This is a genomic window from Kribbella sp. NPDC043289 (assembly GCF_056436705.1).
The window spans coordinates 1060506-1117089 of sequence record NZ_JBWKCB010000002.1 but is presented as its reverse complement, the minus strand read 5'-3'; the positions used below and the strand labels follow the sequence as shown (position 1 = coordinate 1117089).

The window sequence follows — 56584 nt, the reverse complement described above, 5'->3', positions numbered from 1 at the left end:
GCGTCGGAGTCGGCGTCGTCGGAGTCGCAGTGGTTGGCTCAACGGTCGGCTCGACGGACGTCTGGAGCGGGATCGTCGGTTCGGCCGCTGGCGGCGCCGCGCTGGACTTGTGTTCCACTCCGCACGACGCCAGCATCCCGCCCGCCAGCAGCACCGTGACGACAACACCCAACCTGCGCGACATCAGTCTCCTTCGTCGAACGCCGCACGGACGCGGCGACGAACTCTACGACTGTGCCGGGTCCCCCACCGGTTCCATCGGAAATGCACCGGACAACAGATCGAAGGCCCGGTCCATCGTGCTGAGGTACTGCGGGAGCGGTGCACTGACCGCCGTCTCGTACGTCGCCATCACCACGCCGACGACCGCCCCGGCCCAGGCACGAACCACGAAATCGTCGGCCGGCCGACCGGTCCGTTCCGAAGCGAGCTCGGCCAGCAGATCGATCCCTTCGTAGAACTGGTCGAGCATCCGGACGCGAAGTTCAGGAGCGTTCAGAACCAACTGCTGGCGTTCGGACTCCAGCGCCCACTCGTCCTCGGTCAGTACGCCGAGACTCTCCCGGATCGCCGCGCGCAACGCGTCGGTCGGGTGCAGCTCGGGCGGCTGCCGGCGGAACAGCTCGATCATCACCGGATCGAGGCGGTCGAGGACGATCGTGTCCTCCTTGGTGGCGAAGTACCGGAAGAACGTCGCCGGCGACACCTCGGCCGCCGCCGCGATCTCCTGGACCGTCGTCTCGGCGTACCCCTGGTCGCGGAACAACCGCAGCGCATGCTCCTGGATCGCCGCCCGGGTCTTCGCCTTCTTCCGCTCACGCAACCCACTCATGCTCCGATTGTGGCAACTTTCTCCCGCTCGGTGTCGGCAGTCCGGGTACGGCGTGGCAGGAACGCCAGCGCGAGGACGATCGAGACCACCGCGAGCCCGCTGCACACCCACAGCGTCACGTCCATCCCGTCGACGAACGCGGCGCGCGCGGAACGGGTCACGTCCGGCGAACCGATCGCGATCGCGGCGGAGGCACTGTCGCGGGCCGCGGCGGCGGCCGCGGGCGGGAGTCCGCCAACGTCCAGGTGGTCCCGGTACGCCGAGTTCAGCACGGTCCCGAGGATCGCCACCCCGAGCGTTCCGCCGACCTGACGCGACGCCTGGATCAGCGCGGATCCGGAGCCGCTGCGCTCGATCGGCAACGCCGCGAGCGCCAGCCCGTTCATCGGCGGCAACGTGAAGCCGATACTCACCCCGACGAGGCTGACCCAGACTGCGGTGAAGCCGTACCCGTCACCGACCTTCGTGAACGCCCCGAGCGCCAACCCGACCAGCATCAGCGAGAACCCGACCACCACGGACGTCCGCGCGCCCGCCCGCTCGACCAGCCGCTCGGCGACCTTGGCGCCGATCAGCATCCCGCCGATGATCGGCAGCAACCGCAGCCCGGCCTGGAACGCGTCCGCGCCCTGCACGGCCTGGAACAACTGCGGCAGCACGAACAACAGACCAACCAACGCGAACGACGCCAAGGTCGCGAGCACCGTCCCCCACGTGAACCCCGGCGACCGGAACAACTTCAGGTCGACCAACGGATCCACGGTACGCCGGGCCCAGACCCCGAACGCCGCCAGGAAAAGCAGCCCGACCGCAATGCCACCGAGCGACCACGGCGATCCCCACCCGCGATCCCCCGCCGCGATGAAGCCGTAGGTCAGCGACACCAGGCCGGCCGCGGTCAGCAGGATCCCGGGTACGTCGATCCTGCGGGACTGGTGACCGGCAGTCCTGGGGATCAGCAGCGCGACTGCCACGAGTCCGATGGCGACCAGTGGCAGGTTGATCAGGAAGATCGAACCCCAGCGGTAGTGATCCAGCAGCCAGCCGCCGAGCAGCGGGCCGAGCGGGATGCCGATCGAGTTCGCCATCAGCCAGATGGTCATCGCGCGCTGCCGCTCCTCGGGCGCGAACAGGATATTCAGGAGCGACATCGAGAGCGGGATCAGGAACGCCGAACCGACGCCCAGAGCGGCCCGCGCGGCGATCAGCTGGCCGGGCGAGTCGGCGAACGCGCAGGCCGTGGACGCGAGCCCGAAGATCACCAGAGCACCGAGCATCAGGCGCTTCGGCCCGAACCGGTCGCCGAGCAGCCCGGCCGGCAGCAGCAGCGAGGCGAGCACCAGCGTGTAGGCGTTCGCGAACCACTGCAGCTGACTCGTCGACGCCTGCAGATCCGTCGCCAGGGTCGGCAGCGCGACGTTCAGCACGGTCAGGTCCAGCCCGACCACGATCAGGCTGACGGACATCGCTCCGAGCGCCCACCAGCGGCGCGGATCCAACGGGACATCGGACATGACAGATACCTTTCTGAGATCAACTCTAATTTGAGAGTAGATCTCAGAATCGCGATCTGTCTACCGCTTCACCGCGGTTCGCAGCACCTCCCGCACGAGTTCCGGCTGCTCGAGCCACGGATCGTGGCCGGCCCCGGAGATCACAGCAAACGTGTGATTCGGCGTGTGCACGGCGAGCTCACGCACCGCCGACACCGGGCGTGGGTCGCCCTCGCCGTGCACGAAGGTGACAGGCGCGGTGATCGCCGCGGCCCGGGCGACGATCCCGTCGTCGCCCCAACTCTCGACCTCGGCGGTCAGCGCGCGGTTCACGGCGAAGTTGATCGGCAGGTCCACGGCCGCACTGTCGTGCGCCCAGGCCATCGCACGCTCACGATCGGCGTGATCGGTGAACCACGCCAGCACGCGGAACTCGGTCTCCTCGGCGGGCGTCCGCTTGCGGCCGGACAGGTTCTCGAGCCGCGCCGTCTGCTCGGGAGTCCGCCGCCGCGCCTCCTCCGCCTCGCACGCCGTCTGCCAGTCGCCGATGCCGACCCCGTCGAAGTAGACGACGCCGGCCACGTGATCGCCGTACGACGCCGCGTAGTTCAGCGCCTGTGTCGCGCCGAACGAGTGCCCGATGACCACGATCCGCTCATGACCGAAGTACGCGCGCAGCTCGTCGATGTCCTGAGCATGCCGCGCCATCGTCTGGACGTCGGACGGGCCTGACCGGCCGCACCCGCGTTGGTCGAAACGGTGCACGACGGTGAGGTCATCGAGCATCCCGGCGAGTACGGCGTGATCACTCCAGAGCCCGGGCCCGCCGTGCACGATCACGACCGCGGGGACTCCCTCGGTCGCCGCGCCTGTGGTCGCGGTCCACAGGCGGACCCCGTCAGATGTCGAAAACGGCATGCGGTGTCGCGATCTCGACCGGACCGGAGAACGTGCGCCGAGCGTTCTCGGCCTGGGTGTTGCGGTCGTACCACGGCGGTACGTGCGTGATGATCAGCCGCTTCACGCCGGCCTTCTTCGCGTGCTCACCGGCGTCGGACGGCGTCAGATGCAGGTCGACCGGGTTGTTCGGATCGTTGTCGGGCAACGCGGCCTCGGACAACAACACGTCGGCGCCACGGGCCAGCTCGATCAGCGCGTCGTTCGGCCCGGTGTCGCCGGTGTAGACCAGCGACTTGTTGCCGTACTCAACCCGAATCGCGTACGCCGGCACCGGGTGCACCATCGGCGCGGTCCGGATCGTGAAGGGCCCGACCTGCTGAACTTCCTTCCAGGCATGGAATTCCAGCTCCTCCTCCATTCCCGGGTCGAGCGGCAGGTCGTACGCCAGCGCCATCCGCTCCGACGTACCGGGCGGTCCGAACACCGGGATGCGTGGGATCGGCGAACCCGGTGCGTACCGCGCCGCGACGTACAACCCGCACAGATCCATGCAGTGGTCAGGATGCAAGTGGGACAGGCCGATCGCGCCGATTTCCGGAACGGCCAGGTGCCGTTGGAGGGCACCGAGCGCGCCACTACCGAGGTCGAGGAGCAGGTGGAACCCGTCAGCCGTGACCAGATAGCTCGAGGCGGCCGAGTCCGGCCCGGGTACGGACCCGGAGCAACCGATCACGGTGAGCTTCATACCTGGAAGATTACCGGCGCGTCCGCCGGTTCGCAGGACCATCGGACGCGTCGATCCGGTTACTACACAGGCATCGTGACGTTTCCGGTGCCCTGGACAACAGCCCCGGTGGGATGCAGGTCACACGGTGCGGCGTCAGCGGACCCAGGCGAACTGATCGACCGCGGAGAGCACCGGCCCGAGGAAGCGCGAACCGATGGCGGCGAACTCGTCCGGACTGCCGGTGGTGACGAAGCGATGCTGCGGCGCCGGGAGGTTGTCGGGGCGGAGCAGACCGGTCTTCGTGAGGACGCCGTACACGTCCTTGGCGCACTCCTCCGCACTGCTGACGAGCGTCACGTTGTCACCCATCACGTACGAGATAACGCCGGTGAGCAACGGGTAGTGCGTGCAACCGAGGATCAGTGTGTCGACGCCGGCCTCGACCAGCGGATCGAGGTACTCGTGCGCGGCTTCGAGCAGCTCCGGACCGGACGTCACCCCGGACTCGACAAAGTCGACGAACTGCGGGCAGGCGCGGGTGAACAGCTCGACCTGCGGCGCCGCCGCGAACCCGTCCTCGTACGCGAGCGACTGCGCCGTGGCCCGGGTGCAGATCACGCCGACCCGCTGGTTCCGCGTCGCGGCGACCGCACGCCGCGCCGCCGGCAGGATCACCTCGACCACCGGTACGTCGTACCGCTCGCGGGCATCCCGCAGCATCGCGGCACTCGCCGAGTTGCACGCGATGACGAGCATCTTCACACCGGCCTCGACCAGATGATCCAGACACTCGAGCGCGTACTCGCGGACCTCGGCGATCGGCTTCGGGCCGTACGGCTGCCGCGCCGTGTCACCGAGGTACAGGATCGGTTCGTGCGGCAACTGATCGAGTACCGCGCGGGCGACGGTGAGTCCCCCGAAGCCCGAGTCGAAGATCCCCACCGGTGCGTCAGCCACAGCGCAGAGCTTATACAGGTCCGCTCGCGGGCAGACCCGAAGGCAGCCTTACCTAACCGTTGCGAACGACACGCCGAGGTTATCCACATCTTTACGTTATGGAATTGCCTTTTCGCGTGATGCACGCCACTCTGGACCGATGTTTGTTCGACCGCCCCTCGTGACGCCATGAACCTGGCGCACCACATCGCGGTGGCTCTGACTACCGCACCAACTCCACAGCCCGACCACGTGACTGCCGCAGGGCAGACGGCGAGCCGGGCCGCGGAGTCGAACAACAGCACCGTGGCAAGCGTCGCGACGGCCATCGGGCCGACCGGGATGCTGCTGGTGGTGCTGATGGCGGCGTTGGCTTTCTACGTCGTCTCGCTGTCCCTGCACCCGAACGCCAAGTGCAACAGGTGCAAAGGTGCCGGCCGGCACCACGGCAGCCTCTTCAGCTACGCCCAGCGCCCCTGCAGCAGCTGCAAGGGTCGCGGGGTCCATCCCCGGCTCGGTCGCCGAGTCCTGTTCAAAGAACCGTAGGCGGACATGACGTAACCCCCCTCTAGGTGCCCTAGGCAACAACAGGCACCGACGGCTCGGACCGGCACTCCGCCCGCCGGCCCGGCCACGCAGTTCAACGCCCGATCCGGCCGTCCACCTGCTCGCGCAGGATGTCGGCATGCCCGGCGTGCCGGGCGGTCTCCTCGACGAGATGCACGAGCGTCCACCGCCGCGTCGGTGCGCCGCGCCTACCCGGCTTCGGCCCCGCAGCTGCGAGGTCGTCCCACGACGCGACCGCCGCGTTCGCCTCGGCAACCGTCTCCCGGTAGCCGGCGAGCACCGTCGCCGCGGTCTCCTCCGGTCCTGCGTGGAACGTGGCTTGCCAGTCCGCCACCTCGACGCCGAGCAGCCGGACCAGCAACCGACCAGCAACAGCCGATCAGGCCCAGAGCTGACCTTCCAGCCGGTCCTCGGCCTCGTCGATGGTGCCCTCGTAGGCGCCGGTCGACAGGTACTTCCAGCCGCCGTCCGCGACCACGAACGCGATGTCCGCGGACTCACCGTCCCGCACACACTTGGCCGCCTGGCCGAGCGCCGCGTGCAGGATCGCGCCGGTCGAGATGCCGGCGAAGATGCCCTCGTTGTCGAGCAGCTCCCGAACCCGGCGGACGGCGTCCCGCGGGCCGACCGAGAAGCGGGCGTCGATCAGCGTCTCGTCGTACAACTCCGGGACGAAGCCCTCGTCGAGGTTGCGCAGGCCGTAGACGAGTTCGCCGTACCGCGGCTCGGCGGCGACGATCTTCACCTCGGGCTTGTGCTCCCGGAAGAACCGGCCGGCGCCCATCAGCGTGCCGGTGGTGCCGAGGCCGGCGACGAAGTGCGTGACCGACGGCAGGTCCTCGAGGATCTCGCGCGCCGTGCCGTCGTAGTGCGCGAGGGCGTTCGACGGGTTGCCGTACTGGTACAGCATCACCCAGTCGGGGTGCTCCTCCGCGACCTGCTTCGCGACCCGGACCGCTTCGTTGGACCCACCCGCGGCCGGGGACGAGATGATCTCGACGCCCCACATCCGCAGGATCTGGCGGCGTTCCTCGGAGGTGTTCTCCGGCATCACGCAGACCATCCGGTAGCCGCGCAGCTTGGCCGCCATCGCCAGCGAGATGCCGGTGTTGCCGGAGGTCGGTTCGAGGATCGTGGTGCCCGGGCGGAGCCGGCCGTCCTTCTCCGCGTCCAGCAGCATCCGCAGCGCCGCCCGGTCCTTGATCGAACCGGTCGGGTTGTGGTCCTCGAGCTTCGCCCACAGGCGTACGTCGCCCGACGGCGACAACCGCGGCAGTCCGACCAGCGGCGTACCGCCGACCGAGTCGAGCAGGCTGTCGAAGCGCATCTCGTCAGTCCTTTCCGGCGGGGTCGGGGCTCAGCCGCCGGCGACCGCGGGCAGCACGACGACGACGTCGCCGTCCTTGACGCCGGTCTTCAGGCCGCCGGTGAACCGGACGTCCTCGTCGTTCACGTACACGTTCACGAAGCGGCGCAGTTCCTCCGGCTCACCCTCCACGATGCGCTCCTTGAGGCCCGGGTGGTTGCCGTTCACGTCGTCGATGAACTCGGCCAGGGTCGCGCCGGCGCCGTCGACCGCCTTCGCACCACCGGTGTAGGTGCGCAGGATCGTCGGCACGCGCAGCTCGATCGCCATACTCAGTCTTCTCCTTCAGAGGTTTCTGTATAAGAACCAACCACGCGTACTTCTTCTTCCGTGACCTCGCCGTCGATGATCCGGTACGAGCGGAATTCGACCGGACCGTCGTACGCCGGGGAGTCCGCACCGTCCCGCGTCGACACCAGCACGTAGTGCGCGCCGGGCTCCTGGGCCAGGTTGATGTCGGTCCGCGACGGGTACGCCTCGGTGGCGGTGTGCGAGTGGTAGATCACCACCGGCTCCTCGTCCCGCTCGTCCAGCTCCTTGTAGAGCCGCAGCAGGTCCCCGGAGTCGAACTCGTAGAACGTCGGCGACATCGCCGCGTTGAGCATCGGGATGAACCGGGTGGCCCGATCCGACCCCTCGGCCCCCGCGACCACACCACACGCCTCGTCCGGATGATCCTTCCGCGCGTGCGCCACAATCGCGTCGAACGTCGCCCTCTCGATGACCAGCACGCCTCCACGGTACGGCGACCGCGCGACCGACCCCGCCAACCACGGAGTCGGTCCACATGGCGGACAGTGCGTTACCAGCGGTGGTGGATCTGGGGCTTCAGGAGGGTGTCGTAGGTCTCGCGGACGGTGGACTGCTGGGCGGGGGTGAGCGGGGCGAGGGTGGCGGCGGAGGTGTTGCCGGCTACTTGGGTGGGGTTGCGGGCGCCGGGGATGACGACCGTGACGCCGGGCTGGTCGAGGATCCAGCGGAGGGCGAACTGGGGCATCGTGACGCCGGCGGGGAGGGCGGGAGCGAGGCGGCGTACCGCTTCGAGGCCGGTGCCGAAGTCGACGCCGGAGAACGTCTCGCCGACGTCGAAAGCCTCGCCGTGGCGGTTGTACGTGCGGTGGTCGTCGGCGCCGAACGTGGTGTGCTCGTCGTACTTACCGGAGAGCAGACCGCTGGCGAGCGGGACCCGGGCGATGATGCCGACGCCGGCGGCCTGAGCGGCGGGGAGGACCTCGTCGAGCGGCTTCAGGCGGAACGCGTTCAGGATGATCTGCACCGACGCCACGTTCGGCCGCGCGATCGCGGTCAGCGCCTCGGCGCAGGTCTCGACGCTCACGCCGTACGCCGCGATCCGGCCCTCGTCGACCATCGTGTCGAGCGCGTCGAAGACCTCGTCGTTCGAGTAGACGGGCGTCGGCGGGCAGTGCAACTGGACCAGATCGATCGTGTCGACGCCGAGGTTCTGCCGGGAGCGGTCGTTCCACGCGCGGAAGTTCGCCAGCGTGTAGTTCTCCGGCACCTGCTCGACCCGACGACCCATCTTGGTCGCCACCGTCAGCCCGTCGTACGCCGAGAGCACCTGCCCGACGAGCCGCTCGCTGCGACCGTCGCCGTACACGTCCGCGGTGTCGATGAACGTCACGCCGCCCTCGACCGCGGACCGCAGTACGGCGAGCGCGTCGCTCTCGTCCACCGACCCCCAGTCCGCACCGAGCTGCCACGCGCCAAGCCCGACCACACCCACGTCCCGCCCGGTCCGCCCCAACCTCCGCGTCTCCATACCCGCAACCCTAGGCGACCCGCCGCTGCGCCAGATCGGCAGCTCGACAGGAGGTGTCAGCCGGTCAGGTAGTGCACCTGAGCGTAATCGGCGCCGCGCGTACAGCGTCTCGTCGGTGCACTACCTGTCGAGATGCCGAATACCGACCGATAGCTCGGGGCCTTCGGCGAGCTCCAGGGCGGTGGCGAGCGTCTCGGCCATGATCAGCTCGCGGTGGGTCTCGACGGCGGCCAGTACAGCGGGCTCCGCGGTCAGCGTCAGTTGGACTCGGTCGGCGACCTCCAGGCCGGCGTCGCGGCGCGCCTGCTGGATCGCCCGGATCACGTCCCGCGCGACCCCCTCGGCCTCGAGCTCCGGCGTCACCGTCGTGTCGAGTACGACGAACCCGCCACCCGTCAGCAGCCCGCTCGCGGAACCGCCGTCGGCCAGCGTCGTCTCCAGGGTGTACTCCCCCTCGGCCAGCTCGATGCCGCCGGCAACCACCACGCCGTCCGGAGAAACCGACCAGTCGCCACTCTTCGACGCCTTGATCACCTGCTGTACGTCGCGTCCGAGCCGCGGACCGGCCGCTCGCGCGTTCACGGTCAACCGTTGCGACACCGGCGCGTCGACGGCGTCGGCCGTGGTCAGCACGACCTCGCGAACGTTGACCTCGGCAGCGATCAACGGCACCAGCGACGCGAGATCCACCGAGGTCGCCACCGTCAGCGTGAGCAGCGGCTGTCGCGCCCGGATCCCGGCCGCCTTCCGGATCGACGACGCGACCGAGCACACCTCGCGCGCCTTCTCCATCCGCGCGACCAGTTCCGGGTCGTCGGGCAGTTCCGCCACGGACGGCCAGTCGGTCAGGTGCACCGAACGCTCGCCCGTCAGCCCGCGCCAGATCTCCTCGGTCACCAGCGGGATCAGTGGCGCAGCTGTCCGGCAGAGCACCTCGAGCGCGGTGTACAGGGTGTTGATCGCGTCCTGCGAGCCAGCCCAGAAACGGTCGCGGGAACGACGGATGTACCAGTTGGTCAGGACGTCGACGAAGCCCTGGACCGCGTCGCAGGCCGTCGCGATGTCGTAGCGGTCCAAGTGTTCCTGAACGTCGAGAACCAGACCGCGCAGCCGAGCCAGCAGGTAGCGATCCAGGACGTCGCGCGACCCGGTCGACCAGGTGCCGGTGACGCCGGCCGTGTTGGCGTACAGCGTGAAGAACGACCAGGCGTTCCACAGCGGGATCAACGTCTGCCGTACGCCGTCCCGGATACCGTCCTCGGTGACGATCAGGTTGCCGCCGCGCAGGATCGGGCTCGACATCAGGAACCAGCGCATCGCGTCCGCGCCGTCCCGGTCGAACACCTCGGTGACGTCGGGATAGTTCCGCAGCGACTTGCTCATCTTCTGGCCGTCGTTGCCGAGCACGATCCCGTGACTCAGGCAGGACGAGAACGCCGGCCGGTCGAACAGCGCCGTCGCGAGGATGTGCAGCGTGTAGAACCAGCCGCGGGTCTGGCCGATGTACTCAACGATGAAGTCGCCCGGGAAGTGGCTCTCGAACCAGTCCGTGTTCTCGAACGGGTAGTGCACCTGCGCGAAACTCATCGACCCCGAGTCGAACCAGACGTCCAGCACATCCGGCACCCGGCGCATCGTGGACTTCCCGGTCGGGTCGTCCGGGTTCGGCCGGGTGAGCTCGTCGACGTACGGGCGATGCAGATCCGGGACCTGTACGCCGAAGTCGCGCTCCAGCTCCTCGATCGACCCGTACACGTCGATCCGTGGGTACGACGGGTCGTCGGACCGCCACACCGGGATCGGCGAACCCCAGAACCGGTTCCGGCTGATCGACCAGTCCCGCGCGTTCGACAACCACTTGCCGAACTGCCCGTGCTTCACATGTTCCGGCACCCAGGTGATCTGCTCGTTGAGCTCGACCATCCGGTCCCGGATCCGGGTCACCTCGACGAACCAGCTCGAGACCGCCTTGTAGATCAGCGGGTTCCGGCACCGCCAGCAGTGCGGATAGCTGTGCACGTAGCTGTCCTCGCGAACCAACGCGCCCGCCGCGCGCAGGTCGCGGATGATCGGCCGGTTCGCCTCGAAGACATGCATCCCCTGGTACGGCGGAACGAGCGACGTGAACAGTGCGCCGTCGTCCACGGTCAGGACCGTGGGGATCCCGGCGGCATCACACGCGAGCTGGTCCTCCTCGCCGTATGCCGGGGCCATGTGAACGACGCCCGTACCGTCGTCGGTCGTCACGTGCTCCGCGGCGATGACCTGGAACGCGTTGGGTGTGTCGGCCAGGAAGTCGAACAGCGGCGTGTACCGCCGGCCGATCAGATCCGAGCCCTTCAGCCGCCGCAGCACCTCGTCGCCGAGACCGGGCATGTCTCCGTGCGGCGACGTGTACGCGGCGAGCCGGGCCTCCGCGAGAATCGTCGGACGGCCCTCGGAGTCGTTCACCACGACGTAGTCGACGTCCGGTCCGACCGCCATCGCCAGGTTGCTCGGCAGCGTCCAGGGCGTGGTCGTCCAGGCAAGCAGGCGCTCGCCGGTCTCCAGTTCGACCGCGACCGTCACCGACGGGTCCTGGCGCGGTTGGTAGACGTCGTCGTCCATCCGGAGCTCGTGGTTGGACAGCGGGGTCTCGTCGTTCCAGCAGTACGGGAGGACGCGGAGACCCTCGTACACCAGACCCTTGTCGTAGAGCGTCTTGAACGCCCAGATGACCGACTCCATGTAGTCGCGGTTCAGGGTCTTGTAGTCGTTCTCGAAATCGACCCAGCGCGCCTGCCGCGTGACATAGCTGCGCCACTCGTCGGTGTACTTCAGCACCGACGCGCGACACGCCTCGTTGAACTTCTCGATCCCGAGCTCGAGGATGTCGGCCTTCGTCTTCAGCCCGAGCACCCGCTGCGCCTCGAGCTCGGCCGGCAACCCGTGCGTGTCCCACCCGAACCGCCGCTCGACCCGGTGCCCGCGCATCGTCTGGTACCGCGGTACGACGTCCTTCACGTACCCGGTCAACAGGTGCCCGTAGTGCGGCAGCCCGTTCGCGAACGGCGGTCCGTCGTAGAAGACGAACTCGTCCGCACCCTTCAGCGAGGCACGGAACGTCTGATCCCGGTCCCAGTACTCGAGAACCTCACGCTCGACCCCAGGGAAGTCCGGCGCACCAACCTTCGGATAGCTCACTCACCGCATGTTATGCAGAAGAGCGGACTGCAGATAACCCAGCCGCCCCCTCCACCCCGCGCGAAGCGCGGAACTGCTTCACCGCATGTTGTGCAGCAGCGCCGACTGGAGGTAACCGAGCCAGTCGTACAGGTCGTACGTCAGGCGGCGGGGATCGTCGTCGGCGAGCTTCTCCCAGGTGTTGTAGTCGTCCTCGTCCTTGATGTCGAGACGGGTGCCGATCGCCAGCCGCAGGTCGTTGATCGCGCGCAACCAGGACAGCTGCTCGTCCGGCTCCAGCGCGATCTCGTCGGCGCCGGACTCCTCCAGCGCGGACAGCACCCGCTTCGCGTCGGTGACCTTCCCCTCCCGCAGCCCCCGCTCGGTGAACCGGCGGAACTCGGCCGACGCCAGGTCGTCCTTCTGGTACGCGTCCGGCAACAGCCGCTGCAGTACGACGTCCTCGGGCGGCGACGTCGGCCCGTCCGACTCCAGCAGCGCGGCGAGCGGGTCCGACGACTCGGCCGAGCGTGGCGGCAGACCGTCGTACAGCAGCTCGACCAGGTTGCGGAGCAGGTTCGCGAGGATGTCCGCCTCGTGCTCGGCGAAACTGACGACGACGGTCTTACGGCGCTTGCGGAACCGCGTCACGACTTCTCGCAGGTGGCCCACAGGCCGTAGGTGTGCATCGCTTCCACGTCGCGTTCCATCGCTTCCCGGTTACCGTTCGAGACCGCCGACTTCCCCTCCTGGTGCACCTGCATCATCAGCTTCTCCGATTTCTGTTTGGAGTAGCCGAAGTACGTCTGGAACACGAACGTCACGTAGTCCATCAGGTTGACCGGATCGTTCCAGACGATGGTCACCCAGGGCGGGCTCAGCTCGATCGCCTCGTCGACCTCGGCGCTCTCGAGCTCGCTTGGTGCGGTGGTCACCGGTCCATTCTCTCCATCATCGTGTTCGGTCTCGCAATAGATCGTGTTCGGTCTCGCAATAGGCTGCTCTTGTGAGCCACTCGACGGCGTTACTGACTGACCACTACGAGCTGACCATGCTGCAGGCCAGCCTGGCCGACGGCACGGCGCAGCGCCGCTCGGTGTTCGAGCTGTTCGCCCGCCGCCTCCCGGACGGCCGCCGGTACGGCGTGGTGGCCGGCGTCAACCGGCTCCTCGACGCGCTCGAACAGTTCCGGTTCGACGAGCAGACGATCGCCTTCCTGGCCGATCGCGGCATCGTGGACCAGGCTACCCGGGACTGGCTGGCGGACTACCGGTTCACCGGCGATGTCTCCGGATACGCCGACGGCGAGATCTTCTTCCCGGGCTCCCCGGTCCTCGTGGTCGAGTCCAGCTTCGCCGAGGCAGTGCTCCTGGAAACCGTTTTCCTGTCTATTCTGAACCACGACTCCGCGGTCGCCTCAGCCGCCTCCCGGATGACCTGGTGGGCCGGTGGGCGGCCCTGTATCGAGATGGGCTCGCGGCGCACCCACGAGGAGGCGGCGGTCGCGTCCGCGCTGGCGGCGTACATCGCCGGGTTCAGCGCGACCTCGAACCTGGAGGCGGCCCGCCGGTACGGCATCCCGAGCACCGGGACCGCGGCGCACTCGTTCACGCTGCTGCACGACCGGGAGCAGGACGCGTTCCGGTCCCAGATCGACGCGCTCGGCAAGGGGACGACGCTGCTCGTCGACACCTACGACGTCGCCGAGGCGGTCCGGACGGCGATCGAGCTGACCGGCCCCGAGCTGGGCGCGGTCCGGCTGGACTCCGGCGACCTCCCGTCGCTGGCCGGGCAGGTCCGCGAGCAGCTCGACTCGCTCGGTGCGGCAAAGACCCGGATCATCGTGACCAGCGACCTGGACGAGTTCCAGATCGCCGCGCTGGCCCCGGCGCCGGTCGACGGGTACGGCGTGGGGACGTCGCTGGTCACCGGGTCCGGGTACCCGACCTGCGGGTTCGTGTACAAGCTGGTCGCCCGGGAGGACGCGAGCGGTGAACTGGTCCCGGTCGCGAAGAAGAGCCCGGACAAGATCTCGATCGGCGGCCGGAAGTGGGCGCTGCGGCGCCGGTCCGCGACCGGGGTCGCGGAGATCGAGCTGATCGGTGTCGGCGAGCAGCCGGTCGACGACGGTGACGACCGGGTGCTGCTGCGCTCGTTGGTCGAGGCCGGCAAGGTCGTCGGCCGGACCACCCCGGCCGAGTCCCAGGCCCACCACGAGAAGGTCCGCGACGAACTCCCCCGCTCCGCCAGCCAACTCAGCCGCGGCGAGCCCGCCATCCCCACCGAGTACGTCGGCGACTACGACGCCAGGAACCCCTTCCGCCCGCGGAGCCACACATGACCCCCACCCCCGACCAGAACACAACCGCACCCGCCGCCGAGTCCGGTGCGGCGGGGACCGATGCGGCGGGGACCGGTGCGGCCGAGGCCGGTGTCCCGAGGGCCGGTGTCGCGGGGGCCGGCGCAGAGACTCGGGGGCAGCTGGAGTGGTCGGCTGCGGCGCCGGCGGATGAGGCTGATGTGCTGATCGCGCTGCGGTTCGCGGACCGCGTGGCGCGGAAGGCGGTCGCCGAGGAACTCGCCGGCACCGAGCTGCACACCGGCCAGGAACTCGTGCTCGCCAAGCTGCTGCACCACGGTTCCCTCCCGGTGGCGCGACTCGCGAAGGTGCTCGACGTCGAGGTCCCCACGGCCACCAAGACCACCCAGCGTATGGAAGCCGCCGGCCTGGTACGCCGGGTCCGCAACGCGACCGACGCGCGCCAGGTCGGCATCGAACTCACCGACCGCGGCGTCGAACTGGCCCACACGATCCAGGAGGTCTACGACCGCGCCGGCCGCCGCGCGCTCTCCCGCCTCACGCCCGAGGACCGCCGTACCCTCCGCAACCTCCTCTGGACCATCACCACGACCCTGGAGGACACCCCCTTCTAACGGGGCAGGTAGGTGTCCAGGTAGGGATTGCGGAACTTGCCGGTCGGGTCGTACTTGGCGGCCAGCGCGATGAAGTCGGGGACCTTGGAGTAGCGCTCGGCGAGGACAGCCGCGTCGGCCTCGAAGACCTTGCCCCAGTGCGGTCGCGCGTCCAGCGGTGCGAGCCGTTCCTCAAGCGCCGCGACGACCGGCCGTACGACGGACTCGTCCTGGACCCAGGTGAAGTGCAGCGCGACTGTGTCCCGCCCTTGGCTCGGGCTCAGCCACAGCTCGTCGGCGGCGATCGTGCGCACCTCCGACACCTGGAGGACCGGCGCGAACTGCTTGCCCAGGGCCCGCAGTACCTCGAACGCCTCCACGGCCCGATCCCGCGGCACGAAGTACTCCGACTGCAGTTCGTCCCCGTTGCTCGGGGTGAACTCGAGCCGGAAGTGCGGCAGCCGCTCGTTCCACGGCCCCGGGACCCCGCCTTGCTGGGTCGCGTAGTCGGCCGGCATCACCTTGATCGGGTGCCGCGCACCGTCGGCGAGGCGCGCGCCCAGCCACTCGGGGTCGGGCGGGCTCAGGTCACGCTGCTTCCGCCAGACCATCACGTCCGGGTCGAGCCAGTCGGTGAACGAGCTCACGCTGTACGCGCTCCCCGTCACCGCGTCCAGATCCGTCGAGAGCCGCTCGACCGGCAACCCGTCGTACACCACCTGACTGATCTGGTACGACGGCTGTACGTCGAGCGTCAGGCTCACGGTCACCCCGAGCGCGCCCAGCGAGATGATCGACCCCGCGAAGTCCGGGTCGTCCCGCGTGAGCGTGACGAGTTCGCCCGCGGCGTTCACGAACGTGATCGCGTTGACGGCGTCGGCGAGCGGACCGTTGGTGTCGCCGGACCCGTGCGTCCCGGTCGAGCACGCGCCGGCCACCGAGATGTGCGGCAGCGAACCGAGGTTGTGCAGCGCGAGCCCCTGAGCCTGCAGGGCCGCCGTGATCTCGCCGTACCGGAGACCGGCGGAGACGGTCACGCCGCGCTCGCCGATCTCGATGACCTGCGGCAGGTCCTGCACGCTGACCAGCGCACCGGTGCTGTCGGCGATCCGGTTGAAGGAGTGCCCGGTGCCGAGTACGCGTACCTTCTCCGCGGCGGAGACCAGCTCCTGCAGTTCCTCGACCGACCGCGGCCGCTGCAGCTCGCTCGCAAAGCTGACGTTCCCAGCCCAGTTCGTGACAGCACTCACGTCGCCCCTGCCTCTCCTCGACCACCCGGCCCCGTCCCCCGCAGCCTCGCACACCGGCCCCCGGAACGGCTGGCCCGTCCACACCCCGAGCCACGCCCCGAGCGTCCCCCACCTCAGCGACGGAGCGTGCTTTGATGGCGCCCGATGGTCATCTGTTTCGGCGCCGCCGCCTTCTGGTTCCTGATCTTCGGCGTCAGCTTCCTGCGCGACCGGCGGCTGTTCAAGAACGGGGTCTTCCTGGTCCTGACCTTGATGTTCGCCGGCCTCGGCGTGATCTTCGCGGTCGAGACGGTGAACCAGACCGCGGCCCGCTGGCTGGTGGTGGCGATCGTGGCCGCGATCCCGCTGGCGATCGCCGTCCTCGCGGTCTTCCTGGTGATCAACGGCGTCACGATGCTGCGCCGCGAGCGCCGTCGGCTGTCCAACCTGCTGTCGCTGCTGGTCGGTCTCGGGATCATCGGGTTCGTCATCTTCAGCGTGCTGGTGCAGAAGATCGGCTGGGAGCCGTTGGCCGCCGTACGGTCGGTTCTGCTCGGGGTGCTGACCTACATCTCGTTCCTGTTCCTCTGCTTCCTGCTCTACGCGTTCGTCTACAGCCGGATCCGCTCCTCGCGGAAGGTGGACTTCGTCGTGGTCCTCGGTTCGGGCGTGATCGGTTCGCGCGTTCCGCCGCTGCTGGCCAGCCGCCTCGACCGCGCGAAGCAGGTGTACGAGCGCGCGCTGCGGAAGGGCCGCTCGCCGCGGATCGTCACGTCGGGCGGGCAGGGACCGGGCGAGGATCTTCCCGAGTCGCACGCGATGGCGGCGTACCTGGTCGAGCGTGGGGTGCCCGACGACCAGATCCTGCGCGAGGACAAGTCGACGACGACCTGGGAGAACCTGACGTTCAGCCGCGACCTGATGGTGCAGTTGCGGCCGCAGTACCGCTGCCTGATCGTCACGAACAACTTCCACGCCTTCCGCGCCGCGCTCACCGCCCGCAAGGCGAAGGTCAACGGTCAGGTGGTCGGCTCCCGGACGGCGGCGTACTACTGGCCGACGGCAACCATTCGCGAGTTCGTCGCGATCCTGGTCAGCCACCCGTACATCAACGGCGGCATCTGCCTGCTGATCGCCGCCGGGGCGATCAACCAGCACGTCTAACGCAGCATCAGTACGGCGGCGATCACGCCCGCCAGCACGATCAGCACCCGCAAGAAGGTCGCGGGCAGTCGGCGTCCGATGTGCGCGCCGACGTACCCGCCGACGATCGAGCCGGCCGCCAGCAGACCGGCCGCGGCCAGGTCGAGGTCCGCGATGAACACGAAGATCACGCTGGCGACCAGGTTGGCCGCGCACAACGCCAAGGTCTTGAGTCCGTTGACGACCCGCAACTCCAGGTCCAGACCGAGCCCGAGGACGGCCATCATCATCACGCCGGCGCCGGCGCCGAAGTACCCGCCGTACACGCCGGTCAACGCGGTGAAGACGGCGGTTGCCGGTGACATCGATCGCCGCAGGCCGTGCGGATGTGTGGAGCGGGACCGCAGCCAGCGCGAGATCCACGGCTGGACGCCGACGATCAGGCACGTGAAGAGAATCAGCCAGGGCGCGGCCGCCGCGAACACCTGGGACGGCAGTGCGAGCAGCAGCGCGGCACCCCCGATCGCCCCGACCGAACAGATCAGGACGACGGCGATCGTCTGCCTGCGCGGGACCTCCCGCAGCTCCCGCCGGTAGCCGATCGCGCCACTCATCGCACCGGGCAGCAGACCGAGGGTGTTCGACGCGTTCGCGACCACCGGTGGGATGCCGAGCGCGATCAGCACCGGGAAGCTGAGGAGCGACGCGACGCCGACGGTCGAGGTCAGGATGCCCGCGCCGAAGCCGGCCCCGACGACGGCCAGCTGCTGCAGGCCCGTCACGCGTACCTCACCTGTGTCCTCACTGGCGTCAAGTATCGGCCATTGGTCCGGACATAGGGTCCGCGGGTCTCGCCTGTCGAACCAGAGCTCGGAGTCATCGCCGCCGTGGTTGCACCAGACCGGATTCGTAGGCGGCGATCACCAGCTGGGCGCGGTCGCGCGCGTGCAACTTGGCGAGCAGGTGGCCGATGTGCGTCTTCACCGTGCCGCGGCCCACGTGCAGGTGCGCGCAGATCTCCTCGTTGGACAGCCCGCGGGCGATCAGAGCCAGTACTTCGCGTTCTCGATCGGTCACCCCGTCGAGCCCGACCAGCGGCGCCTGCCCCGGTTCGGCGGTCCGGGCGAACTCCGCGATCAGCCGCCGCGTGATCGACGGCGCGAGCAGCCCCTCGCCGGCCGCGACGACCCGGATCGCCTGCAGCAACTCGGCCGGCGGCACGTCTTTCAGCAGGAACCCACTCGCGCCGGCTCGCAGAGCGGCGTACACCGAGTCGTCGAGGTCGAACATCGTCAGCATCAGCACTCGAGCGGCCTCGTCCTGCTGACAGATCTGCCGCGTCGCCTCGATGCCGTCGAGGTGTGGCATCCGGACGTCCATCAGCACCACATCGGGCTGCTCCTGGCGCGCGATCTCGATCGCCTCGGCTCCGTTAGCAGCCTCGCCAACCGTGATCAGCCCGGGCGTCGTGTCGATCAGCACCCGGAAGCTCCCGCGCAGCAACGCCTGGTCGTCCGCGACCAGCACTCGGATATCGGTCACCGCGCCACCCGCTGATGTGGCAGCTCGACGACCACCTCGAAGCCGCCCTCCGCGCGCGGCCCGGCCCGATGCGTCCCGTCGTACATGCTCACTCGCTCCCGGATCCCGATCAGCCCGTGACCTTCCACCACAGCGCCACCGACCCCGTCGTCGGTCACCTCCAGCCGTACGCCGTTCGCGGACGTGCTGATCGCCACGCGGCAGCGCCGCGCCCGCGCATGCTTCGTCACGTTCGTCAGGCACTCCTGCACGATCCGCTGGACCGTCAGCGCGACCGCCTCCGGGAGCTCGTCCGGTACGTCGACCGCGAGCTCGACCCGCACGCCCGTCGACTCGACCCGGGAAACCATCTCCGGCAACGCGGCCAACCCGGCCGGTGGCGCGAGGTCCGCCGGCTCACTCGACGTACGCAACAGGCCGAGCATGTGCCGCAGTTCGACCAGCGCATCCCGGCTCGTGGACTCGATCACCGACAACGCGTCCGACACCTCCTCGGGGCGCACCGCCAGCACATGGTTCGCGACGCCGGCCTTGACCGCGATCAATCCCATGCTGTGGGCAACGATGTCGTGCAGCTCACGCGCGATCCGCAACCGTTCCTCCGCCACCGCCTGCTCCGCCAGTACCCGCGCCGCTCGCGCCGCCGCCGCACGCCGGTCCCGCACGACCTGCCCCAGGATCCACGCCCCGTACAGCGCCGCGATCCCGGTCAACACCAGCGCGACATCGGCTCGCCCGGCCGGTGCGCCCGCCACCATCGCGAGCACGAGAACGACGAACCCGACGCTCCCCGCCATCCAGATCAGTCGACGGCTGGACAGCGGCCGCGCCGACGCTCTGGTGAGCGCGACGACGTACAGCACGTACGCGGCGGCGAGCAGCGGATCGCGCAACAGACCGGCAGCGATCGCGATCACGGACACCACGGCGACCACACCGAACGCGTACACCGGCCAAACACGTCGTACGGCGATCGGGATCGCGAGACCGATCACGACGAGCACGCCGGCGCCGGTCGGCGTCATCGTGAGCTCGACGAGGACGGCGTACCCGAGCGCGACGATGCAGTCCGCGACGATCAGCTGTCGCCGGCTCAGGCCGTACTCCTCGGTCACGCGTCGAAACTAGCCGACGCGGCGGCCGATCACCTCGGACCTGGGTCCGTCGGCCCGTGGTCCGATGTGCCGGCGGGTGATCCACGGAAGCGTGACCGGCATGCTGAAACTACTCTCCCTCGCGGCGAGCGGCCTGCTGACGACCAGCGCCCTCACTCCACCCGCGCCAACGCTCAACTGGGGCGAATGCCCCGGCGGACCAGGCACCGTCGGCATCGAATGCGCCACCCTGAAGGTCCCGGTCGACTGGGATCGTCCGAACGGGCGCCAACTCACGCTGACGCTCGGCCGGCTGCGCGCGACCGCTCCGAATGCCCAAGGATCCGTGCTGGTCAACCTCGGCGGTCCGGTCGGGATCAACATCGACCTGATGCGCTCGTACGGCGGTGGCGAGGTCTTCTCCGGTCTGCGCCAGAAGATGGACATCATCACCTGGGATCTCCGCGGCGGACCCAACGCCCCCGGTCTGAGCACTAACCTGCCTTGCGAGTGGACCGGCGTCCGCCAGCCGCGAGTGCCGCGGAACCAGACCGAATTCGACGCACTGGCCGCAACGAACCGGGCGTCCGCGACCAAATGCCAGGCGAAGGATCCCGAACTCTTCGCGGCGATGGACTCGGCCAGCCACGCTCGCGACGTGGACGCGATCCGCCGGGCGCTCGGCGAGTCGACGGTGAACTTCTACGGGGCGTCGTACGGCGGGTTCATCGGGCAGACGTATGCGCGGCTCTTCCCGCAGCACGTCCGCTCGCTCGTCCTCGACGGCACCTGGAACCACAGCACGAACAACTGGGACCGCGAGCTCACCGCGCTCGCCCGCGACGTGCAGACGTTCATGACCCGCTTCTTCGATTGGTGCCGTACGCAAGGAAACTGCGCCGATGCGCCCGCGCTCTGGCAGCGCGTGGTGGCCCGGGCGCAACGCACTCCGCTGCCCGCTGGAAGCACGACGTACGACGGGAACGAGATCCGGGCGACCGGTCTGAGTCTGGCGCGCGGCGGCGAAGCGTCGTACCCGACGCTGCTGGCCGCGCTGCGGAAGGCCGCGACGACTGGTGACGCATCGGGCTTCGTGCCCGCGCCGCCGAACTCGCCGTTCCCGGTCCTGCCCTCGCCCGGAGTCGTGGAGTGCACCGATTGGCCGCATCCGACCAGTCAACGTCAGCTCGCGCGGCAGGTTCGGCGGATGGAGGCTGCCGCGCCGTACACCGGGGTGGCCGGAACCATTCAGCTGTCGATGCTGTCCTGCATCGGCTGGCCGGTCCCGGTACAGAACGAACCCGCTGCGCTGCCGCATGGTCTGCCGCCGCTGCTGATGGCCGGTAACTGGAGCGAGTACGACGCCGCGACGCGCGTGATCGACCAGGTACCGGGCAGCGGGTCGATCTATCACGACGGCCCTGGACACACGCTCTACCTGTCCAACGAGTGCGCCCGCGCGAAGATCGACGCGTACCTTGCGGATCGCGTCGTACCTGCGCGCGGGAGCCGTTGCTGAGGTCAGCGCACGCGGACCGAGACCGACGGGCCCTTCCGGACGTTGCGGCCGTCACTGACCTCGACGTGGTACGCCAGCGTCTGACCGCTGGTCAACCGGGAGTCGGTGACGGACGTGATGGTCGGCTTCGTCCACCACGTCGACGAGCGCGACCAGCTGCCGATCCGCGTGCTGCCGCGGTAGACGAAGTACGTCAGAGCGATGTTGTCCCGGTCGAGCACGGTGTCGAAGGCGATCGTCACCTTGTTCGGCCGGGAGCTCGCGACCTTCGGCGCGGCCGGCCGAGCCGGTGCGGCACCACCAGGAGCGCTGCTGAACCACGTCAGCCCTTCCTGCGGTACGCCGTTCACCTCGGTGAAGTCACCACCCGACCAGAGGTCGTTGCCACCGGACGCGAACGCCAACGGACCGACGAGCGTCGTACCGCCGGCATCGGTGTTCGGGAACCACGGGCCGAGTTTGCCGGTGACAGTGCTGTAGACGAGCAGGTGGTGCATGCCGGTCTTGTCGGGGAACTCACCGTCGGCGCTGCAGTCGTGCGCGTGCGAGCCCTTGTACAACCAGTTGCCGATCGCCTTGATCGCCTCGGTCGCGCCCAGGCACTTGCTCTGCCAGAGCAGCTTGCCGGTCTTGGTGTCCGCGGCGAGCACACCGTCGTAGCACTGCTCGCTGTGGGTGCCGGCGTTGGATGCGAAGACCTTGTTTCCCTGGACTTCCAGGTCCTTGACCCGGCTGTCGCACTCCTCGGACTTCGGCGGGATCGCGGCCGCGGCGGGCATCGAGAGCGCGGCGCCGGTGGTGGTGTTCAGCATCGCGAGCGAGTGCTGGTCACGGCCACCGATCCGGGTGAACCCACCGCCCACGAAGACTCGCGAGCCGTCGGTCGACACCTCGATCGCGTGTACGTCGTCGTCCGCGTCCGGGTCCCAGGGCAGCAGCGCGCCGCTGGTGATCGTGACCGCCGCGACCCGGTTGCGGGCCTGCTTGTCGACCGCGCCGAACGACCCACCGAGGTACACCGTCGTCCCGGTGATCCGCAGTGCCGCGACCCGGTAGTTCACCACCGGGTCCCACCCGGCGACAAGCTTGCCGGAGGCAACATCGAACATCGCGACCTTCGACCGCGGCACTCCGTCCACGACGGTGAAGTCACCACCGATGACGACCCGCCGGCCGTCCAGCGAGGTCGCCACGCTCCACACCGGCCCGTTCACCTGCGGCGCGAACCGCGTCGGTACGCCGGTCGCTCGGTTGAACACCGCGAAGTATTTCCGCGGCGCGTCGCCGACCCCGCGCGCGTTCCCCGGCGGCCGCACCCGGGTGAACAGCCCACCCGCGAACACCAGGTTCCCCGCGACGGCAAGCGCGTTCACACTCGCGTTCGTCTGCCAGGACTTCTCCTGCACCGACGACAGCGCCGACCCGAACCCCCGCGGCGCACTCTGCACCACGACGTCCTCGGTCGCCGCCTGCACCGATGGCCCCGACGGCACCAGCGCCGCGGCAACCACGGCCGCACCCGTGACAACAGCCAGAACAGCCTTCTTCATGAACGAACCCCCAGGGCCCGCTCCGGCGGAAGGCCGACCCATGACTTGATGACTATGCGCCGTCAAACGATAACGCTCAGCACATGCTGCTCTGAAACCAGCCGGGGCTTGCCTGCAGTTTTTTAGTCGGCTAAGTTTTCTGCTTAGCCGACTAATGAATAACGGAAGGACGGGTCATGGACCTGGGACTGAAGGACGCGGCGGTGCTGGTGACGGGTGGGTCGTCGGGGATCGGGCGGGCCACCGCGATCGCGTACGGGCGGGAGGGGGCGCGGGTCGCGATCACCTACAACTCCCGCAAGGACGCGGCCGAGGCGGTGGCCGAGGAGATCGAGGCGGCGGGCGGCGCGGCGTACGTCGTACCGCTGGATCTGGCGGCGCCGGAGACGATCAAGACGGCCGTGGCGTCGGTCGTCGAGCACTGGGGTGGGCTCGACGCGGTGGTGGCGAACGCGGTCAGCTGGGGCACGCTCGGGTACGACGAGCGGCCGGAGAAGGTCGAGGACTCCAACCCCGAATGGTGGACCGGAATCCTGCGGGCGAACCTCGAGGGGAACTTCCACCTCGTACAGCAGGTCGCGCCGGCGCTGCGGCAGTCGGGGCACGGGCGGCTGGTGCTGATCTCGACCGACCTCGCCGAACGCGGGATGAAGGGCGCCTGGGCGTACGGCGCCGCGAAAGCCGGACTGCACGGCCTGGCGGCGAGTCTGCAGCACGATCTCGGCGCGGACGGCGTACTGGTCAATGTCGTGCTGCCCGGGATCACGCTCGAGGACGGCAAGCACCGGGCCATCCCCCAGCCCGCGCTCGAGCGGATCGCGGCGGGCTTCACGGCGCGGCACCTACCGGACGCGGCCGAACTGGCCGACGCGATCCTGTTCCTGACGTCACCGCGGACCAAGGCGATCCAGGGTCAGCTGCTGCACGTGACGGGCGGCGATCTCATCCCCGGATGAGATCGGAATGCGGCGCCGACGGCTCCGACGCTTGTACGGTGGGCTCAGGGAGTACGCCGGTTTAAGGAGCGTCGCGATGACCCGGGCACTGATCGTGGTTGATGTGCAGAACGACTTCTGCGAGGGCGGAAGCCTCGCCGTCGCCGGCGGGGCCGACGTCGCGTTCCGGATCGGCGAGCTGCTGCACCAGTGGCACGAGGCCGAGCCGCGAGACCGGCAGTACGAGTACGTCGTGGCCACCCGGGACCACCACATCGACCCGGGTGACCACTTCTCCAAAGAACCCGACTACGTGAACTCCTGGCCGCCGCACTGTGTGGCCGGCACCGACGGGGTGAGCTTCCACCCGAACCTGGACCCGCAGCCGTTCGACGCGATCTTCAACAAGGGCGAGTTCTCGGCCGCCTACTCCGGCTTCGAGGGCAAGTCCCACGACAGCGGCCACGCCCTCACCGACTGGCTGCGCGGCCGGGGCGTCACCGACGTCGACGTCTGCGGCATCGCCACCGACTACTGCGTCCGCGCCACCGCCCTCGACGCCTGCCAGGCCGGCTTCGGCACGACGGTCCTCACCAACCTCACCGCCGGCATCCACCCCACCACCACCGAACAAGCCCTAACCGACCTCCGCCACGCCGGCATCACCGTCACCTAAAAGGACACCGCTCCGCGCCGACAGCCCTCCCACCGCCTCCGGCGGGCGCACCTCGTACCGACGACTACCGCGGTTGGCGACGGAGATGCACCGCGCTCCAGGCTGACAGTTCCTTCAGCCGCCTCCGACGGAACGTCCCGCGGACAGCTGCCCGCGCCTTCCCACTCGGTGTGAGTGGCGGATGCGAGGTGCATGCCGCCCATCAACAGGCCGGCGAGCAAGCGCCGTCGTCGCCCGCGGCACCAGGCACCTCGGCAGCAGCTGCGGGCGACGTAGTGAGCTCAGCAGCTGAGGACCTCGGACAGGCTATTGCTTGTCCGAGGTCCGCAAGCGGGGTTCAAGGTCAGCACATCCAGGCCGTTCGTGCCCGCCGGCGGGCAGCGCTCTGCCAACGGGCGCGAGCAAACGGGCGGTCAACCCGCGGCGGCAGCCGCAACTCGTCGGCAGTCGCCGGCAGCAGTCCGGCGGCAGCCGGGAGCTGTGCCGGCGCTGAGCCGGAGGGTGGGTGGGAGACGCGCGCGGCACGGCGGCGGAGGAGCCCCGCGTTGCGGCGCGCGGGGGCTATCTGACGGGGGCTCCGGGGCCGAGGGGGATGCCTAGGGCCCACCAGGCGAGGAAGAGGAGGGTCCAGGCGATGGTCATTGCGACGGCCAGGGGCACGGTGTACGACGCTAGCGTGCCGACGCCGGCGTCTTTGCGGTAGCGCTGGAGGAAGCCGAGCGCCATCACGAAGTACGGGCTCATCGGGGTGATCGCGGTGGAGCCCGAGTCGGCGATGCGGAAGAGGGCCTGGGTGGTCTCGGCGGGGACGTTGAGCAGCAGCATCATCGGGACCAGGATGGGAGCAGTGAGCGCCCACATCGCCGACCCGCTGGTGACCAGCACGTTGATCACCGTGAGCAGCGCGAGGATGCCGAGGAAGATCACCACCTTCGGCGCTCCGAGATCACCGAGGACCCGGGCCGACTCGGCCGACAGCAGGTCGCCGAGGTTGCTCCAGTCGAAGTACGCGAGGAACTGGGCGATCGCGAAGAACAGCACCAGCACCGGCGCCATCTGCTTGATCCCCTCCCCCATCAGCTTCGGTACGTCGCCCGCGCGCTCGATCTTCCGCACCGTCACGCCGTACGCGATCCCGACCAGGCCGAACAGTACGGCGACGACCATCGCGATCCCGTCCAGGAACGGGGAGTCGACGATGCTCCCGTCCTTGCCGCGCAGCGGTGAGCCGTGCGGGATCAGTACGGCGACGATGGCGGCGGCCGCGACCAGGAGGACGATCCCGGCGCGGCGCAGGCCGCTGCGCTCGGCGTCCGACACCGCGAGCTGGTCGGGACCGTCGCCCGGCGCGTCCGGGTCGGCGTCGAGATCGGTCCGCTTGCTCAGCACCAGGCGCGTCACCAGCGTGATCACCAACGCGAGCAGGACCGACGAGGCGATGTTGAAGAACCAGTTCGACAACACCGACACGTGCGCGTTCGGGTCGATCGTCTTGGCGGCGGCGGTGGTGATGCCGGCGAAGATCGCGTCGTTCGGTGTCGGGATCGGACTGGCGTCGTACCCGGAGGCGATCGCGGTGTACGCGACCACGATGCCGAGGATCGGCGACCTGCCGACCGCGCGGAACGCCAGCCCGCCGAGCGGCACCAGGATGATGTACGCCGCCGCGGACGCGACATGCGCCGTCGTCCCGGCGAACGCAACCGCGAACACGACCATCGACTGCGGCACCCGGGACACACTGACCCGCATCAACGCCTGTAGGAATCCGGTGCGCTCGGCCAGCGCGACGCCCATGATCACGACCACGATCGTCGCCATCGGCGGGAACTCGGCGAAGTTCGAGATCGCCGTCGAGACCGCCATCTGTAGGCCGTCACCGGAGAGCAGGTTCTGGACGGCGACCTCCTTGCCGTCCTTCGGCGAGATCACCGACACGTCCAGCGCGGACAGGATCGCGCTGACCACCGCCAGGATCGCGGACAGGATCCAGAACAGCCAGAACGGGTGCGGAAGCGCGTTGCCGACCCGCTCGATGACCGCCATCGCGCGCACCAGGCGCGGCAGCTCCCTCGTCTCGGTCGCGGTGCTCATCGCGTGTGCGCCTTGAACGTGTGCGCCTTGAAGAAGTCGCCGATCAGCGTCGACGCCTGGAAGGTCTGGGTGACGTACCCCGGGCCCGAGCTGGAGTCCGACCCCGGCCACGTGTGCCCGCCGTCGGTGACCGCGACGTGCACGACATCGGCCGTGCAGCCCTTGTAAGTGAACGTCAGTACGTCGTCACCGAGCCGACTCGTCTTCGGATCCTGCTTGCAGTGGTCGCGGACCGCCCAGTCACGGACCCACGTCTGCACACTCGGCAGGTCGCGCTCGCCATCACCGCCGTACGGGATCGTCGTGTCGCCGGTGCCATGGATGTCGAGCACCGGGACCGGGCGGCTCGGCGCGCAACGCGTGCCCTCAATGTAGAACGCGCCGGAGACCGGGGCGATCGCCGCGAACCGGTCTGCGAGCTGACAGGCGAGGATCCCGGTGAAGCCGGCGCCGTTCGACTTGCCGGTCGCGTAGACGGCGTCGGTGTCGACGCAGTACTTCGATTCCAGGTCGTCGAGCAGGTCGCTGGTGAACCCCACGTCGTCCACACCCTTGGCGGAGTACGGCGCTCCTTGCCAGGCCTGCTTGTTCTCGTCCCCGATCACACCGTTGGGGTAGGCAACAACCGCGTCGAGCTTCGACAGACCCGAGAACGCCTCGGTCTGAGCACCGGTCTTGCCGCGGCCGTGGTACACGACGATCAGCGGGTAGGACTTCGACGGCTGGTAGTTGTCCGGGACGTGCAGGCGGTAGGTGCGGGTGATGCCGCCGGAGACCAGCGTGTAGTCGCCGGCCGGGGCTGTTCGCGTCCCACACCCGGCGCTGCCCTCGGCTGCGGCGGTTACTGTGGGCAACGTGGTGGCGGCGGCCACCAGGCCGGCCGCCGCCAGCAGTGCGCCGACCCTGCGGGCGGTACGGCTGGAGGTTCTGGGGCGTGCGAGGTTCATCAGGGGTCCCTCCTCGGGGCGTGCGGCCTGCGGGCGGGCAGGCTCGCGCCTGGACCTCCCTGAGCGAAGGTCCAGTGTTCGGGGGTGCGGCGTCAGGCCGAGAGCAACTCGTCGGCGAAGGCGGCTATCCGGTCGGCGGCGGTCTCCACCAGGAGACGGCCGTCCTCGGCAGTGGCGCGGCGGGGATCACCCAGCACACCACGCTTGTGGTACTCGTCGAACCCGACGGACAGCCGCGGGCCGCGCGACCCCCGGGCCAGTCGGGCCGGAACGGTGAGCTCCTCGAGCGTCAACGCGCCCGGCTCCAGGCGATCCGCCTGAACCAGTTCCGGGGCGAGATAGAGCATCTGCGCGGTCTCCGCTTCACCGGCGTGACCGTGGACCGCGCCGACGTCGGTGATCAGGTCCGACACCACCGACGTGAGCGGGGTCCAGGCGAACGTGACGTCGCCGCGGACGTACTCCTGCGCGAGCACGGACAGCGCGGCGTTGTTCCCGCCGTGCCCGGTGATCACCAGGAACTGCTTCCAGCCGTGTTCACGCAGGCTGGCGACGAGGTCCCGGAGTACCTGGAGGAAAGTTGCCGGGGACAACGTCATCGTCCCGGCGAAGGCCATGTGGTGCGGCGAGACGCCGTACGGGACGGGCGGGGCGATCACCGCCCGGCCGGCCAGTCGTTCGGCGACCCGCTCGGCGACGCCGACCGCGCGGACGGTGTCGGTGGACATTGCCATCCCGCCGCCGTGCTGTTCCTGCGCGCCGACCGGGATGATCACCAGCGGCGCTGTGCGGACGGCCTCGAGTGCTTCGTCGGTCGTCATCTCGGCAAGTCTCATGAGAACTCCGGGGCGGCTTCGACGGCCTGACGGATGTTGTCCAGGTGCTCGCGGGTCAGGCGCTCGGCCCGTACGGCGTCCTGCGCGCGGACCGCCTCGACGATCGCCTGGTGTTCCTCGTGGTCGCGCTCGCGGTTGTCGTACAGCGCGCGGATCTGCTGCTGCTCGCGGCCCCGGACCTTCAGCAGCGACGCCAGCACCTCGTGCAGCAACGGGTTGCCGGACGCGGCTGCGAGCTCGATGTGGAAGTTCAGCGCGAACGCCGGCCCACCGGGCGGGACCAGGGCGTTGGTGACCGCAGCCTCCAGGCGCTCCAGGTTCTCCGGCTGCCGCGCCACGGCGGACTGGGCGGCGACAGCCGGCTCGATCACCAGGCGCGCGCCGATCAACTGCAGCACGGAGTCCTTGGTGATCGGCGGCCGATGCGGATTCGCCAGTACGACGTTGTTGATCGTCGGACCGACGTACGTCCCGGACCCGTGCCGGAACTCGACCGCGCCGGTGGCCTCGAGCTTCCGGAGCGCCTCGCGCACGGTCGGCGTGGTGATCGCGAACCGTTTCGCCAGCTCACGGGCCGACGGGATCGCGTCGCCCGGCCGCAGCCCGCCGTCCCGGATGATGCCGAGGATCGACTCGGTCAACCGGTCGGACAGGCTGGGCAGCGCCTCAGATGCTGAGTAAGTCACAAACTGACTAAATCACTTAGCCTTTCCGCTGGTCAAGCCCTCGCGCCAAGCCAAAAATGATCAGCGGTACGACGAGTTCGAGCGCCGTCAGCGGCAACTGGAACCAGTGCGGCCGCCCCTCGATCGCCCAGGACAGCAGTCGGCCGACCCCGCCGAGCAGGAAGGTCCCGGCCAGCCAGTTGACCAGCACCTTGTCGATCGGTGCACGGCGGACCACCCAGATGCAGGCGAGTCCGTAGCCGGCGAAGATCGCGCCATAGAACCGCTCCCGGCTGTCCACCGTGGGCCCGGCCCCGGCCAGCCCGGGCTCGGAGTGAATACCGGCCGCGACGTGAGCGATCCCGATCAGCACGCACGCGGCCCCGAGCACCACCATCAACCACTTCAGCATTCCGCACCCCTTAGTAGACGGCTGTCTATTAGTGAGATTACTAGACAACTGTCCACTAGACTCCGGGCATGCCACGACGGAGGCTGCGGCCGGAGGAACGGCGCGCCGAGCTCATCGACGCCGGCGAGCAGTTGTTCGCCCGACGCGGGTACGAGGATGTCGCGATGGAGGAGGTCGCCCGGTACGCCGAGGTGTCGCGGGCACTGCTCTACCAGCACTTCGCCACCAAGCGGGACCTGTTCGCGGCCGTCTACCAGCGCGCGGCGGACCGGCTGCTCGACCAGGTCCACCTGACGTCCGACCGGCCGCTGGCCGAGCAGGTCGAGGCGGGACTCGACGCGCACTTCGACTACTTCGAGGCGAACCGGGCCACGGTGATCGCCGCCAACCGGACGCTCGCCGGCGACCCCGCCATCCAGGCGATCATCTCCGACGAGTTGTCCGTCCTGCGCGAACGCGTGCTCGAGGCAACCAACCTGGCCGGCGAGCGGCGCGACCTGACCTCGAGCATCCTGCAGAGCTGGCTGGTCTTCGTCCGGCTGCTCACGGTCGACTGGCTGATCGCCCCGCACTGCAGCCGCGCCGAGCTTCGTCGAATTTGTACGTCGACGCTCCTCGCGGCGCTCGCCTAGGGCTTACCCGGTTTCCAGTCCGGATGCCCGGGCATCGGCGGGAGGTGCGTGCCATAGAGCCACGAGTGGAGGAACGGCGCCAAGTCAGTGCCGGCCACCTCCGAGGCGATCCGGATGAAGTCCTCGGTGCTCGCGATCGAGTTGGCGTAGCGGTGCACCCAGGCACGCTCGATGGCGTTGAACGTCGTCGTCCCGACCTTCTGCTGCAGCGCGTACAGCGTCAGCGCGCCACCGGAGTACGTCGCGGTGGAGTACGGTCGCAGGTTCGCCAGATCACCGGTGAGCGTCTTCGGATCGGGATCCGCGATCGGGCCGTTGGCGAAGAGCTTGTCACCGTAGTTCTCGTACGAGTCCCGCATCGACTTCTCCTGGCTCGCGCCGTACCGGCCCTCGGCGTACACGTTCTGGTAGAAGACGGCGTGGCCCTCGTTCAGCCACAGGTCGGACCAGCGGCGCGGGGAGACCGAGTTGCCGAACCATTCGTGCGCGACCTCGTGCAGGACGACCGCGTCGGTCCCGTTCTCCTCGAAGCCCTTCTTGGTCATCGCGTCGGCGGTCATCAGCGTGAGACCCTGCGTCTCCAGTTCGCCGCCCATCGGCGTGATGTACGACCCGGCCTCCGCGCCCGGGAACCGGCCGAGTCGTGCCTCGAGGAAGCGGATCGACGTGTCGAACGACGTGAGCTGCGGCTTGATGTCGGCGAGCTGCGCGGTCGGTACGGCGTACCTCATGTCCAGACCGTGTGGGCCCTTGCTGTGCAGCACCGTGAACGGGCCGACACCGATCTGGAGCAGCTCGGTCGCGAGTTTGCGCTGCTCACGGAAGACCCGGGTCGTGTAGGTGGTGCCCTTGACCGTGCTGAGAAGTTTGCCGTTGGCAATCGAGTTGAGCGAGCTCGGAGCGGTGACCGAGATCGTGGCCGGTGCCTTCTGCGCGGGATGGTCGCTGACCGCGAGGATCCGGCGCGCCCCGGCCGGCTGGTTGACGGCTTGCACCCACCCGTCGTGCCGCAACAGTCCGGACGGGTAGGACTTGCTCTCCGCCGCATCCGGTAGGTCGTTGCGTACGTCGACCTTCACCACGAAGCGCGCGTGGTCGCGAACGGGTCGCTCCGGGGTGACCACCAGCTCACCTTCCGGTGTGGTCTTCCAGGCCGCTCGCACGCCGTTGACGTCGACGCCGGTCACCTTCGGGCCGAGCAGGTCGAGGTCGAACGCGGTCAGCTTCTGCGTCGCTCGGCCGGTGAGCGTCGTGCTCGCGGTGTACGCGGTCAGCTTCTGGTTGAACCGCACCGCGAGCTGCTGGCCCACCACGTCGTACCCGGTGTTGCCGAGCTCCGGCCACACCTTGTCCCCGATCCCGACGGCTGGCACGAGTCCGACGGCGGCGGCCAGCCCGGCGAGGGCAACTATCTTCAACATGCCTTGAAATCTAGACAAGCCACGACCCCTGGACATCGGTCTCAGGTCGACACGTTCGTAGTCCTTTGGTCTTAGGCGAGCCCGGCATCATGGACGAGGAGGGCGATCTTGGTCCGGTTCGGTACGTCGAGCTTCGCCATGATGTGCGTGATGTGTACCTTCACCGTCGACTCCCGAAGCTCCAGCCGGCGGGCGATCTCGGCGTTGCTCAGCCCCTCGGCCACCGCGACCGCGACATCCCGCTCGCGTGGCGTGAGTTCACCCAGCACCTCACCCTTGGGCGTGACCTCGCGAGGGTTGGTCGTGTAAGCGGTGATGAGTCGCTTCGTGATGCTCGGCGACAGCATGGAATCACCCCGGGCAGCCTGTCCGACCGCGTCCACCAGAGCTCTCGGCGCCGTGTCCTTCAGCAGGAATCCGGTCGCCCCGGCCTGCAACGCCTCGTACACATACTCGTCCAGGTCGAAGGTCGTCAGGATCACCACGGGCGGTGGCTCGCTCAAGGCGTTGACGCGACGCGTGACCTCGATGCCGTTCACCGTCGGCATCTGGATATCGGTCAGCACCAGGTCGGGCGAGTGCTTCTCGACCAACTCCACGACCCGCGCTCCATCGGTGTCCTCGGCAACGACCTCGGCGGTGCCACCCGCCTGCAGGATCAGCCGGATGCCGTTCCGGACCAGTTCCTCGTCGTCGAGGAGCAACACCTTGATCATTCCGCCGCCTTCAGCCCGAACACCGCACCGACTCTGAACGTCCCACCGACCCACCCGGTCTCCAGCCGACCGCCTGCCAGTGAGACCCGTTCCCGCATCCCGAGCAAGCCGTACCCCGACCCCGGTACGGCGATGCTCGCGACGCTCCGGGGATTCGTCACCTCGACCGTCAACTCGTCGCCGTCGACAACGATCCTGACCGTCACCGGTACGCCGGGCGCGTGCTTGGCCGCATTCGTCAACGCTTCCTGCACGATCCGGTACGCCGCCCGTCCGACCGCCGACGGCACCTCGGGGACCGGGTCCGGGACCTCCAGCTCGACCACCTGCCCGGTCGTGACCGCATCCGCGACCAGCACCGGGACGGCACCGATCGACGGCGCGACGTGCCCCGGCTCCCCCGGCAGCTCGTCGCGCAGCACCTGGAGGATCTCGCGGAGCTCGGTGAGGGCCGCCGTACTGGTCTTGCGGATCACCTCGGCGACCTGCTCGGTCTGCTCGTCCGGCGCGGTCATGGTCAGCGCGCCGGACTGCAAGGCGATCGCGCTCACCCGGTGCGCGACCACGTCGTGCATCTCGCGCGCGATCCGGCGGCGCTCGGCGGTCACCGCACGCTCGGAGCGCAGGTCGCGCTCGCGCTCGGCCTGTTCGGCCCGGTCCTGGAGGGCGACGAGGAGGGCACGCCGCTGATAGACCCAGAGCCCGAGCAGGATCGGCCCGCCGACGAACAGCACGACCGAGGCCGCCTGCTCGCCCCATGTCAGGTTCGCGCGGCCGGGGACCGGCCAGATGACGATCACCACCGCACCGACGACCGCGGACACCGCGGTCTGCCAATGCAGTCCCTTGCGGCTCGCCGTCGTGTACGCCGAGATCGTCACCGGCACACTCGGGAACACCTGGCTGACCGGTGCGACCGCGACGAAGAGCAGCGGGAACCGGCGGCGGACCAGCATCCCGAGGAACAGGACGCCGAGGAACACCGCGCCGTACCAGTGCAGGGTGCCGTTGTTCGTGATGTCGAGCGACATGCCCGCGGTTACCGCCGCGGCGAACACGATGTCGAACAGGAGTGTCCGGAGCTTGCCGTCCCACCACTCGAGCCGCATGACACCACCGTAGGGCCTGCGACGAAACGACCGTGGATTAACACTTTGGTAGTACCCAAGTTCGAGCCCTGCGACCGATGTTTCGAGGGGCGGAATCCGGAACTCTTGGGGACATGGCAACCAGACGACGGATCGGCAGTTTGCTCGCGGCAACCATCGTGCTGCTCCCGCTCGGCGTGAGCACCGCGCAGGCGGCGACGCCCGGCGCGGAAGATCTGGGCGACCGGCTGTTCCCCGGGCTCGGTAACGGTGGGTACGACGCGCAGAGCTACGACATCAGCCTCGGGTATCGGGTCGGGACGACCAAGATGCCGGGGGTGGTGACGATACGCGCGGTGGCCACGCAGGAGCTGTCCCGGTTCGGGCTCGACTCGGTCGGGCAGGCGATCTCGTCGGTGACCGTCAACGGCCGGCCGGCGACGTTCTCACAGGCGGGCGAGAAGCTGACCGTCACGCCGGCGCGGGCGTTGCCCGACCACGTGCCGTTCAGCGTGCGAGTGGTGTACACGGCCGACCGCGCGCTGAACCCGGCGCCGGCGAGTATGCACTGGCCCGCGGGGACGCCGTACGCGATGGAGTTCTGGAACAACACCGCGGACGGGTTCGCGGTGATGAGTCAGCCGGACCGGGCGCACCTCGCCTTCCCGTCGAACGATCACCCGAGCGACAAGGCCCGGTTCACGGTCCGGATCACCGCGCCGAGCGACCGGATGGGGCTGTCGGGCGGACGGCTGATCACGAAGTACGCGCACGGCGGCGACACGACCTGGGTGTACCGGACCGATCACCCCGTCCCGACGGACGTCCTACCGATTGCCGTCGGCAAGTTCCGTGAACTGCGGCAGACCGGGCCGCACCAGTTGCCGGTGCGCAGCTATCTCGCGCTCGGCGCGCTCCAGGGGCACACGTTCGCGGACGCAATGGAGGTGACTGCCCGCGAGACACCGGCGCAGCTCGGGTGGCTCGAGCGGCAGATCGGCCGCCCGTTCCCCTTCGAGCAGTACGGCGTCCTCGGTCTCGCGAGCCCGTACGACGGTGTCGCGCTGGAGACCACCACGCTATCCACGTTCGGCGCCGGTCTCTCGCTCCCGCCCGCGCAGGAGTCCTCGACTCTCGTCCACGAGATGACGCACCAGTACTTCGGTGACGCGGTCGCCGTCCGCAGCTGGGACGACATGTGGATCAGCGAAGGCCACGCGCGGTACTACGAGCGCAAGTACGCCGCCGCGCGCGGCCAGATCGATCTGACCAAGGAGCTCAAGGAACTCTACGAGCAGGACCAGCAGCACCGCACCGACTCCGGTCCGATGGGTCGGGTCAAGGCTCCGTTCGGGCTGCTGTTCGACGCCGACGTGCCCGGTCAGCTGATGCTCACCGGTCTCAACACCCTGGTCGGCGACGCCACGTTCCGCCGGATCGAGCAGACCTTCTTCGACCGGTACCGGGACCGCAACGCGAGCACCCAGGACTACATCGACGTCGCCAACCAGGTCAGCGGCCGCGATTTCACGAAGTACTTCCGCGCGTGGATCTACAGCGCCACCACCCCTCCGATGCCGGGCCACCCGGACTGGCACAGCACTCCAGCAAAGGCAGCCAAATGATGCTCACCGAGATCGCCGCCAGCAGCACGACCGACCAGACCTTGGGGGTCGTGGGAGCCGCACTGCTGGTCGGCATCCTGATCGCTTACGTCCTACTCGTCGTCGGCGCCTTCTTCAGCGCCTTGTTCTCCTCGGCAACGGCCGGGATGAAGCTGGTGTGGATCGTGTTCATCGTGATCGCACCGTTCATCGGGAGCCTGCTCTGGTTCATGGTTGGCAAGCGGAACTCCCAGTTGTCGGCGGCGGTGTGACCCATGGACGCCGCCGCCCCCGCCCGCGGTCTCCGTCATGGAGCGGACAGAGACCGGGTGCCGCGAGGACTACGCGGGGAGCAGCCGGATCGGGTTGCCCTTGGCGTAGTTGTAGAGGTTGAAGTAGCCGTCGGCACCGATCGGGTTGTTGGCCTTGGTGTCGAGCTGGCTCCACACCGTTCTGCCGTCGACCTTGAGCACCACACGATTGCCGCCGCTCGTGCCGAACGCGATGTCGTGGGTACTGTTCGGCGCGATCACGTCGTTCGGGATCACGTCGAGCAGCGTCTGCCCGGGTGTCCAGCTCTGCAGCTCGATGGTGTCCTCCTTGATCACCACCAGGTACCCGGTGTTCGAGTTCTGCCAGGCCGGTACTCCGGTCTCATGCGAGCGCACCTGGAATCCGTACCAGCCGCCGGCGAACGCACCGACCTCGGCCTTGAACCGGAGCAGCCCGTCACCGAACTTCTGGGCCTTGTATCCGAACACGCCCTCGCCGGTCGCCCGCACCGTGCCCTGGCTGAAGTCCAGGTTCGGCGAGGTCGTCCAGTTCACCTGGTCCGAGAGCTGCGTGGTCAGGTCGGTGACGGCGTACTGGCCGTCCTGGACCGTGACGGCCAGCGTCGCGGAGACGGCCGGGTTGGACACCGAGGTGGCCTTCACGGTCGCCGTACCGGCCGCGACCGCGGTGATCTTCCCGGTGCTGTCGACGGTCGCCACCCCCGGGGTGTCGGAGGTCCAGGCCAGTCTCGTGTCCGACGCGCCGGCCGGCGAGACGGTGGCCTCGACGGTCCGGCGTTCACCGGTTTCGAGGGCGAGTTGCGTCGTACCGAGGTCGATGCCGCTGACCTGGGTGGAGACGATCGAGAAGCCGACGTTGTCGAAGTCCAACCGGCTCACGCCAGAGACGTAGAAGCCGACCTTGCCGGCGGCCGCGGGAGCAGGGTTCGCTCCGGCGACGACCTGCTGGCCGTTCACCAGCACCGTGATCCCGCCCGGCTGGACCGCGACCTTGACCGCGTACGTCGTCCCCGGCTTGAAGGCCGCGTCCGCGCTGAGGGTCACTTGCTGGATGACCGCCCACTTGCTGTCGTAGATCGTCCAGACGGGTCCCGAGGCCAGGTGGCGATACCTGATGTAGCCGCCCGGGGTGGTCCCGGTCCGGTCGTAGACCAGCATGACCGCGCCGTCGGGCAGGTCCGCGGGAGTCGTCACCGTGAAGTCGAGAACGTACTCGGTGAAGTCCCGCGGGAGCTGCGCGTTGGCACCGTTGACGATCCGGTACACGTGGTTCCCCGAGCCGTCGTCGACCACATTGCGGTTGCCGTCGACGGGCCACCCGTTCGCGCCCGACTCGAAGTCGGTGTAGTGCAGTACGCCGTCGCCCTCGTGGACCACGAGGTTCGCCTCGTCCTTGATCGCCGGATCGGCCTTCGAGGTCGCCGTGAGCGTCGCCGTTCCCGGCGCGACCGCGGTGACGAGCCCGTTCGCGTCGATCGTCGCGATCGTCGGATCGCTGGACGTGTAGGTGGCCGCGGCGTTCGTGCTGTTCCACGGTACGGCGGCCGCCGCGAACGGGACCTGGTCGCCGAGGTCGATCGAGAGGTCGCCGGACGGGAACGCCAGCGACTCCAGCGGGATGGTCTCCGGTGTCCGCGTCTGCCCGACATGCCAATGGGTTCCGATCCGGTCGAACGCGATCGCCTGGAAGCCCGGGATGTGGTCGAAGACCGGGGCGTCCGCGCGCAGCCGGAAGTCGCCCTTCTGCCAGTCGACGAACCCCGGATCATCGGTCGTGACCCAGTTGTCGGCGTAGTTCAGCAGGTTCTTCACGTCCCGCGCGCCGTTCGCGTTCACGTCGGACTGCCGGGCGAGTGTCGGGTTCCAGACCAGGTTCTTCGCGAACCTGTTGTTCGCCGGGTAGTAGTGGTTGTCCTCGAAGAAGTGCCCGAGCTCGGGGTACTTCGTCAGGTACGGCGTCCCTTCGAAGTTGTTGTTGTCGGCGAAGAGTTTCTTCCAGGCCGGCATGTACGACCGGTCGACGACGTTGCCCTCCTGGTTACCCATCCACATCTCGTAGTTGTCGTAGGGCACCTTCGTGTCGACAAAGACATTGTTCGTCGCGGTCACGTAGTCACCGGACCCGCTCTTCACCGCGTCGTTGCCCATGTCGGCGAAGACGTTCTGGTCGATGGTCAGGCCCATCGTCAGGTTGTCGGCGTAGATGCCCTCGACGCCGGCGCGGCCCTTGCCGATGTCGTGGAAGTAGTTCCGCCGGAACACGTTGCCGCGCTGCTGCGGTGTCGACCCGGCGTTCATGTAGATCGCGCCGAGATCCTGGAACGTCTTGCAGACGTCGTAGATCTCGTTGTCCTCGATCAGCTGGTCGTTCCCCTGCACGATGATGCCCGGATGCGGTGCGTCGTGAATCTCGTTGCCCCGGGCAATGTTGCCGACGCCGTCGAACATCACACCGGCGTTGTAGGCCTTGTGGTAGTAGGCGAAGTCGTGGATGTGCGAGTTCTGCACCCTGTTCCGGCCGGGCGCGAGAGTGGTCTTGTTCCCGCCCTGCAGCACGACCGGGACACCGCCGATGTGACTGAGCTCGGTGGACACGATCGCGTGGTCGGTCCCGCCACGGTTCACCGGAATACCGTCGTACGTATAGCGGCCAGGCGAGTTGATCAGGACGCCGCCGTCGGTGAAGTTGCGGATGTCGCTGCGCGAGACAGTGACATGACTGCCGCCGAGGATGACCGCCGCGGTGGCACGCCCGTACTCCATCACCAGGTCGTCGAACGTCACGTACGACGTGTTGTCGGTGCGGATCATCGGCTCGTCGAGGGTCGTCACGGTGACCGCGCCGCGCTTGGCGAGGAAGGACGCGTTCGGCACCAGGTAGAGCACGCCCTTGTCGCGGTCGATGTAGTACTCGCCCGGCGCGTCCAGTTCCTCGAGCAGGTTCTGCGCGAAGTGGAAGTCCGGGAACCAGGACTTCATCAGCCCGGACATCTCGCCGTACCGCAGGGTGATCGTCTTGGCGGTGGTGTCGATGGACTGGATCTTGTTGAACGACCACTCCCAGCTGTACCCGAAGATCCCGTCCAGCCAGATGTCCTTGGCCTGGGTCCAGTACTTCGGGCGGTCGTAGCTGTAGCTGAATGTGCCGCCGCGATCCTGGAGGTCCGGGTCGTTGTGGGTCGGGCCCGGATCGATGATCTTGTTCATCTGCACGGTGCCGTTGTTCGGCCAGCGGGCGAGCGTCTGGCCTTCGCCGTCGACGTACAACTCCATCGGCGGGGTCTTGCTGACGTCGTTCGCGTGCCAGTAGCCGTGCCGGCTGACCTCGCCGTAGTCGGTGAGGCCGAGCGCGCGGAGGTCGACCTGGAGGATCTTCGGGCGGGCGGACTTGTCGACCACCCGGTCGAGCACCGACTCGTCGGTCACCGGCGCGAATCCGTCGTACGGGAGTTGGGTGCCGCCGGTGAGGGTCGCGGTCTCGCCGGGGTAGGACTTGTAGGTGATCGGGGAGTCCGCGGTGCCGGAGTCCTGATCGGTGAGGGCGAAGGTCGCGCTGCGCTGGTAGCTGCCCTGGCGCAGGTAGACGGTCACACCTCCCTTGGGCAGGTGCGCCTTCTTGAGCGTGCGGATCGCGTCGCGGGCGCCTTCCAGGGTCCGGAGCGGCTTGTCGATGCTTCCCCGGTTGTGATCGTCGCCGGTGGTCGAGACGTAGAGGGCGCGTGGGCCCGGGCCGGTAGTGGCGGCTACCGCTGGAGTTGCGGTCGCCAGCAGACCGGCGGCGAGCACGGCTGCCAGATATCGCTTCATCGCAGAACATCCTTTGGTCGATTATCGATTACACCTACTTACAAGTTCCCCTTTCTCGGGAGTGGGAGAGAAGCCCTAGACCAACGACTGTGGGACGAAGCCCTCGGACGCCAGCCGCTGCCAGAGCTCGGCCGGCACGGGCTGCTCAAGGGCGGCGACGTTCGCGGTCACCTCGTCCGCGGAGCGACAGCCGACGACGACAGACGTCACCGCCGGATGGAGATACGGGAACTGAATGGCGGCGACCGGCAGCGGTACGCCGTACTGCGCGCAGAGCTCGCCGCATCGCTGAGCGCGGGCGAGCGCGTCCGGATCCACCGGGCGGTAGTTGAACATCGCGGCGGGGTTGGGATCCGCGAGCAGGCCGGTGTTGAACACTCCCCCGACGACAACCGACGTGCCGCGACGTTGGCACAACGGCAGCAACGTGCCCATCGCATCGTGGTCGAGCAGGGAGAACCGTCCCGCGATCAGGACCACATCGACGTCGAACTCGTCGACGTACGCGGCGAGCGGCGCGCTGTGGTTCATCCCGAAGCCGATGGCGCGCACAAGACCCTCATCGCGCAACTTCCGCACGGCCCGATAGCCGGTACGACGGATCTCGTCGGGGTACTCGTCCGGGTCGTGCAGGTAGAGGATGTCGACCGAGGACCGGTTGAGCCGCGCGAGACTGGACTCGAAGGACTCGCGGATCCCGCGGTCACTGAAGTCGGCGCGGGCCCCACCCTCGGGCTCGAGCAGCCAACCGGTCTTGGTCGAGATGACCGGCTCCTCGACGACTCCGAGGGTCCGGCCGAGCCGTTCCTCGGCGAGCCCGTGACCGTAGCGCGGGGCGGTGTCGAAGTAGCGGACGCCGGCCTCGGCCGCGGCCTTCACCGTGGCGGCCGCGTCCTCCTCGGCCACCTCGCGGAACAGTCCGCCGAGGGGCGCCGTACCGATGCCCAGGCGGGGCAGCATCACGCCTCCCATGGCGACTGGTTCACCGGCTTCCGGGCATGCAGCGTCATCGCGAGCGTCAACCGCACTTCCGACGACGCCGGCAACTCGACCTGCACGTACTGTCCGTCGACGGGCACCGGCGTGGCATCGTCCACCGCAACGGTCTGTACGACGTGTTCGCCGAAGGACCCGGCCTGGACGAGTACCGAGCGCGGCGCGGTGCCGAGGTTCACGAGCTCGACGACGGTGTGCTCGGGACGGATGTCGGAGACGAGCGCCGCGACATCGTCCGGCAGACCCGGCCGACGGTTGGCAACGTCGAAGTACCGGACATGTAGTTGCGTGAGGCCACCGTTGTACAGGACCTGGGGTGAGCCGGTGGTGAGCTGCAGGAGCGCCTCGGTGACAACCGGGTTCACGTTCTGCCAGTGGTGGATGTCCAGGGCGTCCGGGCCGACCGTCGGGTCGATGCCGTCGTTCTCGATCAGGTCCAGACGGGCGGCGGAGATCTCGAGCGCGGAGCGCAGCATCCGTTCGGGGAAGGCCGGGTTGCGCGCGGCGAGGAACTCGTACCAGGGCTCCTCATGACCGCCCTCGTCCTTGTTCCGCTGGTCGTGGACGGCGGTCCAGTCCCAGTCGGATCCTTCGCGCAGCCGGTCGATCCGCTCGGCGTCGGCCGCGTCCCGGCTGAAGTGCCAGAGCGCGATCGGCAGCTGGGTCGGCATCACGTTGTAGTCGAACCAGCCGGAGTCGTTGTACCGCTGCGGAACCGCCAGCGTCGGCCGCTCCGGATCGAGATGCCGCAGCCAGCGCTTCGTCAGCGTCCCCATGTCAGCGAGCTTCCGGTACTCCGCCTGCTTCAGCACCGCGTCGAGCGGGTTCCGGGCGAGCTCGAGATACCCGCGATCGCCGGAGACCAGGGTGGCGTTGACCGCGCCGACGACCGCCGACGAGCCGACGGACTCGATCCCGTGCGGCCAGGCCCAGCCGTAGTGGCCGCCGTACCAACGCCCGTCGAGGTGCTCGCCCACCACACCGTTCAGGCCGGCGTTGTCAGGGATCACCTCCCGCCCAGCGAGCCGGTCCTGCCAGGTGCCGACGTACTCCGTGACCCAGTCGGCGTACGACGAGTCGCCGTGGAAGAGGTACGCGTTCGTGGCGAGTCCGGTCGCGGCGAGGTTCGCGAGCGTGTCACCGCGGCCCATCCGGTCCCACATGATCTGCCCGTACTCACGTGCCTTGGACGGGTCGTCGACGAGCTCGTCGAAGGACGAGACACCGATCCAGTCGAGCGGCAGACCGTACGGACGCAGCGGGAGGCTCCACGGGAAGTACTTCTCGCCGTCGATGAACCCCCAGCGCGGTCCGGCGGCACCGTTGTGCGGCGCCTGGATCACGCGGTGCTCGGCGTCGTAGTTCGGACCGCCCGGCAGGTACAGGTCGGCGAACTGACCGGCCAGCCGCCGCAGCTCGGCGTCGTCCGGCCGCGCCAGGCAGAGCGCGTAGAACAGCACCATGCTCTCGCCCTGGTGGAACCAGTCGTACCCACGCTCATAGCTGTCGACCAGCATGCCCATCTCGGACAGCTGGTTGGTCACGCCGTGCCAGTGCCGCAGGGACGCATCGAGCAGGTCGGCGCTGCCACCGAGCAGGTACAGCGTCGGCCAGTTGAAGAACGGCTCGTAGAAGTCGTCGACACCGTCGCGGCCGTCGAGCCCGACCCCGAGCCGGTCCCGGAACACCAGCCGGCCGTCGCCCTCGGTGTACCGATCGGCGAACACCCGCCAGGCCCGGTCCTGCTGGGCGAACAGCTCCCGCTCCAGCGTGGCCCACGCCGGCGGCGCGGTCAGCCGACGGGTCGCGTGCACGGTTTCCGTGCTGAGCATGAAGAAACACACCCCTTATCGCTGATCGATACCCGATGATTTAGCCTGATCCGACGCGACGGTGTCAAGACCGCGAGAGGGGTACGACGATGCGCCTGATCGACTGTCACGCGCACCTGTGGCAAGCCGGCCACGGCTTTGGCTGGATCCGGCCCGGATCCGCGCACGACAAGACCTTCACGGTGAGCGACCTGGACCGCAGCGGCGACGGCCTGGACCTGGCCGGATCGATCCTGGTGGAGGCGTCCCGCGGCGACCGCGGCGAGACCCTCGCCCTGCGCGAACTGCGGCTCACACGCCCCGACCTGGTCGCCGGTTACGTCGGGAATCTCAAGGTCTACGAAGGAATCGTGCCGTCGGCGTTCGCCCGACTGCTGACCGAGGCAGGCCCGAACGGCATGCGCCTCGGCGGACCCGGCCTGCCGGAACCGCACGAGACCAGGCTGTTGCCGGTCCTCGCGGAGCTAGGCGTCACGCTCGACCTGAACCTGCTGACCGACGCGCTCGGCGCCGCCGCCGCGCTGGCGCAGGCGCATCCGGGACTCACCGTCGTCGTGAATCATCTCGGCAATCCCCCGAATCTCCGCACTGGTGATCTCACCGAGTGGGAGCGTGGACTGCGGTTGGCGGCGCGAGAGCCGGGCGTGTTGCTGAAGATCTCGGGGTTGCTCACGCAGCAGAACGGCGTACCGCTTGAACGGGTTGCGAAGCTGGTTGAGCGAGCGGTGGACGCAGTCGGACCGGAGCGGTGCTTGGTCGGATCGGATTGGCCGATCTGCCTGCCGCGAGGGTCGCGGGCGGACTCACTGGAGCTCGCGTGCAGTGGGCTGGCGAGATTGACGGCCGACGAACGGGCCTTGGTCCTGCACGGGACCGCCGTTCGCGCCTATCGTCTGGCCGGGAACCTCTTGGAGGGGACGAACGTTATCGATACCTGCTAGGCGATCAGAGAAGTATGATGACAAGGGTTTTCGGGACATCGCACGAATCGGGGCTTTCATGGCTAAGGGTGACTTCGCCTCCACGCTGGCGAGCAACAAGGACCAGTTCCGCGCCACACTGATCTCGGAGCGCGCGTACGAGCTGCTCCGGCAGGCCATCGTCGACGGCGACCTGGGGCCGAACGAACGCGTCGTCGAGTCCGAGATCGCCCGCCAGCTCGGGGTCAGCCAGGCTCCGGTGCGCGAGGCGGTCAAGCAGCTGGCCCGCGAGGGTCTGCTGGTGCACATCCCACGGCGCGGCAACTTCGTCGTGGAGATCTCGCAGGAGGACGTCGAGTACGCGCGCCAGGTCCGCGAGCCGCTCGAGCGGCTGGCCGCGCAACTCGCCGCCACCCGGATGAGCGAGCAGGACCTCCGCGAACTCGACGACCTCGTCGAGCAGCTGCACAAGGCCGCCAAGTCCGGCGACCTGAGCATGTTCCGCGACGTCGACATCGCCTTCCACACGCAGGTGATCCAGCTGGCCGGCAACCCGTTCCTGACCCGGATGTGGGAGGTCCTGGAGCCGAACCTGCGGGCCCTGCGGGCGATTAGCGACCCGCTGTTCGAGGGCGACTGGGACGCGATGGCCGACGAGCACGGCCGCCTCGTCCAGCTGCTCCGCGAGCCGGACGCCGACGCCGCCGCGGACGCGTTCGCCAACCACGCGGGCGGCCGCGGCCCGGTGCCGGACGCCCGGATGGCCAAGAAGAAGGCGAAACGCACCACCAAGAAGTGAAAGGAGGAGGTGCTCCGCGGAGCACCTCCTCTCTCAACCCTTCACTGCGCCGACGGTCAGTCCGCTGATGATGTGCCGCTGCATGTAGATGAAGAAGATGATCACCGGCGCGATCGCCAGCAGCAGGTTCGGGAACACCTTCGTCATGTCCGTCGAGTACTGACTGATCCCGGCATAGATCGCCGTCGTCACCGTGTACCGCCCGGAGCCCGGACTGAGCAGGATCTGTGGACTGACGAAGTCGTTCCAGATGCCGATCGAGTTCAGAATCAGCACCGTCACCACGCCCGGCCGCATCAGCGGGAAGATGATCGTCCAGAACGTCCGGTACCGGCCGGCGCCGTCGATCTGCGCCGCCTGGTCGATGTCCACCGGGATGGTCCGGATGAACCCGACGAACAAGAAGATGCTCACCGGCAGCGTCGACGCCACGTCGTGCGCGATCAGTCCCGCGACCGTGTTCGCCAGCCCGAGCGAGCGCAGTACATAGATCACCGGGATGATCAGCGCCGCGCCCGGGATGAAGGTCCCGGCCAGGAAGTACAGCATCAACATCTGGGTACGGCGTTTCATGCTCCGCGCGATCACGTACGCCGCGGGTCCGGCGAACAGGATGCACAGCACGTCCACGGCCACCACCAGGAACAGCGTGAACCCGTACCCGCGGATCACGTTGAACTGCGGACTCCTGATCGCCGCCTGCAGATGCTCCAGTGTGAGCTTCCCGAACGGGATCGAGAACGGTCCGTTGAGGATGTCCTCCTGGTCCTTGAAGCTGTTCACCAGCAACAGGTAGACCGGGATCGTCATCAGCACGAACAACAGTCCGAGCATGACCGGGCGGACGACGAGCTTGCGGCGTACCGTCTGTGGAGGCTCCGGCTGTGGGACCGCTTGGATCGAGGGTTTCGTCTCGAGATCGAGTGCCATCTCCGCCTCCTAACCTGTCGCCGCTCGGTCCTGCCGGTTCCGCAACGCGGTCACCACCAGCGCCAGCGCGGCCGACACGACCATCAGGAACACCGCCTGCGCGGTGGCGTAGCCGACCTTCGTTCCTTCGAACGACTTGGCCAGGATCAGGTACCCGTACGTCTGTGTCGCGCCGGCCGGTCCACCACCGGTCAAACTGACGACCAGGTCGTAGGTGCGGATCAGCCCGATCAGGTTCAGTACGGTCGCGACCGTCACCACCGGGGCGATCATCGGGATGATCACCTGGGTGTTGATCTGCCGGGCGCTCGCCCCGTCGATCTGCGCCGCCTCGAGCAGCTCGGCCGGAACCGTCTGCAACGCGGCCACGAACAGGACGACGTTGAACCCGAAGCCGGCCCACGCGATCACGGCGATCAGCGTCACCAGCGCCAGCTTCTCCTCGAACAAGAACCCGACCGGGCCGACGCCGAACTTCTGCAGGGTGTTGTTGATCGCGCCGTTCGTGCCCAGGATCGCCGCCCACAGGTAGCCCAGGATCAGCGCGCTGATCACATGCGGGTAGTAGGCGAGCGCCCGGAAGAACGAGTTGACGAGCGACTTCTCCTTCAGGATCAGCGCGTACGACAAGCCGCCGCCGAGCATCAGGACCGAGCCGGCCACGGCCACGATCGCGGTGACGTACCACGCCCGGGTCGAGTTCGGGTCGTCGAACAGGTGCCGGTAGTTGCCGAGCCCGATGAACACGGCGTCGGAGAAGCCGTTCCAGTTCGTCAGGCTCAGGTAGACGGCGACGCCGACCGGCACGATGGTCATCACGGTGTACAGCAGCACGGCCGGGCCCGCGAGGCCCACGGAGATCGCCGTCTCCCGGAGCCTCGCGGTACGCACGTGCCGCCGACGGGTCAGCTCTGCGAGTTCCACCACTTGTCCAAACCGTCGGCGACCTGCTCCGGCGAGGCACCGGTGAACAGGGACTGGACCCGCGTGTTCAGCTCACCCGAGAACCCCTCGATCGGCTGGTGCGTGCCGGACTTCACCAGCACCGACGGCGTGCTGTCGAGGATCTTCTGGACGCCGGTGCCGAGGCTGGACGTCTTGTAGGTGAAGCCCTTGCGCAGGTTGCCGTCGGAGGCCAGCTGGCTCTCGACCGCGGCCTTGTCGGTGACCAGCCACTTCACGAACTCGGTCGCCTGCGTCTTGTGCTTGGAGTTGTTGACGACGACGTACGGACTCGCGATGTTGCCGAACTGGCCGGACGGGTAGGCGCCGTCGGTCGGCATCGTGAAGACACCAATCTGGTCGCTCTTCTTCGCCTGGTCGACGGCCGGGACGAAGTACGAGCCCATGATGTACATCGCGGACTTCCCGTTCAGGAACGCGGTCTGCCCGTCGGCGTAGGTCAGACCGAGCGCGCTCTTGTCGACGTACCCCGCTTCGATCCAGGACTTGTACGCCTTCAGGTACGGCAGGTACCCGCTGTCCTTGAAGGTGGTCTGCTTGTCGTTGCGCTTCACGGTCCAGTCCGGGTCGGCGGTCAGCACGCCGGCGTCGGCCATCATCGAGAACTGCGCCCCCGGGACCCACTGGCCGGAGGTCTGCAGCGGGGTGAAGCCGGCCGCCTTCAGCTTCGCCATCGCGGCACCGAAGTCATCCATCGTCTTGATGGTCGCCGGGTCGAGACCGGCCTTGGTGAAGGCGGCCTTGTTGTAGAAGACGAGCGACTGGATCTGCTCCCCGACACCGACGACGTACCGCTTGCCGTCGATCGCGTACTGCTCGCTCAGCGGAGTGTCCTTGACCCACGCCTCGTCGGTCAGGTCGGCCAGCAGGCTGACGTTGTCCTTGGTCGGCGTGATCTGCTGCGCGATGTCCGGCGGGTCGCCGGCGGCCAGGTCCTGCGTCAGCTTGGCGCTCGCCGAGATCGTGCCGGTCAGCTCCAGCTTCACCTTGACGTCCGGATGCGCCTGCTCGTACTTGCCGAACAGCTCGGTCCAGTACGCCTCGGTGAGGTTCGGGGTGATGTTGACGATCACCCGCAGCGTGGTCGGCCCGGACTGGCCCGACGACCCGGACTCGCCGCCGCCACAGGCCGCCAGTCCGATCAATGCCGTCGCCGCAACCGCGGCGATTGAGGCACGACGCCACAGTTGTCTCATGTCGTTCACACTCCAGTGCTTAGTCGTTGTCAAGGGCCACAGTCGTGAGCTGGTCACCACGTGGCCCCCGGAATCCAGAACGTTCCCCCGTACTGGTAGGCGCCGAGGCTCGGCACCGGGTCGGTTGATCCGTCCGTGACGCCGGCGATCGGCGTCGCCGCGTTCCGCGCGGGTGACGTCGCCTGCAGGCGGTAGTCGTTGCTCGCCGGCGCGACGTACTGCGGATCGGTACTGGCTGGCAGGTTGTTCGAGAGGGTGATCCCGGAGCCGGCTGCTGGTGGGTTGGACACATCGCCGAGGTTGTTGACGATCTGGGTGCCGGAAGCACTTGTGATGCCGAGCAGGTAGACCCCGCCGTCGTTGTTGTAGACGAGGTTGTTCGGGCTGGCGCCGTTCAGGCCGTGCAGCATGACCGTGCCGTGCAGGTTGCCCCAGCCGACGTTGTTGTGGAAAACCAGGTTGCTCTGCCCGTTGTCGGCGTACGCTCCGGCCTCCGCGAACGCGTTGATCCCGGGCAGGTTGGCCGCGTCGTGCAGCCAGTTGTGGTGCACCGTCGTACCGGCCATGTCGGAACCGCAGCACAGGTAGATCGCGGCGCCGTCGGTGCTCAGGTGGTCGTAACCGGACAGGTCGTTGTACGAGATCGTCGACGGACTGAATCCGTTGCCCCAGACAACTGACACGTCCGCTCGACCGACGTCTGTAACGGTGTTGCGGGTCACGGTCGCCCCGCTGCCAGTGACGGCGATGCCGGACGCGTACGTGCCCATGTAGTCGACGGTGCTGATCTTGTTGTTGTCGACCCGATTACCGGTCCCGGCGAGCAGTACGCCGGATCCCGCGCTGTAGGCGATCGTGCTGTTCTGCAGGACGTTGTTCGAGCCGCGGAGCTGGAGGCCGGTGCTCGCGCCGACCGAGACGTTGCAGCTGGTGCCGGGCGCGGTGAGCTGGGTGTAGTGCGTCAGGTAGCGGGCGTCGAGACCGTCGAACACGTTGCCGGTTCCCGAGGTCTTGAGCGTGGCGCCGAAGAGGTCGAGGTTCCGGACCGTCGTGTAGCTGGCCGACGTCAGGTCGAAGGCGAGATCGCGGGACTTCGCCCGTACGGCGTGGCCCGCGGGATCGCCGTACAGGTAGAGGGTGCCGGCGTTGTAGAACCATTCGCCGGGGTGCGCGAGTTCGCCGAGTTTGCCCGAGAGTGCGTAGCGGGTGTCACCGGCGTTGATGCCCGCGCAACCGGCGGCCGCGGCGAGGGTGATGGAGCCGGGTGACGAGCTCGCGACCGTGCCGGTCTGGGAGGCGTACCAGTAGCTCATCAGGACGGTCGCGCCGTTCCAGTAACCGGCCGGCCTGGTCTGGTTCGCGTCCACGATCGTGCTGTTGGTGGTGCCGGTCTGGGTGCGCTCGATGGTCGGGTTCATCAGGTCGAGACCGGGGTACGGCCACTGCGCCTGGATGTACATCTGGTCGTCGACGAAGATCTGCGCGTCGGCGCCGAGCGTCACGCTCGCCCGGTAGATCTGGCCCTGGCCGACGGCGGTCGCGAAGTCCGAGCCGGCCAGGTAGGAGTCGGACGCCTCGAGGGTCGCGAGGTCCGCCGCGGTCACCTTGGCGAACCCGGTGACCGGCTCGGTGCCGTCGACCCGGACCGTCGCGCCGGCCGCGGCCTGGTACGTGATCGGCGCAGACGACGTACCGGAAGCCGCTGGTACGACGGTCTCGCGGTACGTGCCGGACCTGATCTCGCAGGTGTCGCCGGCAACCATCACCGTCGCGCACCGCTGGATGTGCTGGAAAGGCGCCGCCGACGTACCGGCTGCCGAGTCGTCGCCCGAGGGCGCGACGTAGTAGGTGGTCGGCCCGGCCGCCTGCGCCGGAGCGCCGACCGCGGACGCGAGCAGGCCTACCGCGACTGCCACACACCAGTGCCGTGCTGCCATCTGCCTCACCTCCTATGATCGCCTATCGATAGATGATCTTATGGAGAAGCGGTCCGGAGTCAAGATCCAGTTGACAGCGAACCTGTCCCGGCAGTTACATCTATCATCGATAGGCGATAAAGTCATCGGCGCAGCGAAAGGCAGCACATGGACCTGAACGGTGATCGCGCGGCGGCGCATCCGGAGACCTACGACGCACAGCTGTCCCCCGTGCAGACGGCGACGTTCTCCCGGCCGACCGCCGAGATGCTCGGCGCGTTGACCGACGTGAGCGCGGCGACTGCCTGCGCCAAGCTGCACCAGCAGGGCATCACCCGGACCTTCATCAACGGCCCGGTGCCGCTGCACCGGACACCCGACGTGAAGGTGTTCGGCGGTGCGGTCACGCTGCAGTTCCTGCCGCAGCGCGAGGACATCTTCACCAGCGCCGACCAGGAGTACGCCGAGCGCAAGACGGCGCTGTGGGGCGTGCTGGAGTCGATTCAGCCGGGTGACGTGCTGGTGGTGTCGGCGTACGCGAGCCAGTTCACCGGGTGCCTCGGCGACATGCTGGTCCGGTACTTCAAGCTCCGGGGCGGCGCGGGCATCGTGGTCGACGGGCGGGTCCGCGACGCGGCCCGGATCCGCGCGCTCGGGGTGCCGGTGTGGTGCACCGGCGTGACACCGCACTACGCGTCGCAGACCGAGCTGTTCCCGGCCGCGTTCAACGTGCCGGTCGGCGTCGGCGGGACACTGGTGACCCCAGGCGACATCATCGTGGCCGACGAGGACGGCGCGGTCGCCGTACCGCAGAAAGTCGCCGTCTCCCTGTCGGCCGACTCCCTCGAACTCCAAGGCCGCGAAGAATTCGCCCGCCGCCGCCTCGACGAAGGCGGCCGGCTCTCCGACTACTACCCCCTCAACGGCCCCGGCCTGGAGGAGTACCTAGCCGCTCAGGGTCAGTAGGTTTCTGCAGCTCGACAGGACGTGTCGGCCGGTAGCGCCCGGCGGGTCAGGCCGCTGAGCGTAAAACGGCCTGCACCCGCCGGACACCTCCTGTCGAGCTGCCGTCAGCTGGTGATGGTGATGGTGGATCCGTTGGAGACCAGGGACCAGTCGGTGGTGTGGAAGGTTTTGGGGTCTACGGTGCCGGTGGTGGTGACGTAGTCGATCATCAGTTGGCGGATCTCGACCTGGCGGTTGTAGACGACCGGTGCGGTCTTGACGTGCGGGAAGTTGCCGCCGCCGGACTGGCGGTAGTTGTTGACCGCGACCACGAACTGCTGGTCGGCGGCCACCGGTGCGCCGTCGTAGGCGAGGTCCGTGATGCGGGAGCCGACGGCCTTCGCGATGTCGATCTTGTAGGTGAGCGGCTTCGTCAACCCGCCGAGGATGTCGTAGTTGTAGTCCGGCGTACCGGGCGGCGCGGTCGGGGTCGGCGCGTTGGTGACCTGGTCCGACGGGAACGGGCCCGTGCCGGTGACCTGCTTGAAGTACTGCGCGGAGAACTCGAGGTACTCCTTCACCTGAGCACCCGTCATCGTCACCGCGAGCAGCGTGTTGTCGAAGACGTACAGCCCCGCCACGTCGCGGACCGACACGTCGCCGGCCGGGATCGACGCGTCCCGGTTGAACGGCGCCGCGATTGCGAGCACCGGTAGCGTTGCCTGCGGCGTACCGGCGAGTGCCTTCGAGACCGCGTCGGCCTGGATGAAGTTCACGAAGTCCAGCGCGGCGGTGTCCTCCCATGGCGCGGTGGCCGCGGACATCGCCTCGGTGCAGGTGCCGATCTTCGAGTTCACGTACTCGACGACCTTGTCGTGGTCCTTCTGCAGCAGGGCCACCACACGAGGGTCGGCGGCGACGGTGTTCGCGTTCAGCACCTGGCTGTGCCGGCCGACCACCTTCCACTGCCCGCGGACCTTCTGCAGGTCCAGATCGAACAGCGACAGCCGCATGCCCCACTTCAGCGGCTCGCTCAGCACCACCTGCTCGCCGCTGGTCTTGTTCGTCGCCAGCCGCTCGGGGATCTCCTGGTGCGCGTGCCCGACGAGTACGGCGTCGATGCCGGGGACCGTCTCGGCCATCAGGACCGCCGCGTTCTCCGGGAACGGCAGCGCGTCGCCGTACGACGAGGACAGGTCCATCCCCGAGTGCACGGAGACGATCACGAGGTCGGCGCCGGCCTTGCGGACCCGCGGCACCCACACCTGGGCCTGCTCGACGATGCCGCCGAACGTGAGCTTGTTCTCGACGTTCGCCTTGTCCCAGATCGCGATGCCCGGGTTGGTCAGGCCGAGGATGCCGACCGTGATCGGCTTCTCGCCCGGTACCTGGACCCGCTTCAGCACGTACGGCGGGAACGCGGGCAGACCCGTGGTGGAGTCCTGCGCGTTCGCACCGAGCAGCGGGAACTGCAGCTGCCGCTGGAACTTGCGGAGGATGTCGAGGCCGTAGTTGAACTCGTGGTTGCCGAGCGCGGCGGCGTCGTACCCGATCCGGTTCATCGCGGCCGCCATCGGGTGCGTGTGGCCACCGGTGATGGGCTCGATCTTGGCGAAGTAGTACGCCAGCGGGGTGCCCTGGATGGTGTCGCCGGCGTCCAGCAGCAACGGGTGCGGCGCCTGCCGGTCCTGCGCGATCCGGTCGCGGACCGCGGTCACCAGGGTGGAGACCTTGGCCAGACCGATGTCGTTGTGCGCGGAGTCGTCGTACTCGGTGTTCTTGAAGTAGTCCCAGTTGAAGACGTTGCCGTGCAGGTCCGTGGTCCCCATCACGGTCAGCCGGACGGTCTTTCCGGATCCGCCTGGTCCGCTTCCGGCGTACGCCGGAACGGCCTGGAACCCGGCCGCGGCCAGGGCGGTCGCGCCACCGATCAGGGTTCGTCTGGTCATCGTCGTACGCTCACCGCTGTCCGTCATCGGCCGCCTCACTGGTCCGTTCGCCGGGATCTCCGGCACGCGAGCCCACGATACGGGCGACACACCCCCACCCGGTGGACAGATGGCCCGGGTCGCAAGAGAAGATGCCCCTCATGACCAAGCCGCCCGGCAAAGTTCTGCCGTTGGTCGCCGCCCTGCTCTGCGGTGCCGTCCTCGCCCAAATCGCCACGCCCTCCGCGCCGTCGGTCACGTCCGCCGCCGCGCCGGTCGCCCAGACGCCCAGCCACGGGCTGCTGAGCGTTCCGGTCACCTCCAAGCGGGGCGAGCCGACCACGCCCCACAAACCCCCGGCCGCCAAACCGCCGGCTCCGAAGCCACCCGCTGACGACTGGAACCTGGCCGCGCACGGCAAGGTCCTGTACCTGACCTTCGACGACGGCCCGCAGCACGAGTGGACGCCGAAGGTCCTGCAGGTACTGCGCAAACACCACGCGCAGGCCACGTTCTTCGTGCTCGGGATCCAGGTCGCGCAGTACCCCGAACTGGTCGCGGCCGAGCGGGCCGCCGGTCACCACGTCGGGAACCACACGTTCGACCACAAGACGCTGACGCTGCTGCCGGAGGCGAAGATCCGGCAGGAGATCAGCACCGGCGTGAAGTCGAAGTGCCTGCGCCCGCCGACCGGTGCGACGAACGCCAAGATCCAGGCGATCGCGGCGGCGTACCACCAGCGGCAGGTGCTCTGGGACGTCGACACCGAGGACTGGGAGAAGCCCGGCACCGCGCACATCGAACACGCGATCATGGCCGGCGCGCGGCCCGGCGCGATCATCCTGATGCATGACGGCGGCGGCAACCGGTCCCAGACCGTCGCCGCTCTCGATCAGGCCCTGACCAAACTCACCAAACTCGGCTACACCTTCCGAGCCCTCCCCTGCTGACCGGCAGGCTCAGCGTTCGATGCCGGCGGCACCTTGGGAGAAGTGCCGCATGGCTTCGTCGATGATGTGCACCGGCTGGTCGAGCGCGGTGACGAGGAACAGGCCGATCGGGCGCAGCAGCGGGTTCGGCTTGACGACCGTGCGGACGGACGGCTGATCGAGGCCGCGGACGCCGGCGGTGGTCGCGCTCACGCCGCGGGCCAGCGACAGGTCGAGCACGTACTGGCCGAGGAGTTTCTGCTGCCGGAAGCCGCGCACCGACGCCCACGGCAGGACAACCGGGTACGCCGCTCCGTCGCACGCGAGCTCGAGCCCTTTCGCGGAGATCCGCATCGCCACGGGCGGGAGCTCGTTGGCGGCGTACCACTCCTGCCGCTCGGCCTGGATGCGGAACACCATCACGGTGCTCAGCGCGAGCGGGACCATGGCCAGGATCAGCAGCACCGCGAACGGCCACATCCCCGCGCCCCGGAACGCGACCAGCGCGTAGAGGGCGGCGGCGATCCCGATCACCGCGATCACCAGCGTCGCCCAGGCACCGCGGCGCTCCACGGTGCGCACGACCGCGCGGCGATGCACCACCGCGTTCCGGTCGATCCCGACCACGAACGGCAGGCCCAGGTCACGCGCCTGTCCGGGCGGCACCTCCACCTGCACCTCCGGCGGTCCGGCCGCCTCGGGCGGCTCCTCTGACGTCAGCTGCGGTGAATCCTGCTCGGCATCGTTGTCGACATCCTGCTCAATATCCTGCTCGACAACCTGTTGCGATGTGTCCCCGTCCGCACTCACGGGGAAAGAATCCCACACCCGGGCCGGGGACACGCCCGCACGCTCAGTTCTTGCGGCGCCCCGCCCAGGTCCAGGCGTAGACGCCGTCGTCGACGGCCTGGCCGGCCTCACCCAGTTCGAGCGGGCGGAACGTGTCGACCATCACGGCCAGCTCCTCGAACCGTTCCGCGCCGAGCGACGCCTCGATCGCCGACGGCTGCGGTCCGTGCGCGTACCCGCCGGGGTGCAGCGAGATCGACCCGAGCCCGATCCCGGAGCCCTTCCGCGCCTCGTAGTCGCCGCCGCAGTAGAACATCACCTCGTCGGAGTCGACGTTCGAGTGGTAGTACGGCACCGGCACGGACAGCGGGTGGTAGTCGACCTTCCGCGGCACGAAGTTGCAGACCACGAAGTTGTAGCCCTCGAACACCTGGTGCACGGGCGGCGGCTGGTGCACCCGCCCGGTGATCGGCTCGAAGTCGCTCACGTTGAACGTGTACGGGTACAGGCACCCGTCCCACCCGACCACGTCGAACGGATGCGTCGCGTACGTCATCCGCGTCCCGACGATCCCGCCGGCCCCGTTCCCCCGGTGCTTCACCAGTACCTCGACGTCGGTCCCTTCCTCGACGAGCGGCTCGCCCGCCGCGTGCAGATCGCGCTCGCAGTACGGCGAGTGCTCGAGGAACTGCCCGTACCGGGACAGGTAGCGCTTCGGCGGCGCGATGTGCGAGTTGCCCTCGATGCAGTACGCGTGCACGCCGTCAGGCCCCGGGATCCACCGGTGCGTGGTCGCGCGCGGGATGATCACGTAGTCGCCCTGGACCGCGTTCAGTACGCCGAACACGGTCTCGACGGTCGCCGAGCCCTTCTCGACGTACACGCACTCGTCGCCGATGCCATTGCGGTAGTACGGCGACGGTTGCTCCGCGACGGCGTACGAGATCCGGACGTCACCGTTGCCGAGCACCAGGCGACGGTCCTCGACGGCGTTCGTCTTGGAGGTGTCGGTGAACAGGTCGTGCAGTTTCAGGTGCCGCGGGGTGAGCGGGTGGTTGGCGACGGTGGCGAGATCCGGCAGGTCCCACACCTGGGAGTCGACGATCGCGGACGGTACGCCGGCGTGGTACAGCAGCGACGAGTCCGACGAGAAGCCCTCCTCCCCCATCAGCTCCTCGTAGTACAGCCCGCCGTCCGGTTTCCGGAACTGCGTGTGCCGCTTCGGCGGAACTTCCCCGATCTGCCGGTAGAACGCCATCGCTGTACCCCTGCTCCCTGCCGAATCAATTCTTCACGGCGTACGATATTCGGACGCACGCGTCCGCTTAACGAAAGCATCCGTTAGGCTCAGGGTCATGTCAACCGTCCCCGTCCTGTACCGGCACCTGGTCGACGACGCGTCGATGTTCCCGCCGGGCAACCTGCCGCTCCCCGACGCGGTCGCCGCGCACCACGCCCACCTGCAGTCGCCGTACGCCGAGTTGGTCGGCCCGTTCGTCTGCACCGACGACGACCTGATGAAGGTCGCCGCCGAGGCCGCCCGCTCCGGAGCGGCCCCGCTCCGGGTGTCCGTGGTGATCTCCGGCGGCGCCGGCGGGATTGAGCCCACGGTCCGCTGGGGCGACCGGTCGAAGGACGTCGAGGTGACGGCGGTCGAGGTCCGGCTGCGGGACGAGGACGATCTGTCCCGGAACGCGCTGCGCGTGGTCCGCGCGTGCGACGACTGCATGGACGAGGAGTCGGCGTACGTCGAGGTCGGGCTGGACGGCGGCTGGGAGCGTGCCCTCGACGTGGTCGCGGACGCCGGGTACGCCGCGAAGCTCCGCACCGGCGGGCTCGACGCGGCGCTGTTCCCGACCGAGCACCAGGTCGCCGCGTTCATCACCGCGTGCCTCGATCGGGAGGTCGCGTTCAAGTGCACGGCCGGCCTGCACAACGCGGTCCGGCACACGGCCGCGGACACCGGGTTCGAGCACCACGGCTTCCTCAACGTCCTGCTGGCCACCCGAGCCTCACTCGACGGTGCGAACCAGGACGAACTGGCGGCGCTGCTTGGCGAGCGCGACGGCGAGACGCTCGCCGAGCGCGCCCGGGCGCTGTCCGACGACCAGGCGGCGAGCACGCGCCGCTGGTTCACGTCGTTCGGGTCGTGCAGTATCGACGAGCCGCGTGCCGACCTGACGAACCTGCGGTTGCTGGAGGACTGAATGACCTGGATCGACATCCCGGCAGGCTCGCCGTTCGGGCCGGACAACCTGCCGCTCGGCGTCTTCAAGCACGGTGACGAGGAGCCGCGGGTCGGTGCCGCGATCGGTGACCAGGTCATCGACCTCGCGCCGGTCGCGTCGGCGCAGATGCTGGACGGCGCGCAACTGTTCGCCGAACCGACGCTGAACGCGTTCCTCGCGCTCGGCCGTCCGGCCTGGCGCGCGACCCGGAACTGGCTGCTCGACCTGGTCCGGAACGAGAACGACCGGGACGCCGTCGAGCCGCACCTGATCCCGCAGTCCGCGGTCACCATGCAGCTCCCGTTCGAGGTCGCCGACTACGTCGACTTCTACGCCTCCGAAGAGCACGCGTCGAACCTCGGCCGGCTGTTCCGCCCGGACTCCGAACCGCTGCTGCCGAACTGGAAACACCTCCCGGTCGGCTACCATGGCCGGGCCGGCACCATCGTTGCCAGCGGCACCGACATCGTCCGCCCGTCCGGCCAGCGCAAGGCCCCGGACGCGCCCGCCCCGACGTTCGGCCCGTCCCAGCGCCTCGACATCGAGGTCGAGCTCGGGTACGTCGTCGGTACGCCGTCCCCGCTCGGCAAGCCGGTGTCCGTCGACGACTTCGAGGACCACGTGTACGGCGTCGTGATCGTCAACGACTGGTCCGCACGCGACCTGCAGGCCTGGGAGTACGTCCCGCTCGGCCCGTTCCTCGGCAAGTCGTTCGCGACGTCGATCTCCCCGTGGGTCGTATCCCTCGACGCGCTGTCGGCCTCCGCCGTACCGCTGCCGGCGCAGGACCCGCCTGTCCTCCCGTACCTGTCCGGCGACCGCCTCGTGAACTACGACATCACGTTCGAGGTCTTCCTCAACGGTCACCTGGTCAGCACACCGCCGTACAAGGACCTCTATTGGTCTCCCGCGCAGATGCTCGCACACATGACTGTCAACGGCGCCAGTGTCCGCACCGGGGACCTGTACGCGTCCGGAACGGTCAGCGGCGCCGGGAAGAACCAGCGTGGTTCGTTCATCGAGCTCAGCTGGGGCGGCCGCGAGCCACTGATTGTCGACGGCAAGGAGCACACCTTCCTCGAGGACGGCGACGAGGTCACGATCGCGGCGTGGGCGACGGCCGCCGACGGGTCTCGCCTCGGGCTCGGTGAGGTGACCGGCAAGATCGGGCCGGCCGTCAGCTGAGCAGCAGGGCCGAGTCCCAGCCGGTGGTGGGCGGCCGGGTGTACGCGCTCAAGGCGAGCGCGATCCCGGCGGCCCCTTCCATCAGGCCCGGGAGGTGGAGGTGCAGATCAGCGGCGGGCTGGTAGTAGCGATACCCGAACGGGAGCGCC

Annotated in this window: 54 protein-coding genes (2 of these 54 only partly in view); 16 read left to right on the top strand and 38 right to left on the bottom strand. The window is 68.5% G+C overall.

Annotated elements, in window-relative coordinates:
- The 6 genes from AC0662_RS17105 to murI all read right to left on the bottom strand — a co-directional run.
- Positions 1–184: the beginning of a neutral zinc metallopeptidase gene (locus tag AC0662_RS17105; protein WP_478301603.1), read on the bottom strand. It extends 710 nt beyond the left edge of the window; only the first 184 of its 894 coding nucleotides appear in the window; its start codon is at positions 182–184; its stop codon lies off the left edge, out of view.
- Positions 185–226: 42 nt separating this feature from the next.
- Complete coding sequence (locus AC0662_RS17100; protein ID WP_478301601.1) at positions 227–832, bottom strand: acyl-CoA-like ligand-binding transcription factor; 606 nt, start codon at positions 830–832, stop codon at positions 227–229.
- Complete coding sequence (locus AC0662_RS17095) at positions 829–2346, bottom strand: DHA2 family efflux MFS transporter permease subunit (protein ID WP_478301599.1); 1518 nt, start codon at positions 2344–2346, stop codon at positions 829–831. Before AC0662_RS17095 ends, AC0662_RS17100 begins: the two co-directional genes overlap by 4 nt.
- A gap of 60 nt (positions 2347–2406) precedes the next feature.
- Entirely contained in the window at positions 2407–3243 is an 837-nt protein-coding gene (locus tag AC0662_RS17090) for an alpha/beta fold hydrolase (RefSeq protein ID WP_478301597.1), read from the bottom strand.
- Positions 3224–3970, bottom strand: coding sequence for an MBL fold metallo-hydrolase (locus AC0662_RS17085; RefSeq protein WP_452195081.1), 747 nt, complete (start codon positions 3968–3970; stop codon positions 3224–3226). The genes AC0662_RS17090 and AC0662_RS17085 overlap by 20 nt, the downstream gene beginning before the upstream one ends.
- A 135-nt stretch (positions 3971–4105) precedes the next feature.
- Positions 4106–4909, bottom strand: a complete 804-nt coding sequence (murI, locus tag AC0662_RS17080; RefSeq protein WP_452195079.1) for a glutamate racemase — start codon at positions 4907–4909, stop codon at positions 4106–4108.
- 231 nt (positions 4910–5140) lie between these two features.
- Here murI and AC0662_RS17075 point away from each other — a divergent pair, with 231 nt between their 5' ends.
- Positions 5141–5434: a hypothetical protein gene (locus AC0662_RS17075; RefSeq protein WP_452195077.1), complete on the top strand. Its 294-nt coding sequence runs from the start codon at positions 5141–5143 to the stop codon at positions 5432–5434.
- A 94-nt stretch (positions 5435–5528) separates the two neighbouring features.
- On the opposite strand, the gene AC0662_RS17070 is transcribed toward AC0662_RS17075, so the two are convergent.
- The 8 genes from AC0662_RS17070 to clpS form a co-directional block, all read right to left on the bottom strand.
- Complete coding sequence (locus AC0662_RS17070) at positions 5529–5816, bottom strand: mycothiol transferase (RefSeq protein ID WP_478301595.1); 288 nt, start codon at positions 5814–5816, stop codon at positions 5529–5531.
- Positions 5817–5834: 18 nt separating this feature from the next.
- A complete protein-coding gene (locus AC0662_RS17065) occupies positions 5835–6782 on the bottom strand; it encodes a PLP-dependent cysteine synthase family protein (RefSeq protein WP_478301593.1) in 948 nt (315 codons plus the stop codon).
- A gap of 30 nt (positions 6783–6812) precedes the next feature.
- A complete protein-coding gene (locus tag AC0662_RS17060) occupies positions 6813–7091 on the bottom strand; it encodes a MoaD/ThiS family protein (protein WP_452195072.1) in 279 nt (92 codons plus the stop codon).
- A gap of 2 nt (positions 7092–7093) precedes the next feature.
- The gene (locus AC0662_RS17055; RefSeq protein ID WP_452195070.1) at positions 7094–7552 is read right to left on the bottom strand and encodes a M67 family metallopeptidase; all 459 of its coding nucleotides are present in this window, start codon (positions 7550–7552) and stop codon (positions 7094–7096) included.
- Positions 7553–7623: 71 nt separating this feature from the next.
- Positions 7624–8601 carry an aldo/keto reductase gene (locus tag AC0662_RS17050; protein ID WP_478301591.1) on the bottom strand — a complete coding sequence of 326 codons (978 nt, stop codon included), beginning with the start codon at positions 8599–8601 and terminating at the stop codon, positions 7624–7626.
- Between the two features lie 120 nt (positions 8602–8721).
- Positions 8722–11784, bottom strand: coding sequence for an isoleucine--tRNA ligase (gene ileS, locus AC0662_RS17045; RefSeq protein ID WP_478301589.1), 3063 nt, complete (start codon positions 11782–11784; stop codon positions 8722–8724).
- A 78-nt stretch (positions 11785–11862) separates the two neighbouring features.
- Complete coding sequence (locus AC0662_RS17040) at positions 11863–12414, bottom strand: DUF2017 domain-containing protein (protein WP_478301587.1); 552 nt, start codon at positions 12412–12414, stop codon at positions 11863–11865.
- Positions 12411–12698, bottom strand: a complete 288-nt coding sequence (clpS, locus tag AC0662_RS17035) for an ATP-dependent Clp protease adapter ClpS (RefSeq protein WP_452195062.1) — start codon at positions 12696–12698, stop codon at positions 12411–12413. Before clpS ends, AC0662_RS17040 begins: the two co-directional genes overlap by 4 nt.
- A 116-nt stretch (positions 12699–12814) precedes the next feature.
- Here clpS and AC0662_RS17030 point away from each other — a divergent pair, with 116 nt between their 5' ends.
- Together AC0662_RS17030 and AC0662_RS17025 are read left to right on the top strand one after the other, a co-directional pair.
- Positions 12815–14104: a nicotinate phosphoribosyltransferase gene (locus AC0662_RS17030; RefSeq protein WP_478301927.1), complete on the top strand. Its 1290-nt coding sequence runs from the start codon at positions 12815–12817 to the stop codon at positions 14102–14104.
- On the top strand, positions 14101–14697 hold the full coding sequence (locus AC0662_RS17025) for a MarR family winged helix-turn-helix transcriptional regulator (RefSeq protein ID WP_478301585.1): 597 nt from the start codon (positions 14101–14103) through the stop codon (positions 14695–14697). The genes AC0662_RS17030 and AC0662_RS17025 overlap by 4 nt, the downstream gene beginning before the upstream one ends.
- Here AC0662_RS17025 and AC0662_RS17020 read toward each other — a convergent pair.
- Complete coding sequence (locus AC0662_RS17020) at positions 14694–15926, bottom strand: FAD-binding protein (RefSeq protein ID WP_478301583.1); 1233 nt, start codon at positions 15924–15926, stop codon at positions 14694–14696. The two genes, AC0662_RS17025 and AC0662_RS17020, sit on opposite strands and share 4 nt — an antisense overlap.
- Positions 15927–16070: 144 nt before the next feature.
- On the opposite strand from AC0662_RS17020, the gene AC0662_RS17015 reads away from it, so the two are divergent.
- Entirely contained in the window at positions 16071–17069 is a 999-nt protein-coding gene (locus tag AC0662_RS17015; RefSeq protein WP_478301581.1) for a YdcF family protein, read from the top strand.
- Here AC0662_RS17015 and AC0662_RS17010 read toward each other — a convergent pair.
- The 3 genes from AC0662_RS17010 to AC0662_RS17000 form a co-directional block, all read right to left on the bottom strand.
- On the bottom strand, positions 17066–17830 hold the full coding sequence (locus tag AC0662_RS17010; RefSeq protein ID WP_478301579.1) for a sulfite exporter TauE/SafE family protein: 765 nt from the start codon (positions 17828–17830) through the stop codon (positions 17066–17068). The two genes, AC0662_RS17015 and AC0662_RS17010, sit on opposite strands and share 4 nt — an antisense overlap.
- Before the next feature lie 94 nt (positions 17831–17924).
- Complete coding sequence (locus AC0662_RS17005; RefSeq protein WP_452195052.1) at positions 17925–18590, bottom strand: response regulator; 666 nt, start codon at positions 18588–18590, stop codon at positions 17925–17927.
- Entirely contained in the window at positions 18587–19705 is a 1119-nt protein-coding gene (locus AC0662_RS17000; protein ID WP_452195051.1) for a sensor histidine kinase, read from the bottom strand. Before AC0662_RS17000 ends, AC0662_RS17005 begins: the two co-directional genes overlap by 4 nt.
- A gap of 100 nt (positions 19706–19805) precedes the next feature.
- Here AC0662_RS17000 and AC0662_RS16995 point away from each other — a divergent pair, with 100 nt between their 5' ends.
- Complete coding sequence (locus tag AC0662_RS16995) at positions 19806–21203, top strand: alpha/beta fold hydrolase (RefSeq protein ID WP_478301576.1); 1398 nt, start codon at positions 19806–19808, stop codon at positions 21201–21203.
- A 2-nt stretch (positions 21204–21205) separates the two neighbouring features.
- Here the strand turns inward: AC0662_RS16995 and AC0662_RS16990 are convergent, their stop codons facing one another.
- The gene (locus tag AC0662_RS16990; RefSeq protein ID WP_478301574.1) at positions 21206–22753 is read right to left on the bottom strand and encodes a fibronectin type III domain-containing protein; all 1548 of its coding nucleotides are present in this window, start codon (positions 22751–22753) and stop codon (positions 21206–21208) included.
- Between the two features lie 176 nt (positions 22754–22929).
- Between AC0662_RS16990 and AC0662_RS16985 the strand changes: the two genes are divergently transcribed.
- Both AC0662_RS16985 and AC0662_RS16980 read left to right on the top strand, forming a co-directional pair.
- Positions 22930–23709 (top strand): SDR family NAD(P)-dependent oxidoreductase, encoded by a 780-nt coding sequence (locus tag AC0662_RS16985; RefSeq protein ID WP_452195046.1) that lies wholly within the window; start codon positions 22930–22932, stop codon positions 23707–23709.
- A 76-nt stretch (positions 23710–23785) separates the two neighbouring features.
- Positions 23786–24364, top strand: coding sequence for an isochorismatase family protein (locus tag AC0662_RS16980; RefSeq protein WP_452195044.1), 579 nt, complete (start codon positions 23786–23788; stop codon positions 24362–24364).
- Positions 24365–24925: 561 nt separating this feature from the next.
- Here AC0662_RS16980 and AC0662_RS16975 read toward each other — a convergent pair.
- The 5 genes from AC0662_RS16975 to AC0662_RS16955 all read right to left on the bottom strand — a co-directional run bounded on the left by AC0662_RS16975 (position 24926) and on the right by AC0662_RS16955 (position 29318).
- A complete protein-coding gene (locus AC0662_RS16975; RefSeq protein ID WP_478301571.1) occupies positions 24926–26458 on the bottom strand; it encodes an AbgT family transporter in 1533 nt (510 codons plus the stop codon).
- Positions 26455–27405, bottom strand: coding sequence for a CE1 family esterase (locus AC0662_RS16970; protein WP_478301569.1), 951 nt, complete (start codon positions 27403–27405; stop codon positions 26455–26457). Before AC0662_RS16970 ends, AC0662_RS16975 begins: the two co-directional genes overlap by 4 nt.
- Positions 27406–27497: 92 nt before the next feature.
- Positions 27498–28226 (bottom strand): creatininase family protein, encoded by a 729-nt coding sequence (locus AC0662_RS16965; protein ID WP_478301567.1) that lies wholly within the window; start codon positions 28224–28226, stop codon positions 27498–27500.
- Between the two features lie 11 nt (positions 28227–28237).
- Positions 28238–28927 carry a FadR/GntR family transcriptional regulator gene (locus tag AC0662_RS16960; RefSeq protein WP_478301565.1) on the bottom strand — a complete coding sequence of 230 codons (690 nt, stop codon included), beginning with the start codon at positions 28925–28927 and terminating at the stop codon, positions 28238–28240.
- A gap of 16 nt (positions 28928–28943) precedes the next feature.
- Positions 28944–29318, bottom strand: a complete 375-nt coding sequence (locus AC0662_RS16955; RefSeq protein ID WP_478301563.1) for a DUF4345 domain-containing protein — start codon at positions 29316–29318, stop codon at positions 28944–28946.
- A 68-nt stretch (positions 29319–29386) separates the two neighbouring features.
- On the opposite strand from AC0662_RS16955, the gene AC0662_RS16950 reads away from it, so the two are divergent.
- Positions 29387–29950 (top strand): TetR/AcrR family transcriptional regulator, encoded by a 564-nt coding sequence (locus AC0662_RS16950; RefSeq protein WP_478301561.1) that lies wholly within the window; start codon positions 29387–29389, stop codon positions 29948–29950.
- Here AC0662_RS16950 and AC0662_RS16945 read toward each other — a convergent pair.
- The 3 genes from AC0662_RS16945 to AC0662_RS16935 form a co-directional block, all read right to left on the bottom strand.
- Positions 29947–31371, bottom strand: coding sequence for a M1 family metallopeptidase (locus AC0662_RS16945; protein ID WP_478301559.1), 1425 nt, complete (start codon positions 31369–31371; stop codon positions 29947–29949). The genes AC0662_RS16950 and AC0662_RS16945 overlap by 4 nt on opposite strands.
- Before the next feature lie 71 nt (positions 31372–31442).
- Positions 31443–32087, bottom strand: a complete 645-nt coding sequence (locus AC0662_RS16940; RefSeq protein ID WP_452195029.1) for a response regulator — start codon at positions 32085–32087, stop codon at positions 31443–31445.
- Positions 32084–33196, bottom strand: a complete 1113-nt coding sequence (locus AC0662_RS16935) for a sensor histidine kinase (RefSeq protein WP_478301557.1) — start codon at positions 33194–33196, stop codon at positions 32084–32086. Before AC0662_RS16935 ends, AC0662_RS16940 begins: the two co-directional genes overlap by 4 nt.
- A 113-nt stretch (positions 33197–33309) precedes the next feature.
- Here AC0662_RS16935 and AC0662_RS16930 point away from each other — a divergent pair, with 113 nt between their 5' ends.
- Positions 33310–34800, top strand: coding sequence for a M1 family metallopeptidase (locus AC0662_RS16930; RefSeq protein WP_478301555.1), 1491 nt, complete (start codon positions 33310–33312; stop codon positions 34798–34800).
- Entirely contained in the window at positions 34797–35051 is a 255-nt protein-coding gene (locus AC0662_RS16925) for a PLDc N-terminal domain-containing protein (protein WP_478301553.1), read from the top strand. The genes AC0662_RS16930 and AC0662_RS16925 overlap by 4 nt, the downstream gene beginning before the upstream one ends.
- A 69-nt stretch (positions 35052–35120) precedes the next feature.
- Here the strand turns inward: AC0662_RS16925 and AC0662_RS16920 are convergent, their stop codons facing one another.
- The 3 genes from AC0662_RS16920 to AC0662_RS16910 form a co-directional block, all read right to left on the bottom strand.
- Positions 35121–38879: an Ig-like domain-containing protein gene (locus AC0662_RS16920; RefSeq protein ID WP_478301551.1), complete on the bottom strand. Its 3759-nt coding sequence runs from the start codon at positions 38877–38879 to the stop codon at positions 35121–35123.
- A 75-nt stretch (positions 38880–38954) separates the two neighbouring features.
- The gene (locus AC0662_RS16915) at positions 38955–39839 is read right to left on the bottom strand and encodes an aldo/keto reductase (RefSeq protein ID WP_478301549.1); all 885 of its coding nucleotides are present in this window, start codon (positions 39837–39839) and stop codon (positions 38955–38957) included.
- Positions 39839–41707 (bottom strand): DUF8034 domain-containing protein, encoded by a 1869-nt coding sequence (locus AC0662_RS16910; protein WP_452195021.1) that lies wholly within the window; start codon positions 41705–41707, stop codon positions 39839–39841. Before AC0662_RS16910 ends, AC0662_RS16915 begins: the two co-directional genes overlap by 1 nt.
- Positions 41708–41796: 89 nt before the next feature.
- On the opposite strand from AC0662_RS16910, the gene AC0662_RS16905 reads away from it, so the two are divergent.
- Positions 41797–42648 carry an amidohydrolase family protein gene (locus AC0662_RS16905; RefSeq protein ID WP_478301547.1) on the top strand — a complete coding sequence of 284 codons (852 nt, stop codon included), beginning with the start codon at positions 41797–41799 and terminating at the stop codon, positions 42646–42648.
- A 58-nt stretch (positions 42649–42706) separates the two neighbouring features.
- Positions 42707–43426 (top strand): GntR family transcriptional regulator, encoded by a 720-nt coding sequence (locus AC0662_RS16900; RefSeq protein ID WP_452195018.1) that lies wholly within the window; start codon positions 42707–42709, stop codon positions 43424–43426.
- Positions 43427–43459: 33 nt separating this feature from the next.
- On the opposite strand, the gene AC0662_RS16895 is transcribed toward AC0662_RS16900, so the two are convergent.
- The 4 genes from AC0662_RS16895 to AC0662_RS16880 are packed head-to-tail and all read right to left on the bottom strand — an operon-like array spanning position 43460 to position 48452.
- Complete coding sequence (locus tag AC0662_RS16895) at positions 43460–44356, bottom strand: carbohydrate ABC transporter permease (protein ID WP_478301545.1); 897 nt, start codon at positions 44354–44356, stop codon at positions 43460–43462.
- A gap of 9 nt (positions 44357–44365) precedes the next feature.
- Entirely contained in the window at positions 44366–45283 is a 918-nt protein-coding gene (locus AC0662_RS16890) for a carbohydrate ABC transporter permease (protein ID WP_452195014.1), read from the bottom strand.
- Positions 45262–46515, bottom strand: a complete 1254-nt coding sequence (locus AC0662_RS16885) for an ABC transporter substrate-binding protein (RefSeq protein WP_478301543.1) — start codon at positions 46513–46515, stop codon at positions 45262–45264. The genes AC0662_RS16890 and AC0662_RS16885 overlap by 22 nt, the downstream gene beginning before the upstream one ends.
- 53 nt (positions 46516–46568) lie before the next feature.
- A complete protein-coding gene (locus tag AC0662_RS16880) occupies positions 46569–48452 on the bottom strand; it encodes a right-handed parallel beta-helix repeat-containing protein (RefSeq protein ID WP_478301541.1) in 1884 nt (627 codons plus the stop codon).
- Between the two features lie 147 nt (positions 48453–48599).
- Between AC0662_RS16880 and AC0662_RS16875 the strand changes: the two genes are divergently transcribed.
- Entirely contained in the window at positions 48600–49397 is a 798-nt protein-coding gene (locus tag AC0662_RS16875) for an RraA family protein (protein ID WP_452195010.1), read from the top strand.
- Positions 49398–49501: 104 nt separating this feature from the next.
- On the opposite strand, the gene AC0662_RS16870 is transcribed toward AC0662_RS16875, so the two are convergent.
- On the bottom strand, positions 49502–51325 hold the full coding sequence (locus AC0662_RS16870; protein ID WP_478301538.1) for a bifunctional metallophosphatase/5'-nucleotidase: 1824 nt from the start codon (positions 51323–51325) through the stop codon (positions 49502–49504).
- A gap of 140 nt (positions 51326–51465) precedes the next feature.
- Here AC0662_RS16870 and AC0662_RS16865 point away from each other — a divergent pair, with 140 nt between their 5' ends.
- Positions 51466–52254, top strand: a complete 789-nt coding sequence (locus tag AC0662_RS16865; protein WP_478301536.1) for a polysaccharide deacetylase family protein — start codon at positions 51466–51468, stop codon at positions 52252–52254.
- A gap of 9 nt (positions 52255–52263) precedes the next feature.
- Here the strand turns inward: AC0662_RS16865 and AC0662_RS16860 are convergent, their stop codons facing one another.
- Both AC0662_RS16860 and AC0662_RS16855 read right to left on the bottom strand, forming a co-directional pair.
- Positions 52264–53043 (bottom strand): hypothetical protein, encoded by a 780-nt coding sequence (locus AC0662_RS16860; protein ID WP_478301534.1) that lies wholly within the window; start codon positions 53041–53043, stop codon positions 52264–52266.
- A gap of 43 nt (positions 53044–53086) precedes the next feature.
- Positions 53087–54280: a homogentisate 1,2-dioxygenase domain-containing protein gene (locus tag AC0662_RS16855; RefSeq protein WP_478301532.1), complete on the bottom strand. Its 1194-nt coding sequence runs from the start codon at positions 54278–54280 to the stop codon at positions 53087–53089.
- Between the two features lie 97 nt (positions 54281–54377).
- Between AC0662_RS16855 and AC0662_RS16850 the strand changes: the two genes are divergently transcribed.
- On the top strand, positions 54378–55229 hold the full coding sequence (locus tag AC0662_RS16850) for a hypothetical protein (RefSeq protein ID WP_452195001.1): 852 nt from the start codon (positions 54378–54380) through the stop codon (positions 55227–55229).
- Positions 55230–56435, top strand: coding sequence for a fumarylacetoacetase (gene fahA / locus AC0662_RS16845; RefSeq protein ID WP_452194999.1), 1206 nt, complete (start codon positions 55230–55232; stop codon positions 56433–56435).
- Here the strand turns inward: fahA and AC0662_RS16840 are convergent.
- On the bottom strand, positions 56428–56584 hold the 3' portion of the coding sequence (locus AC0662_RS16840; RefSeq protein WP_452194997.1) for a lanthionine synthetase C family protein. 1127 nt of this gene lie beyond the right edge of the window; the window shows 157 of its 1284 coding nt (coding positions 1128–1284); the start codon falls outside the window, past its right edge — the gene reads right to left on this strand; its stop codon occupies positions 56428–56430. The two genes, fahA and AC0662_RS16840, sit on opposite strands and share 8 nt — an antisense overlap.

Bases quoted from the DNA above. Each gene is read 5' to 3' on its own strand.
- AC0662_RS17095 (WP_478301599.1), bottom strand. From the start codon at position 2,346: ATGTCCGATGTCCCGTTGGATCCGCGCCGCTGGTGGGCGCTCGGAGCG.
- AC0662_RS16905 (WP_478301547.1), top strand. From the start codon at position 41,797: ATGCGCCTGATCGACTGTCACGCGCACCTGTGGCAAGCCGGCCACGGC.
- AC0662_RS16880 (WP_478301541.1), bottom strand. From the start codon at position 48,452: ATGGCAGCACGGCACTGGTGTGTGGCAGTCGCGGTAGGCCTGCTCGCG.
- AC0662_RS17090 (WP_478301597.1), bottom strand. From the start codon at position 3,243: ATGCCGTTTTCGACATCTGACGGGGTCCGCCTGTGGACCGCGACCACA.
- AC0662_RS16865 (WP_478301536.1), top strand. From the start codon at position 51,466: ATGACCAAGCCGCCCGGCAAAGTTCTGCCGTTGGTCGCCGCCCTGCTC.
- AC0662_RS16885 (WP_478301543.1), bottom strand. From the start codon at position 46,515: ATGAGACAACTGTGGCGTCGTGCCTCAATCGCCGCGGTTGCGGCGACG.
- AC0662_RS16920 (WP_478301551.1), bottom strand. From the start codon at position 38,879: ATGAAGCGATATCTGGCAGCCGTGCTCGCCGCCGGTCTGCTGGCGACC.
- AC0662_RS16995 (WP_478301576.1), top strand. From the start codon at position 19,806: ATGCTGAAACTACTCTCCCTCGCGGCGAGCGGCCTGCTGACGACCAGC.
- AC0662_RS16975 (WP_478301571.1), bottom strand. From the start codon at position 26,458: ATGAGCACCGCGACCGAGACGAGGGAGCTGCCGCGCCTGGTGCGCGCG.
- AC0662_RS16875 (WP_452195010.1), top strand. From the start codon at position 48,600: ATGGACCTGAACGGTGATCGCGCGGCGGCGCATCCGGAGACCTACGAC.
- AC0662_RS17100 (WP_478301601.1), bottom strand. From the start codon at position 832: ATGAGTGGGTTGCGTGAGCGGAAGAAGGCGAAGACCCGGGCGGCGATC.
- AC0662_RS16940 (WP_452195029.1), bottom strand. From the start codon at position 32,087: ATGATCAAGGTGTTGCTCCTCGACGACGAGGAACTGGTCCGGAACGGC.
- AC0662_RS17065 (WP_478301593.1), bottom strand. From the start codon at position 6,782: ATGCGCTTCGACAGCCTGCTCGACTCGGTCGGCGGTACGCCGCTGGTC.
- AC0662_RS16925 (WP_478301553.1), top strand. From the start codon at position 34,797: ATGATGCTCACCGAGATCGCCGCCAGCAGCACGACCGACCAGACCTTG.
- AC0662_RS16945 (WP_478301559.1), bottom strand. From the start codon at position 31,371: ATGTTGAAGATAGTTGCCCTCGCCGGGCTGGCCGCCGCCGTCGGACTC.
- AC0662_RS16970 (WP_478301569.1), bottom strand. From the start codon at position 27,405: ATGAACCTCGCACGCCCCAGAACCTCCAGCCGTACCGCCCGCAGGGTC.
- AC0662_RS16980 (WP_452195044.1), top strand. From the start codon at position 23,786: ATGACCCGGGCACTGATCGTGGTTGATGTGCAGAACGACTTCTGCGAG.
- AC0662_RS16895 (WP_478301545.1), bottom strand. From the start codon at position 44,356: ATGGCACTCGATCTCGAGACGAAACCCTCGATCCAAGCGGTCCCACAG.
- AC0662_RS16985 (WP_452195046.1), top strand. From the start codon at position 22,930: ATGGACCTGGGACTGAAGGACGCGGCGGTGCTGGTGACGGGTGGGTCG.
- AC0662_RS17050 (WP_478301591.1), bottom strand. From the start codon at position 8,601: ATGGAGACGCGGAGGTTGGGGCGGACCGGGCGGGACGTGGGTGTGGTC.
- AC0662_RS16850 (WP_452195001.1), top strand. From the start codon at position 54,378: ATGTCAACCGTCCCCGTCCTGTACCGGCACCTGGTCGACGACGCGTCG.
- AC0662_RS16855 (WP_478301532.1), bottom strand. From the start codon at position 54,280: ATGGCGTTCTACCGGCAGATCGGGGAAGTTCCGCCGAAGCGGCACACG.
- AC0662_RS16965 (WP_478301567.1), bottom strand. From the start codon at position 28,226: ATGACGACCGACGAAGCACTCGAGGCCGTCCGCACAGCGCCGCTGGTG.
- AC0662_RS17085 (WP_452195081.1), bottom strand. From the start codon at position 3,970: ATGAAGCTCACCGTGATCGGTTGCTCCGGGTCCGTACCCGGGCCGGAC.
- AC0662_RS16950 (WP_478301561.1), top strand. From the start codon at position 29,387: ATGCCACGACGGAGGCTGCGGCCGGAGGAACGGCGCGCCGAGCTCATC.
- AC0662_RS16935 (WP_478301557.1), bottom strand. From the start codon at position 33,196: ATGCGGCTCGAGTGGTGGGACGGCAAGCTCCGGACACTCCTGTTCGAC.
- AC0662_RS16955 (WP_478301563.1), bottom strand. From the start codon at position 29,318: ATGCTGAAGTGGTTGATGGTGGTGCTCGGGGCCGCGTGCGTGCTGATC.
- AC0662_RS16930 (WP_478301555.1), top strand. From the start codon at position 33,310: ATGGCAACCAGACGACGGATCGGCAGTTTGCTCGCGGCAACCATCGTG.
- AC0662_RS16915 (WP_478301549.1), bottom strand. From the start codon at position 39,839: ATGCTGCCCCGCCTGGGCATCGGTACGGCGCCCCTCGGCGGACTGTTC.
- AC0662_RS17030 (WP_478301927.1), top strand. From the start codon at position 12,815: ATGCTGCAGGCCAGCCTGGCCGACGGCACGGCGCAGCGCCGCTCGGTG.
- AC0662_RS16990 (WP_478301574.1), bottom strand. From the start codon at position 22,753: ATGAAGAAGGCTGTTCTGGCTGTTGTCACGGGTGCGGCCGTGGTTGCC.
- AC0662_RS17015 (WP_478301581.1), top strand. From the start codon at position 16,071: ATGGTCATCTGTTTCGGCGCCGCCGCCTTCTGGTTCCTGATCTTCGGC.
- fahA (WP_452194999.1), top strand. From the start codon at position 55,230: ATGACCTGGATCGACATCCCGGCAGGCTCGCCGTTCGGGCCGGACAAC.
- AC0662_RS16910 (WP_452195021.1), bottom strand. From the start codon at position 41,707: ATGCTCAGCACGGAAACCGTGCACGCGACCCGTCGGCTGACCGCGCCG.
- AC0662_RS16900 (WP_452195018.1), top strand. From the start codon at position 42,707: ATGGCTAAGGGTGACTTCGCCTCCACGCTGGCGAGCAACAAGGACCAG.
- AC0662_RS17025 (WP_478301585.1), top strand. From the start codon at position 14,101: ATGACCCCCACCCCCGACCAGAACACAACCGCACCCGCCGCCGAGTCC.
- AC0662_RS17060 (WP_452195072.1), bottom strand. From the start codon at position 7,091: ATGGCGATCGAGCTGCGCGTGCCGACGATCCTGCGCACCTACACCGGT.
- AC0662_RS16870 (WP_478301538.1), bottom strand. From the start codon at position 51,325: ATGACCAGACGAACCCTGATCGGTGGCGCGACCGCCCTGGCCGCGGCC.